Source organism: Buttiauxella sp. BIGb0552 (assembly GCF_004366275.1).
Lineage (GTDB): Bacteria > Pseudomonadota > Gammaproteobacteria > Enterobacterales > Enterobacteriaceae > Buttiauxella > Buttiauxella gaviniae.
Genome location: NZ_SODY01000005.1, coordinates 230686 through 288356 on the forward strand (window position 1 = coordinate 230686; position 57671 = coordinate 288356).

Below are 57671 nucleotides of genomic sequence, written 5' to 3' on the forward strand. Positions count from 1 at the left end.
CCAGCACGTAGCCGCGATCAGCGAGTTTCAACGCCTGGTTGGCGTTCTGCTCGACCAGGAAGATGGTCATGCCTTCGCTGCGCAGTTGTTCGATAGTGTCGAAAATCTGCTGGATGATAATTGGCGCAAGACCGAGCGATGGTTCATCTAACAGCAACAGACGCGGCTGGCTCATCAATGCACGGCCAATCGCCAGCATTTGCTGCTCACCACCGGACATAGTGCCCGCACGCTGAATACGGCGCTCCAGCAGGCGCGGGAACAGTTCGTAAACACGTTGGATGCGTTCATGATACTGGTCGCGTTCCGCAAAGAAGCCGCCCATCGCCAGGTTTTCCTCTACAGTCATGCGAGAAAACACGCGGCGGCCTTCAGGCACAATCGCCACGGCTTCACGCATGATGCGCGCGGTATGCCAGTCGGTAATGTCTTTACCATCAAAGGTAATCTTGCCGCTTGAAGCGCGCGGGTCACCACACAGTGTTCCCAACAGAGTGGTTTTACCGGCACCGTTCGCGCCAATCAGAGTGACGATTTCGCCCTGTTTGATGTGCAGACTGACCTCATGAAGCGCCTGGATTTTTCCGTAGTGGGCGCTCACATGGTCAAATGACAACATGATATTTTCCATATTAAGCCTCACCCAAATATGCACGGATTACGTCAGGGTTATTACGGATTTGCTCCGGCGTGCCGTTCGCAAGCGGCGTCCCCTGGTTTACCACGTAAATCCTGTCAGAAATGCCCATCACCAGTTTCATATCGTGCTCGATTAACAGCACGGTGGTGTTGTGATGGTTGCGTAACTCCATGATTAATTCATCGAGCTCATGCGTTTCTTTCGGGTTAAGGCCAGCCGCTGGTTCATCAAGCATCAGAATTTCTGGCTGAGTCACCATGCAACGTGCAATCTCAAGGCGGCGTTGATCGCCATACGCCAGGTTGCTCGCCTGGCGGTTAGCCTGCTCAAGTAGGCCAATACGATCAAGCCATGTTGCAGCACGGTCCAGCGCTTCGCTTTGTGAGCGGCGAAAAGCAGGCGTTTTCAAAAGACCTGAGAACACTCCCGTTTTCAGCTGCATATGCTGAGCAACCAGCAAATTTTCAATCACGGTCATTTCGCGGAACAGACGAACGTGCTGGAAAGTACGCACCACGCCCATACGTGCAATTTGTTGACCCGGCAGCCCTTCAAGGTGCTGATCACGCAACAGAATCGTACCGCCTGATGGCTTGTAGAAGCCGGTCAGGCAGTTAAACACCGTGGTTTTACCGGCACCGTTAGGGCCGATTAACGAAACAATTTCTTGTGGATGCAGTTCCAGAGAAACATTGTTTACGGCGAGCAGGCCGCCAAAACGCATCATCAAGCCGTTTACGGATAACAATGGCTGACTCATGCCTGCTCTCCTTTCACTTGTTCCACTTGCTCTTTTTTAAGCTTCAATTGCGGACGCGACATTGGCAGCAAGCCTTGTGGACGCCAAATCATCATCAGCACCATCAAGCCACCAAGTACCAACATGCTGTATTCGTTCAGATCACGCATCAATTCACGCGACACCACCAGCAGCACGGCGGCGAGGATAACGGCAAATTGCGAGCCCATACCGCCCAGCACGACAATCGCCAGTACGAATGCAGATTCGGCAAAGGTGAAGGATTCCGGGCTAACAAAGCCCTGACGTGCAGCAAACAGCGTACCGGCAAAGCCTGCAAACGCGGCGCTGATGGTAAACGCGGTCAGTTTGATGCGCGTTGGGTTCAGGCCAAGCGAACGGCAAGCGATTTCATCTTCACGCAACGCTTCCCACGCACGGCCCAGCGGCATACGCAGCAGTCGGTTAATCACAAACAGCGACAGCACAACCAGCAACAGCGCAACGAGGTACAGGAAGATAATCCTGTCGCCGGGGTTGTATGCGACGTTAAAGAAGTTGCTGAAAGTGTCCCAACCGCCTTCACGCGTGCTGCGGCTGAATTCCAGACCGAACAACGTAGGTTTTGGGATCTGGCTGATACCGTTCGGGCCACCGGTAATTTCGGTGTTGTTGAGCAGCAAAATACGGACGATTTCACCAAAGCCGAGCGTCACAATCGCAAGGTAGTCGCCCCGTAAACGCAACACCGGGAAGCCGAGCAGGAAACCTGCCGCCGCAGACACCAGGCCGGCGATTGGCAAGCATGTCCAGAACCCTAAACCGTAGTAGTGGTTGAGCAGCGCAAAGGTATAAGCGCCGATGGCATAAAAACCGCCGTAGCCCAGAACCAGTAAGCCAGACAAACCGACAACCACGTTCAGGCCAAGACCGAGAATGATATAAATCATGGTCAGCGTGGCGATATCCACCGTACCGCGTGACACCACAAACGGCCACGCAACCGCGAGCACTAACAGTGCCGCCAGGAACAGTTTTTGTTTCGGCGTAGAACCGTCTAACGCAGGCAGCACAAACTTCGGCCCGGAGACTTTTTTCATGCCTTTCTGGAATGCAGGGCGCAGTAACTGGAAGACGAAGACAATCGCCGTACCAATCAACACCCATTCCCAGCGCACCGTTTCAGCGCTGTGGACTACAAGCTTAGTGCCATCAAGACTTAGCTGAACGCCCATAAAGACGCCCGCCAGCACGAAAAATATGGCCGCCGAAAGCAGCGCCAAAACAACATGCATCGGTTTCATACTTTTTCTACCTCCGGGCGACCCAGGATACCGGTAGGCATAACCAGCAGAACCACGATGAGCAGCGCAAAGGAGACAACATCTTTATATTCAGTGCTCAGATACGCGGAGGTCAGCGCTTCTGCAACACCTAAAATCAGGCCACCAATCATCGCACCAGGAATACTGCCGATACCGCCAAGAACCGCTGCGGTGAAGGCTTTCATCCCGGCCATAAAACCGATGTATGGGTTGATAACGCCGTAGAATTGGCCCAGCAGAACACCCGCTACCGCAGCCATGGCTGCGCCAATCACGAAGGTCAGGGAGATAACGCGGTCGGTGTTAATTCCGAGCAGGCTCGCCATTTTCAAATCTTCTGCGCACGCACGGCACGCACGACCCATGCGGGAGTAGCGAATAAACAGCGTCAGCGCCAGCATCGCAAGGAATGTCACCACCCAAATCACCAACTGCATGGTGGTAATGGTTGCGGTAAAGTTGTCGCTAGCACCGACGACCCACTGGCCGTTAAACAGGCTTGGCAGCGCAATATCACGTGAACCTTCAGTCAGGCTGACGTAGTTTTGCAAGAAGATGGACATCCCGATAGCAGAGATCAGTGCAATCAGACGCTTAGAATTACGCACCGGCTTATAAGCAACACGTTCGATGCTCCAGCCGTAGGCACTGGCGATGACAATAGCACCAATGAAACCTGCACCCACCAGCATCCAGCCCACATCAATGCCCATCATCATCAGCGCTGCGATGATCATAAACGAGACGTAACTGCCGATCATATACACCTCGCCGTGGGCGAAGTTGATCATGCCGATAATGCCGTAAACCATGGTGTAACCGATAGCAATCAGCGCGTAAGTACTGCCCAGCGTGACGCCGTTAAACATCTGTTGCAGGAAGTAGAGGAACTGCTCGGACATACAATAACCTTATTTATTCCTCCCCAACGCATAGCCGTCGGGGAGGTGGGATGACCCAGAATGACTGGCCAATACCCAATGGATTTCAAGTCGCAGAAAGGCGGCAAGAGAACGAATCCCGATGAGCTTAGTAAACTAAGTGATTCGGGTAAGTGAACGTAGCCAACGCATCTGCAACTTGAAAGACGACGGGTATTTATTTCGTCGCTACAGAAGACGAACCGTCGGCATGCCACTGGAAGACACCAAAATCAAATCCCTTCAGATCGCCTTTCTCATCCCAGTTCAGCGGCCCAATCACGGTTTTCGCACCGTTTGCTTTCAAATCTTTGATTAAATCAGCAGGTTCTGCACTACCCGTGCGCTCAAGCGAGGTCGCCAGAGACTGCACGGCTGCGTAAGTGATCCAGACATACGGGCCGCTCGGATCTTTCTTCTCAGCTTTCAACTCGTCTACGATAGCTTTGTTCGCCGGGTCCTGGTCATAGCGTTTTGGCATGGTCACTAACATACCTTCACCTGCTGCACCCGCGATGTTAGACAGTGACGCGTTACCCACGCCTTCTGGCCCCATAAACTGGGTTTTCAGGCCAACAGCACGGGCCTGGCGCAGAATCTGACCCATTTCCGGGTAATAGCCGCCGTAATAAACGAAGTCGATATTTTCTTTTTGCAGACGCGCAACCAGCGTGGAAAAGTCTTTATCGCCCGCAGTGATACCGTCGAAGAAGACGATGTTCGCGCCGCCTTTTTTCAAGCCGTCTTGTACAGAGCGTGCCAGGCCTTCACCATATTGCTGTTTGTCATGAATGACCGCGATGCGCTTCGGTTTCACAGTGTCGAGAATGTATTTTGACGCCGTTGGGCCCTGGGAAGAATCCAGGCCAGCGGTACGCATAATCATTTTGTAACCACGGGCAGTCAGCTCTGGGTTCGTTGCACCCGGAGTGATCATCAGGATGCCTTCGTCTTCGTAGATATCAGACGCAGGCTGAGTGGAAGAGGAGCAAAGGTGGCCAATGACGTAACGCACACCGTCGTTAACGATTTTGTTGGCAACGGCTACCGCTTGTTTCGGGTCACAAGCATCGTCGTATTCAACCGCAACCAGTTTGTCGCCTTTGATGCCGCCTTTAGCGTTGATGTCTTTAATTGCCTGGCGCGCGCCGTTGAATTCCATATCGCCCCACTGCGCAACCGGGCCAGACATTGCACCAACAACCGCAACTTTGATGTCTGCTGCGGTTGCCGCGTGAGACACCGCCAGCGCAATAACTCCAGCGAGTAATGTCTTCGCGTTCATTTTCATAGATCCAATTCCTGTTCGTGATTATGTGGTTTTATAGTGACCAAAAAACGCACTGTGTGTTTTTTAGCCTTTAACCATTTTTATGAGCGCCTTTAAGGGCTTAGCGCCAAAATTTACAATTTTTAAAGCTAAACTCTCTATTTTTCAGGCTATTAAGCAAAGATATTATTCTGTATTTGCTCATAGTTAAACAAAAAAAAGCAGCTTTTTCAGCATAAAATAGCGATACAAAGAGCGGAATAAATCACTAGGTTTTAGGGTTTTATACTGACCATATTTCAATCTACCGCTTATCGAACTGGCATACGTTTGCCGTAAAAATTAATCGTCTGGTATATGACAGATAAAAGATAAAGCGTCTGGCGCAAATAAATTGGTTACACTCGGGGTTTTCCCGCTTTTTGGTTAGCTCGCTTATGAAACTCACCATCATTCGTCTGTTTGAGTGTAGTGCTCAGGATGAGATTGATCTTGCTAAGATCTGGCCGGAATACTCCAGCGCTTCGCTTGCTTTGACTGATACTCACAGAATTTACGCTGCAAAATTTAATGACCGACTGCTCGGCGCGGTGCGGGTTACGCTCGCGGGCAATGAAGCCGCGCTGGATTCGCTGCGGGTACGCGAAATCACCCGTCGCCGTGGCGTTGGGCAGTATCTGGTCGAAGAAGTAATTCGTGATAATCCTGACATCACCGGTTGGTGGATGAGCGACGCAGGAGTAGAAGACCGCGATGTGATGAATGCGTTTATGGAAGCGGTAGGGTTTACTGCTGAGAATAGCGGTTGGGGAAAGTGATATAGAAGCGTCGGATGACGCTTCGCTTATCCGACCTACAAAAATGGGGGGATATAACTGTAATTGTTATCGCTCCCCCGTTTATCGAAGCATTTCGCGTTGCAGGAAGGCGGCAAGTTGTGAAATCCCCGGGAGCTTACTCCAGTAAGTGACCGGGGTTAACAAATCTGTCAGGAACAGATTTGAACGCTGCTTGCAGCGGCCCTACAAGGGCGAGGCCCAAGGATGGGCCGAGTAACAACGCAGCCAACGCATCTGCGGCGCGAAAGGTGCCCGATAAATTATTTGGCGTCGGTAGCAGTACCGTTCGCATGCCAGGTAAACACACCAAACTCGAACCCTTTCAGGTCACCCTTCTGATCCCAGCTCAACGGACCCATTACAGTATCAACCGTTGCGCCTTTCAGGTACGTCGCGATTTCAGCCGGATCTTCTGACTTGTTCAGGCCTGCAGCCAGAGATTGCAGTGCTGCGTATGTGGTCCATACGAACGCACCACTTGGATCTTGTTTCTTCGCTTTAATCGCATCTACAACCGGTTTGTTCGCCGGAACCTGGTCGTAGTTCTTCGGCTTAGTCACTAACAAGCCTTCGGCTGATTCACCCGCGATGTTAGACAGCGAAACGTTCGCCACACCTTCTGGACCCATGAACTGAGTTTTCAGGCCTGCTGCACGAGACTGACGCAGGATCTGGCCCATTTCAGGGTGGTAGCCACCGTAGTAAACGAAGTCGATGTTCTCTTTCTTCAGGCGTGCCACCAGCGTTGAGAAGTCTTTCTCGCCTGCGGTGATACCGTCAAAGAACACCACGTTAGCGCCCGCTTTTTTCAGGTTGTCCTGAACGGAGCGCGCCAGGCCTTCGCCATACTGCTGCTTGTCATGAATTACCGCGATATTTTTCGGTTTTACATGCTCAAGGATGTATTTTGCCGCCGTTGGGCCCTGATCGGAGTCCAGGCCGGTGGTGCGCATTGTCAGTTTGTAACCGCGCGCGGTCAGCTCAGGCGCTGTTGCCGCTGGTGTGATCATCAGAATACCTTCGTCTTCGTAGATGTCAGACGCAGGCTGAGTGGAAGAAGAACACAGGTGACCGATAACATATTTGATGCCGTCGTTAACCACTTTGTTGGCGACCGCTACCGCTTGTTTCGGGTCACAAGCATCGTCGTATTTAGTGATAACCAGTTTGTCGCCTTTGATGCCGCCTTTGGCATTAATGTCAGCAACCGCTTGTTCTGCACCGGTAAACTCCTGGTCGCCATACTGTGCAACCGGGCCAGACATCGCCCCAACTACCGCTACTTTGATGTCCTTAGCAAATGCCGCGTTGCTCATCGCAAGCGCAATACAACCAGCCAATAACGCTTTGCCCTTCATGTTCATCCTGAGATCCCCATTTTTGTTGTGATTGGTATTTACCCATCATCCTTCAAGCTGCAGGGGTGTTGGCTGCACTCACTTACCCGAATCACTTACCTTAGTAAGCTCATCGGGATAAGCTCCCTGGCCGCCTACCTGCAACTCGAATGCTAATGGGTAATTGTTGTGTTGTTTTGGCACGATTTTATTTTTGATTTGCGAATACCGCGTGTGCCTTCGCCGCACTCAGAGTTAAAAACATACCCGAATTTGCGGTTTTTGGAATAACAATTTTTTCACAATAGGGAAGGAAAGTGACGGGCATAAAAAAACCGCCTCGAAAGGCGGTTTTTTTTGTCTGGCTGAATAACTTACGCTTCGATGGCCATGCGCAGTTTTTTCATCGCGTTCTTTTCAAGCTGGCGCACACGCTCGGCGGAAACGCCATAGCGGTCAGCCAGTTCTTGCAGCGTGCTTTTGTTGTCTTCGTCGAGCCAACGGGCACGGATAATATCCTGGCTACGCTCGTCCAGACCCAGCATAGCGTCGCTGAGTTTATCAGCCGCGTGCGATTCCCAGTTATCGTCTTCAATGCCATCGGCAAAGTTAGAAGACTTATCCTGCAAGAACAGCACTGGAGCCATTGGCGCGCTGTCTGAATCGTCGTCGTTGCCCATGTCGAACGTCATGTCCTGCGCCGCCATGCGAGATTCCATCTCACGGACATCTTTGCTGGAAACCCCCAGCTCGTTGGCGACCATTTCCACTTCGTCCTGGTTGAACCAACCCAGACGCTGTTTAGTTTTACGCAGGTTAAAGAACAACTTACGTTGTGCTTTAGTGGTTGCCACTTTCACAATACGCCAGTTACGCAGAACGTATTCGTGAATTTCAGCTTTGATCCAGTGCACGGCGAACGACACCAGACGGACACCCACTTCCGGGTTAAAGCGGCGCACAGCCTTCATCAGGCCGATGTTGCCTTCCTGAATCAAGTCAGCCTGCGGCAAGCCATAACCCGAGTAATTACGAGCGATATGAACAACAAAGCGCAGGTGAGACAGGATCAGCCTTTTCGCTGCTTCCAGATCGCCCTGGTAATGCAGCTTTTCAGCCAGCTCCTTCTCTTCCTCAGCCGTTAACATCGGCCAGGAATTAGCGGCCCGGATATAAGATTCCAGGTTACCAACAGGGGCTAAAGCTAAATTTTGCATTTCTTTGGTCATTCAAACCCTCTCTTAAGACTAACGTACAGGTTGCTACACCATGCTGCACCTGACCACACGTCAAGCGCCAAACCGTACCATCCACAGTAAACTCAGACAGTGATGTTATCCACAAGTTCACTGTAAAGCTGTGCATATATTACACACAAAATGTGACAGAGCTATGAAACTGGGCAGGAGAAACACATACCGAGGTGGGAGCGTGTCCCCTGCTGACGGGTAATTCGTAGCAGGGAACAAGTATATCAAAAAATTTTTACTCTGGGGTAAAACGACGTAAATGTTGTACCGTTGCGATCCATGCCGCCAACCATCCACTCATGGACGCCACCAGCAGTAACAGCAGGCATTCATCGAAGCCTAAACCGGTAAGATCGAACTTAGTTCCAAACACTTGCGCGACTTCTGTCACCGCAGAAGATAACCGCCACACCAGAATTTCGGTCAGGATCAGCGATAAAAATGCCCCGCTGAAACCTAATAACGCACCGCCATACAAAAACGGACGCAGGATGAATCCATCCGTCGCACCAATCAGTTTCTGCACGTTGATGGAGTCGCGGCGGGCAAAAATGCTCAGGCGAACACTGTTACCAATGACCAGGAACACTGCGGCAACCATCAGCACACCAATCATCGCAGCTACGCGGCCCACAAGGCCTGTCAGCGACGCCAGCCGTGCAAACCAGCTGTCATCCATGCGCACTTCGTCTACACCGTTAATACGGGCGACGCGGTCACGCAAAGTGTTCAGGTGGTCGGTAGTCTGGAAATCGAGTTTCGGGTTAACCACGGCAACCGCAGGCAGCGGGTTTTCTTCCAGCATATCCAGCGCGCCACCAAAGCCCGACCAGTTGCGGAACTCACCCAGCGCTTCGTCACGGGAAAGATAGTTAACTTTATCGACGCCCTCTTCTGCCTGAATCGCGCCAACCACTTGCTGCGCGGCATTGTCATCCAGCGCTTTATCGAGGTAAACCGTGATTTGTGGGGAAGGATAATACTGCGTGGCAGCTTGATTCACGTTCTTGTAAACCATGTAGCACACGCTAGGCAGCGTCAGGGAGATGGCGATAACCATCACCGTCAGGAAAGTAGCTAATGGCTTGCTGCGCAGGTCTTGTAAAGCGCCCTGCCAGGCGTAACGGAACTGTTCGTTCACGCCACCTTTTAGAGATTTGCTTTTCGACTGAGGCCCTTTGCCACGTTTTTTCACCGAGCGACCTAAATCCCCTAGCTTATTCAGCGAGTTGATTTTATCCAGCTTGTTGCTGAAGCGCTTTATGTGATTGAGCGCGCTGCGTTTATTCACCTGCCAGGCCTCCATGCAAATGGCCGTCACTTAACGTCAACATGCGATAATTACGGCGGGATATCAGCCCCATGTCGTGCGTCGCCATCAAAACGGTTACACCCACCCGGTTGAACTCTTCGAACAGACGCAAAATCCCTTCCGAGAGTGCGTCATCGAGGTTACCGGTTGGTTCATCCGCCAATAACACGGCGGGCTTGTTCACCACAGCGCGGGCAATCCCCACACGCTGCTGTTCACCACCAGAGAGTTGGATCGGGAAATTCTTCGCTTTATCTAGCAGGCCGACTTTATCCAGTGCCGCACTAACGCGACGGCGAATATCTTCACCGCTGGCACCCGCGATGATCAGCGGGATTGCCACGTTGTCATAAACGGTTCTGTCCATCAACAGATGGTGATCCTGGAAGATCATTCCAATCTGGCGACGCAGGAACGGCACTTCGCGGCTCTTGAGGCGGCTAATATCATGGCCGCCAAAAGCAATTTTCCCGGCGCTTGGCCGCTCAATACCGCAGATAAGCTTGAGCAGGGTACTTTTCCCCGCGCCTGAGTGGCCGGTCAGGAAAGCCATCTCGCCAGGTTGCATATGGAAGGTCACTCCCTGCAACGCTTGTCTCCCACCGAGATAGGCCTTACTAACGTGTTCAAAGCGAATCATTGTTAATCCTCTCGGGCAAAAAGTGCCTCAATAAAATCGCCCGCATTAAACGGACGCAAGTCCTCAATACGCTCGCCGACGCCAATATAGCGAATCGGAATACCAAACTGATCGGCAACGGAGAAAATCACGCCGCCTTTGGCTGTACCATCGAGTTTGGTTAGCGTAATGCCTGTCAATCCAACGGCTTCATGGAACAATTTAGCCTGGCTAATCGCATTCTGCCCGGTGCTGGCATCAAGGGTGAGCATAACCTCATGCGGTGCATCCCCGTCCAGTTTTTTCATCACGCGAACAATTTTCTTCAGCTCTTCCATCAGGTGCGATTTGTTCTGCAAACGCCCAGCGGTATCCGCCAGAAGGACGTCGACATTACGTGCTTTCGCGGCCTGAATGGCATCGAAAATCACTGAGGCGGAATCAGCCCCTGTGTGCTGAGCAATAACAGGAATATTGTTACGATCGCCCCACACCTGCAGTTGTTCCACGGCAGCGGCGCGGAAGGTATCACCCGCCGCCAGCATCACCGACTTGCCTTCCTGCTGGAACTGACGAGCCAGTTTACCGATGGTGGTGGTTTTACCCACGCCGTTAACGCCAACCATGAGGATAACGAATGGCGTTTTGCCTTCAACTTTCAGCGGCTCATCAACTTTCGCGAGTATTTCGCCCATCTCTTCTTTCAGCAGACCGTACAACGCTTCTGCGTCACGCAACTCTTTACGGCTCGCGCCTTCTGTCAGATTTGTGATGATTTTGCGCGTGGTTTCAACACCAACGTCAGCGATTAGCAGCTGCTCTTCGAGTTCTTCAAACAGATCATCGTCGATTTTCTTGCCGCGGAACAGACTGATAAATCCGGAACCGAGGTTCTGTTTGGTTTTAATCAGGCTGCGTTTAAGGCGAGCAAAGAAACCTTCTTTGGTTGGTCGCTCTTGTTCGTGCTGGACCTCTTCGGCCTGAGTTTCTTCAGGCTCAACGTCCACAGGAACATCTTCAACGATAGCGGCGGCAACTGGAACGTCTTCAACGACGTCTTCTACCGGAGCTTCAATAACAACTTCTTCAACCGCAATATCTTCAACTACGACGTCTTCAACTGCGATAGCTTCAACCGGAGCGACTGCAACCTCTTCAGGTTCAACAAGTTCTTCAGTCTCGACAACCGGTTCGGCTTCAACGACCGCTTCGACAACAGTTTCAGATACGACAGGTTCTTGCTCAGGCTGCCACTCTTCTAATGATTCAACCTGCGCCGCTTCTGGCGTGACTATCTCTTCAGGAACCGGCAACTCTTCGTGTTCGACCGCAGCTTGCGCGGTAACTTCTGGTTCTGGTTCTGGTTCTGGTTCTGGTTCTGGTTCTGGAATAATTTCCGCTTCAACCGCAGCCACTTCGCTTTCGACGAGTTTTTCAGTGACTTCTACGATCTCTTCAGCGAAGGCTTCAGGTTCTTCATGCTTTTCAAGCACAACAGGTTCAGCTTCAGGTAAAACTTCTGGCTGAATCTCAGTTTGCGCTACTGGCTTAATCTCTTCTGGCTGTACAGTTTCGTCAGCGGCTTGCGGTTGTTCAGCTTCAATAATTTGCTCAACAACTTCTTCGGCAACCGGTTGTTCTTCTGCTACTTTTTGTTCTGGTTCTTGTTCAGAAGCCTGCTCTTTCTGGCCAAAGCCTAACCATGAAAAAAAGCCACGTTTTTTCTCTTTCGCCATTTGCGAACACACCCCTCGCTGTTAATTCATGGCACAGGCCCGATTGAGCATGCCACGGGCACTGAAAATAATTATCTAATGAATGCCTTAGTCTATCACTTTCCCCGCCTTACACACACCGTTACACTAGACGGCAAGAAATTGCATCGCAGTGAGTCTCATGAAAAAACCGCAATCTACTGGCACCGGCCAGATCCGTATTATTGGTGGCCAATGGCGCGGCCGCAAACTGCCCGTTCCAGACAGCCCTGGCCTGCGTCCTACTACGGACAGAGTGCGTGAAACGCTGTTTAACTGGCTGGCACCCACCATGGTCGATGCCACTGTGCTGGACTGTTTTGCAGGAAGCGGTGCGTTGGGACTTGAAGCCTTGTCGCGTTACGCGAGCCGTGCCACATTGCTGGAGATGGATCGCAATGTTTCACAGCAGTTGCAAAAAAATCTCGCCACGCTGAAAGCGACCAACGGAAAAGTCGTGAACACCAACACGCTTAATTTCCTGGCGCAGCCCGGTGAACCGCACAGCATCGTTTTTGTTGACCCACCATTCCGCAAAGGCTTGCTGGAAGAGACATTAGCCTTACTGGAAAGTAATGGCTGGCTGGCTAACGAAGCGCTGATTTACGTTGAAAGCGAAGTGGAAAACGGAACGCCAGCGGTGCCTGGAAGCTGGTCATTGCATCGTGAAAAAGTGGCGGGACAGGTCGCATATCGTTTGTATAGCCGTGAAATTCAAGGAGCAGAGTCATGCTGATTAACATAGGCCGATTGCTGATGCTCGGCGTCTGGGCATTTTTGTTACTAAATATTGTCCATCCATTCCCACGCCCACTGAATATCTTCATTAACGTCGCGCTGATCTTCACCGTGCTGATGCACGGTATGCAGTTAGCGTTGCTGAAATCGACTCAGCCAAAAGGCAGCCCACCGTTGAGCCGCGCTCAGCAGATTAAGATTTTCATTTTTGGGGTGTTTGAACTGCTGGTCTGGCAGAAGAAGCTCCGCCAGGGTAAATAATCATAATGCGGTGCCACCAGGCGTAATTGTTGCAGCAAGTTTGGACACGGACAGCGCGGAGGAACCGGAGCGTACACGCAGTACGTGAGGATTCCGAGCACTGCCCTGGTCAAAAATGGCAAATAAAATAGCCTGTTATTAGTCGGGGATGAAGCCCACAAAGCGCGTTCCCTTGTACTGCAAAGTCCCTGCGTCACCCACGCTCATCGAGTGATACTGCTCTGCCGTCACGCGCATTTTTAGTTCCATTCCGCCACTTTGTGGGCGAAACCAAACCTCATAACGCATTGTATCTTCGACAGGTGTGACCTGGCGCTGTCGTGTACGACGATCGGTGGTTGGCGATTCACGTTTTGTCGCCACCAATACGCTTCTTTCCATCACCGGTGCCGCATCATTTTCAGCATTCTGACGGCGCTGCTGCACAAAGCGAAAAGACGCCGCCACGACGATAACCGCAACAACAGCAATGAAGAAAAGTGGCATTTTACTCATAGATTTATCTCGATTTGTCAGGCACTTTTAAGAATACCCTGCACGCAGTGGCGTTGTCATCTGACGATGTTAACCACTAGACTGACAGGTAGCGTCGTGCTTTTTGTGCGATACATTTAAATTCAATGTCCTTTAGCATTCGAGTTGCAGGTAGGCGGCAAGGGAGCTAATCCCCAGGAGCTTACTTGAGTAAGTGACTGGGGTTAGTGAGCGCAGCCAACACCCCTGCAGCTTGAAGGATGAAGGGCATGAAAAAGGACACGCCATGCTCTGGTCATTCATCGCCGTATTCTTCTCCGGTTGGCTGTACGTTGATGCCTCCTACCGTGGGCCAACCTGGCAACGCTGGGTCTTCAAACCTGTCACCCTTTTGCTTTTATTACTGCTGGCCTGGCAAGCGCCGATGTTCAACGCAACTGGCTATTTGATCCTCGCGGGGCTTGCGGCAACGCTGCTCGGTGACGCTCTCACCCTGCTTCCAACCCAGCGCATGTTGTATGCCATCGGGGCGTTTTTCCTGTCGCACCTGTTGTATACCCTCTATTTTGCCAGCCAAATGACGTTCAGTTTCTTCTGGCCTTTGCCGCTGGTTCTGCTGGTTATTGGCGCGCTACTGACCGCCGTCATTTGGACACGCCTCGAAACCTTCCGTTGGCCGATTCTGACGTTTATCGGCATGACGCTGGTGATGGTGTGGCTGGCCGGTGAGCTCTATTTCTTCCTGCCAACACGCCCGAGTTTCTCAGGCTTTATTGGCGCAACGCTGCTGCTGTTGGGCAACATAGTCTGGCTGGGCAGCCATTACCGCCGCCGCTTCTCAGGTGACAGCGCCATCGCTGCGGCATGCTATTTTGCCGGGCACTTTATGATTGTCCGCGCTCTGTATATTTGACCTTGCGGGCGGTATTTACCGCCCCTAAAATTTCCCTCTTGACTCTGGAGTCAACTCCAGAGAGTAACATGCGTAATGAGAACATTATCATTACCCAGGAGGGCGCATGCTCAACTCCCCAAAGACACCACAATTTGCGAAGTCAAAGCTCAGCCCGTTGCCGATAAAAACGGACGCATGCCATGGTAATGATTGCTGTAGCAACGCCACTGTAGCCCCGGAAACAGAAATGCTGCCTGATACCGGCGAACGTTATAGCTGGTTGGTCGATGGCATGGACTGCGCCGCCTGCGCCCGCAAAGTTGAAAACGCCGTCAAACAAATTGCCGATGTGCAGCGCGTTCAGGTGTTGTTCAGCACGGAAAAACTCCTGGTCACCGCGCAGCGCGATGTTCGAGACGACGTTGAAAAAGCCGTGAAAGCCGCAGGTTACAACCTGAGAAACAGTGCCGCCCCCGCCCCGAAAACATCCGCCTGGCATGAAAATTTACCGCTCATCTTACTGATAGTTATGATGGCGCTGAGCTGGGGTCTTGAGCAGTTTAACCACCCGTTCGGCAACATAGCGTTCATCGCCACCACACTGGTTGGCCTGTGGCCCATCGCACGCCAGGCAGTGCGCCTGATGCGCACCGGTAACTGGTTTGCCATCGAAACGTTGATGAGTGTTGCCGCCATTGGCGCACTGTTTATCGGGGCGACCGCAGAAGCCGCGATGGTATTACTGCTGTTCTTAATTGGTGAACGCCTGGAATCTTACGCCGCCAGCCGCGCGCGCCGTGGTGTGAGCGCACTGATGGCGCTGAAACCAGAAGTCGCGACTCGTATTCGTAACGGTGAACGTGAAAGCATCGCGCTCGCTGATTTACGTCCGGGAGATGTTATCGAAGTCGCTGCCGGTGGGCGTTTGCCTGCTGATGGCCGCTTGCTAACGCCTTTTGCCAGTTTCGATGAAAGCGCATTAACCGGCGAGTCCATTCCGGTTGAACGCCAGCAAGATGAAAAAGTCCCGGCAGGAAGCACCAGCGTCGACAGACTTGTTCAGCTCGAAGTCATTTCCGAACCAGGCGATAGCGCAATCGACCGCATCCTGCGTTTAATTGAAGAAGCAGATGAACGCCGGGCGCCAATTGAGCGTTTCATCGACCGTTTCAGCCGGATTTACACGCCGATTATTATGGCGATTGCGCTGCTCGCGGCGGTTATTCCTCCGCTGCTGTTCGGGCAAAGCTGGGGCGAGTGGATCTATAAAGGTCTGGCGCTGTTACTGATTGGTTGCCCGTGTGCGCTGGTGATTTCTACCCCTGCGGCGATCACCTCAGGGCTTGCGGCGGCCGCTCGCCGTGGCGCGTTAATTAAAGGCGGTGCGGCACTCGAACGCCTTGGAAAAATTCAGCATATCGCTTTCGATAAAACCGGGACGCTGACCGCAGGCAAACCGCAAGTCACCACCATTGCAGTGAATGGCGAGATCGGTGAAAACGACCTGCTGGCGCTGGCTGCAGCAGTGGAACTTGGCTCGTCACACCCGCTTGCCCAGGCGATAGTGCGTGAAGCGCAAAACCGCAATCTGGCATTGCCCGACACCAGTGCGCACCGGGCGCTGGCAGGTATTGGTGTGGAAGCCACAATCAATGGCGAAACATTGCTGCTCAGTTCACCGGGTAAACTTGCTGAGACTGTGCTGGATGCAGGCTGGCAGCAGCGAATCACCCAGCTTGAAGCCGAAGGCCAGACGGTGGTTGCCCTGTTACAAGAAGGCAAGTTACTTGGCGTTCTGGCATTACGCGATACCTTACGCAGCGATGCAAAAATGGCAGTTGCTGCACTGCACAAGCTTGGTGTTCAGAGCGTGATGCTAACGGGTGATAACCCACGTGCAGCAGCTGCCATCGCGCAGGAATTAGGCATGGATTATCGCGCAAGCCTGTTGCCTGCCGACAAAGTCAGCGCGGTGAATGAACTCAATGCCCGTGCACCGCTGGCGATGGTTGGCGACGGCATCAACGACGCTCCCGCCATGAAAGCCGCCACTATCGGCATCGCCATGGGCAGCGGCACAGACGTGGCGCTCGAAACCGCCGATGCTGCACTGACGCACAACCGCCTGACAGAGCTGGCCAGCATGATAAGTCTTGCCCGGGCGACGCATAATAATATTCGCCAGAACATTACTATCGCGTTGGGGTTGAAGGGGATTTTCCTGGTGACCACGCTGCTGGGACTCACCGGCCTGTGGCTTGCCGTGTTAGCCGATTCGGGTGCGACCGCGCTGGTGACCGCGAATGCTCTGCGGTTGCTGCGTAAGCGTTAATTTGCGTTAAGGCTCGGACATTTAATGTGCTCTGCTGGCAAGAAAAATCATCACAGATGACAATGGCATTTCTCGGCGCTTGGTTGACTAGTTGGCAACCAGGCGTATATTAATTGCCAGATAGTCAACTTCAGGACGAAGTATGCATTTGATCTCTCTAAGAGCATTGAGCGAAGCCAGCAAAAGATTTCCTCAGCATGCACAAGAACTTCTCATGCTGGCGCGAATTATCGAAAAAGGGTATTCCCCGACACCCGAATCACTCAAGAAAATCTATCCGACACTCGATAATTTTAAATATCTCGACAAGCACTATGTCATCAATATTGCCCGTAACGAATTGCGGTTAATTGCGCTCATATTTTTTGAAAGCCAGAAATTTTATGTTCGCGACATCATGACACATGCGGATTACATCAGATTTACCGAAACTCACCGGGGAAAGAAAAGATGATTGCAGACGCACTTAAAGCCGCTGAAGCGCTGAAAATCGCCGTGCCGTTTCTTGCGGGCAACACGGGTGAGAAAGAGTATCTGGCAGCACTGGAATTGGTGGAATATCTGCTGGTCAATGAGCCAACCAACCCACTGCTGGATTTAGTCAGCCTGAAGATTTCTGAGTATGAAAACCAACTGCCAGAGGTTATCGCCTTTCGTGAGCAAATGAATGTCCTGCCATCCGGCATTGCCGTGCTCAAAACGTTGATGGATCAATACCAGTTGAATCAAAGTGATTTTCAGCAAGAAATTGGCAGCAAATCAATGGTGTCACGCGTACTGAGCGGAGAACGCCAGCTCACTATTGAGCACATCAGAAAGCTGTCCCTGCGATTTGGTATTTCTCCCGCATTGTTTATCTAACCCTCACCCCAACCGGGACGAGGGTTAGACAGCTAACTTAACTCGTCATGCCCAACATATGCGGCAGCCACAATGAAACGGCCGGAATATAGGTCACCATCGCCAGCACCACCAGCAACATGGCGTAGAATGGCAGCATAGCGCGAACCACTACTTCGATTTTCTGCTTACTCACCGCACTGGCGACAAACAGCACCGAACCGACCGGCGGCGTAATCAAACCGATGCCGAGGTTCACCATCATGATCATCCCGAAATGCACCGGGTCGATGCCCAGCGAATTTGTCACCGGCAGCAGTACTGGCGTGAGGATCAGGATAATCGGCGCCATGTCCATCAGGGTGCCAATCAGCAGCAGCATGACGTTGAGGTACATCAGAATGACGTACTTGTTGTCTGACAGCGACGTGAAGAACTCGGTGATGCGTGACGGCAGTTGCATGTAAGTCATGACCGCGCCAAATGCTGCCGCAAAACCAATCAGAATCATAACGATAGAGACTGTTTTTACGGTGCGGAACATCAGCTTTGGCAGTTCGTTCCATTTATAGTCACGGTAGATAAACATGGTCACGAAGAACGCCCAAACGCAGGCGACAGCCGCCGATTCGGTTGCGGTAAATACCCCGGTCAAAATCCCACCGAGGATGATTACCACCGTCATCAGGCCCCAAAGTGCATCGAAGAAAATCTTCACCGCTTGCTTGAAGGGAATGCGTTCACCTTTCGGGTAACCGCGCTTATGGGCAAACCCTAGGCACATCACCATCAAGCTGACCCCGAGCAGTAACCCTGGTAATACGCCCGCAATGAACAACGTTGCGATAGAAACAGTGCCGCCTGCAGCTAACGAGTAAATCACCGAGTTATGGCTTGGCGGGATCAAAATCGCCTGTACCGATCCACTCGCTGTAACCGCAGCAGCATATTCGCGTGGATAACCTTTTGCCTCCATTTCCGGGATCATCACGCTGCCAATGGACGCAGTATCCGCCACGGACGATCCGGAAATCGCGCCAAAGAAAGTGGACGCCACGATATTCACCAGCGATAAACCGCCGCGAATAAAGCCAACGAAAATATACGCAAAGTTCACCAGACGACGGGCAATTCCCCCTTCCGCCATAATCGCCCCCGCCAGAATAAAGAACGGGATCGCCAACAGGGTAAATTTATTCACCCCACTGGTGATTTGAATCATGATCGCTTCCAGCGGCAAATCTATCCATAACGCACCCACGATGGCGCTTAGCCCAACGGCAAAGGCCACGGGCATTCCCACTGCAAGCAGCACCGCTAGTGTGGCTAATAATATAAATGCGTCCATGTTATCCCCTGGTCTTAACCGTGATTACCCAGCAATACGATTGGGCGGTTCTCTTGAGAGCCGTACAGCAGTCGCTCGACAACAAACAGAATCATTAAAATCGCGCCGACAGGCAGCGGGAGGTAGGTTTGACCGGAAGTGAGAACCGGGAATTCGGCAACAGGCTGTTCCCATAAATCGGCACACAGATAGAAGCTGTAATAGAACATCACCAGTGAGATGAGCAGCATCAGCAAATCGACGATACGTGCGCAAAAGGTCTGCGCCGCCAACGGCAGGCGGTCTGTCAGCATATTCACCGCAATGTGTGAACCGGCGCGGTAACTGACTGCCGCGCCGATGAACGTGAAGGTCACCATGCAGATTATTGCTACCGGTTCCGGCCAGGATTCCCCACGGTTCAGAACGTAACGCGAGAAAATCCCAATCGGAATAATGATGGTCATCACCAAAAGAGACAGCCCGGCAATAACCATCGCCAGCAAATAAACTTTATCCATCAAGTCTGAGTAGCGTTGGGACATAAGATGCCCTCCACAAATGCGTTAGCGACAATAGTTACTTAACGTCAGCAATAGCTTTCATCAGGTCCTGGTGCTTATCGCCATACTCTTTACGAACCGGCTCAGTCGCTTTCACAAACCAGGCTTTGTCGATTTCATGGAACTGAACGCCACCGGCTTTCATTTTTTCCAGCGCTTGTTTGTTGTAAGCATTCCACAGTTCACGCTGTTCCATTTGTGCAGCACGCGCCAGGGTAAGGATTTTTTGCTGCTGGTCAGGCGTTAATTTGTCCCACTTCACTTTGGAATAAAGCAGCATTTCTGGTGTGATGAAGTGGCCGCTCAAGGTGTAATTTTTGGCGACCGGCATGTAGTTATGGGCAATAAAGGTTGGCGGGTTGTTTTCAGCACCGTCGATAACGCCGGTTTGCATGCCGCTATACACTTCGCTCACCCCCATCGCAACCGAGTTTGCGCCCATGTCTTTAAGTGTTGCGAGTGCTACTGGACTGCCCTGAACGCGGATTTTCATGCCTTTGAGATCTTCAGGCTTCACCACCGGTTTTTTAGTGATCAGGTTACGTGTACCGGAGTCCATCCAGCCGAGGAAGACCAGGCGGGATTTCGGGTTGTTAGTCAGCTTGTCGCCAATCTCTTTCCCTAAATCGCCATCGATCACTTTGTGCATATGGTCTTCATCGCGGAACACGTACGGCAGGGTAAAAACTTCAACATCTGGCAGGATTGCCGCAACCGGTGCCATCGAAACGCGAATGATATCGATAGCCCCCATTTGCGCCTGTTCAATCATCTGTTTTTCATCGCCAAGCACGCCGCTTGGGAACACTTTAATTTCTAAATCGCCGTTGGTTTCTTGTTTGAGTTTTTCGCCCATGTGCTGAACCGCAACCACGTTCGGATACCCTTCCGGGTGAACGTCGGCAGCTTTAATCACTTGCGCGATAGCAGAATGTGCAAACAGAACTGACGCGGTAGACAGACATAAACCAGCAAAAGCAGGCAGAAAGGTCTTCTTCATTGTGTCGCTCCAGCAGAGGTAGAAATGTGAGGTAGGAAGTAAAACAATGTTTTAATTTGTCGTTTAAAAATTAGACTACGTGGAGAAAAGCGTGGGTGAAGCACTTCACAAAAAGCGACAAAAAATGAAATTGGGGTTCATTAGAGATGCAAAGAGGGTTCAGAAGCCCAAAGCGGGGAGCAAAGGGCTGGCGCGGCGTTACTGGCCTTTACGCAACAGGTATTGGTAAGGTAATGATTCCACTTGCTTAGCAAGCAGTTCGTGTTCCATGAAAATGCAAAATCCAGGGATATCACGCGTAGTGGCTGGGTCATCAGCAATCACCAGCAGGGTTTCGCCAGCCTGCATATTGCGCACTGTTTTGCGTACCATCATGACGGGTTCCGGGCAGCGTAGGCCCAGGGCATCAAGAGTGTGGTCAGGATTAGAAAAAAGATCGGTCATCATCGGTCTCGAATTTAACAAACCGCGATAGTTTACGCCGGGAAGATTCTCGTGCAAGTCACGTGAACGATTGCGTTAAAATTAACCATTGCAAAGCGGGACTAAAGCAGTATCATCGCCCCCGCTTTAAAAAGCGTATTGGGTTCCCTCACCCCACCACTAAAAAGGCTACAAAATGACGCAGTTCAATTCTACTCAGCGCACTAAAGCGCTGTTTTGGCTATCGCTATTCCATTTGCTGGTGATCACCTCCAGTAACTATCTGGTGCAATTACCGGTCTCGGTTTTTGGTTTCCATACCACATGGGGCGCGTTTAGCTTTCCGTTTATCTTCCTCGCAACCGACCTGACAGTACGCATTTTTGGTGCACCTCTGGCACGCCGCATAATTTTTGCCGTGATGCTGCCCGCACTGATTATTTCGTACGCCATTTCTGCACTGTTTTACATGGGCACCTGGCAAGGGTTCGAAGCATTGCTGCACTTCAACCTGTTCGTCGCCCGTATCGCTGTCGCAAGCTTTATGGCGTACGCGTTGGGGCAGATTCTGGATGTGCACGTGTTTAACCGCCTGCGCCAAAGCCAGTACTGGTGGCTTGCGCCAACGGCATCCACGCTGTTCGGGAATATCAGCGACACGCTTTCCTTCTTCTTTATTGCTTTCTGGCGCAGTCCGGATGCCTTTATGGCGCAGCATTGGGTCGAAATCGCCATCGTAGATTACTGCTTTAAAGTGCTAATCAGCATTGTATTCTTCCTGCCGATGTACGGCGTTTTGCTGAATATGTTGTTGAAACGTCTGGCAGATAAGTCTGAAAATTCGGCGTTACAGCCGGGTTGACGGTGGTTGAATTATCTTGTGATAAGATGATGAGATCGGCCGCAAAGGCTTGCTAACGTAAAGGAAGAAGTCATGGGTAACCTGGTAAAATATGTCGGTATTGGCCTGCTGGTATTAGGCCTGGCCGCTTGCGATAACAGTGATAGCAAAACGGCCAAAACGGATGCAGCGGCGGAAAGCAGCGCAGCTGGCCAGCCGGTTAGCTTGCTGGACGGCAAAATTAGCTTTGCACTACCCGCCGATATGACCGACCAGAGCGGTAAATTGGGCACTCAGGCAAACAACATGCACGTATATTCTGATGCTACTGGTCAGAAAGCGGTCATTGTGATTGTCGGTGACAATACGCCTGACGATTTGGCAGCTTTGACAAAACGTCTTGAAGAACAACAACGTGCTCGTGACCCACAGCTGCAAGTCGTGACCAACAAATCTATCGAGATTAAAGGCCATACGCTGCAACAGTTAGACAGCATTATCTCTGCAAAAGGCCAGACAGCTTACTCATCTGTTATCCTGGGTAAAGTAGATAACCAGCTGTTAACTATGCAGATAACGTTGCCTGCGGATAATCAGCAACTGGCGCAAACTGCCGCTGAGAACATCATTAATACCATCACCATCAAATAACTATTGTTGCTGTGATGATGATACGGCCCCCGGTTGCTCAACCGGGGGCCGTTTTTTTAACTGCCACGCCATCAGCAGCGCAATGCAAACCAGCATCGCCGCTGCCAGATAAATCACCGAAACACCCGCATATGCCATCACGAACCCAGCTAATGGCCCGGTAATCCCCAGCGATAAATCCATAAACACGGTGTAGGTCGCAAGCGCACTTCCCTGGTTTTGTTGCGGCACCATTTTCACAGCGACCACACCCAGCGCCGGGAACACCAAAGAGAAGCCCGCGCCCGTCAGGAAAGTTCCCACTTTTGCCATCCAGGGTTCGCCCGCAAAGCCCACCAGCAGCAAACCGAAAATCTCGACTGAGAAGCAAATCATCGCCACATTCAAGCCGCCAAGCCGCCAAGCCGGTTAATACCATTCGGGAAAAGTAAGCGAGTGCCCACAAACGCGCAGCTAAAGAGTGTTAATGCGAAGGCCGCGCCGTCCCAGCCTTTGGCGTCGTAAAACAGCGTGATGAAAGTTGCGATCACGCCAAAACCCGCAGAAGCCAGTGCGAGCGCCATACCATAAGGCCAGACTCGCCCCAGCACCGCGCGAAACGGCAACGGATTGCCTTTACTGGCTTTCACCGTCGGGCGTGGCAATGCCAGCAGCACGGCGACCAACGCCACCGCCATAATGATTCCTGCGAGTAATTTCAGCCCGCCAAGGTGATAGAACAACACGCCCAGCGGTGCACCCATCGCCATCGCGCCGTACGTTACAATCCCGTTCCAGGAGATGACCCGCCCAATGTGCAACGAACCGACCACGTCAACACCCCACAGCGTTGAACCGGTTCCTGCAAAACTTTGCCCAATCCCTAAAATGACGCGCCCCAGGCACAGCAACACCAGACTCACCAACGGCCAGGCGCTACCAAACGCTGCCAGCATGTAGCTCGCCCCACTGAGGAAGCAGCCGCATAAACCAAAGATAACGATTTTTTTCGGGCCAAGAATATCGGCATAACGCCCGGCGTGTGGGCGACTGAGCAACGTGGCGAAGTATTGCAGGCTTATCACAAGCCCGGCCCAAAACGCGCTGTAGCCCATCACGTCATGAACGTAACCCGGCAAAACAGCCAGTGGTAGGCCGATGGTCATGTAGCTTGCAAAGTTGAACATCACTACAGAAACAATCTTTAGATTGAGTCGGAAACTGCTTAATGCGGGGGCGGGTGTGAGGTCAGGCATGGGCATTCACTTTTAAAACAGCGTTCCCCAGTATATACACGTCGAGATTCACATTTCAGCAACAGACTTTCAGACTCGCCCTGCGGGTGCGAATTAAACGAAGCGCTACACTTAGAGAATCCCTCCTTTTCAGGATTTTTTCATGCTCTCTCCAGAACCCGATAAAACCGGGCTACATATTCTAATAAAGCTTTCAGCGCTGGTGATTATTCTTGCCGGGATTCATGCTGCGGCAGACATTATCGTCCAGCTATTATTGGCACTCTTTTTTGCCATTGTGCTTAACCCGTTAGTAACGTGGTTTATTCGCCGGGGAGTGAACCGCCCGCTGGCTATCTCGATAGTCGTATTTGCGATGTTGGTTGTGCTGACGATACTGGTGGGTGTGCTGGCGGCATCCATGTCTGAATTCATCGATATGCTGCCGAAGTACAACAAGATGCTGACGCAGAAAGTGTTTGAGCTCGAAAAAATGCTGCCGTTTATGCACCTGCGATTATCGCCGGAGCGTATGTTGCAGCGTATGGACTCTGAGAAAGTGATGTCTTACGCCACAACGCTAATGACCGGGCTTTCCGGCGCCATGGCCAGTATTTTGCTACTGGTGATGACGGTGGTATTTATGCTGTTCGAGGTGCGCCACGTTCCGTACAAACTGCGCTTCGCCCTTTCCAACCCGAAAATTCATATCGCCAGCCTGCACCGCGCACTCAAAGGCGTGACGCATTATCTGGCGCTAAAAACGCTCATCAGCCTGTGGACCGGGCTGATTATCTGGCTTGGCCTCGAACTGCTGGGCGTGCAATTTGCGTTGATGTGGGGCGTGTTGGGATTCTTGCTCAATTACATCCCCAATATTGGTTCGGTCATTTCCGCTATTCCGCCAATGATTCAGGCGTTTTTGTTTAACGGCACCTACGAAATGATTCTGGTTGGCGTACTGTTCCTTGCGGTGCATATGCTGCTTGGGAATATCCTTGAACCACGCATGATGGGGCGCGGGCTTGGAATGTCGACCTTCGTGGTGTTCCTGTCATTGCTGTTCTGGGGCTGGCTGCTCGGCCCAGTGGGTATGCTTCTGTCTGTGCCGCTTACCAGCGTATGTAAGATTCTGATGGAAACCACTCAGGGCGGCGCCAAACTTGCAGTGTTGCTTGGGCAAGGACGACCAAAAAGTCGGTTGCCGGGATAGGTTCTTAATTTCCCGGGTGATAAGTTAATGTTGACCCGGGAAAAGAAAAAGGAGTGACTCACCCATGCCGCAGCCAATAATCACACTTGCTGCCATTGAGCAGCCAGCAATTTATCTGAACACCCCAAGCGTGGTGCTAAACAACCAGACTATTGAGGAGCGTTTGCGCAAAGTTTTGCAGGGAATGGCGCAGCAGAATCTGGATTCGCTCGTCGTTTATGCCGATAAAGAGCATGGCGGGAATTTTGAGTATTTGACTGGTTTCATCCCACGCTTTGAAGAAGGCTTGCTGGTTCTACATAAAAGCGGTGAGGCGGTGCTGGTTCTTGGGAATGAAAATCTCAAACTCGCACAGCACTCCAGAATTCCAGCAAGTGTGATACATGCGCCGTGGTTTTCACTGCCAAACCAGCCGATGGACACCGCACTTTCGCTAAGCGAAGTGTTGCAACAAGCCGGGCTGCATGGGCAAGAGCGTGTTGGTATTGCGGGCTGGAAGCTTTTCACTGGCATCAACGACAACAATAAGTCTCTGTTTGATATCCCCACCTTTATTTTCCTGGCGCTTCAAAGCGCGCTGACTGCAGCGTGTGAACTACTCAACGCCACAGATCTGTTTATTTCTCTGCGCCAGGGAGCAAGGACAACCAATAATGCCAATGAAATTGCGCACTATGAATACGGTGCAAACCTGGCATCAAGCGCGGCGCTTACCGCACTGAATGCAATTGAATTAGGGAAAACTGAAAAGTCGATTGCAGCCCTGCTTGCCGCCGATGGTCAAGCCAATAACGTCGTAACCATTGCTGCTACGGGCGATCGTTTTGAAAATGCCAACCTGTACCCATCGGATAAGCAGATCCAAAAAGGCGATAAGTTTTCATTAACTGTCAGTTATAAGGGCGGTTTAACCAGCCGTGCGGCATACGTTGTCAGCCAGGCCGATGAACTTCATGATGAGGTCAGTGATTATCTCGATGTGGTCGCCATCCCGTATTATCGCGCGGTCGTCGCCTGGCTTGAGAATATGCGCGTCGGGGTGAAGGGCCACGAAGTCTACGACTTGATTGAGCGTGTTTTGCCTAAAGCCGAATACCACTGGCACCTCAACCCTGGCCATTTGGTTGCCGATGAAGAGTGGCTGTGCTCGCCGGTTTACCCGGCATCGGATATCGCTTTATCCAGCGGAATGTTGCTGCAAATCGACATCATCCCATCACGTAAAGGTTACGCGGGAGCGAGCATCGAAGACACCATTGCCCTTGCCGATGAACATTTGCGCCAGCAAATAGCCACCCTCTACCCGGAATTATGGCAACGCATCAGCGCTCGCAGAGATTACATCCGTGACGTACTGAATATTCACTTACACGAAGATGTGCTGCCGCTGTCAAACACCGTGGGATATTTGCGGCCCTATTTGCTGAATAAAGATTTGGCGCTAATTTGCCAATAATGTTTATCTTCCTGCGCCGGATATCTTCCGCGCGCAGGAGTTATCTAGTCTTGTTTACTCGAGCATTGAACCTGGTGAACAAGTTCAGGTGTCCAGTGATACTCAACTACATGCCCTTCCGGGCTTCTGACAGCAATATGTAACTGGGCAAATTCACCGGATTGCAGGGTAAAGAAAAGTTGCGTCAGGGGGTATGGGCAACCAGCCTGATAGGAAACAAACATTTTCTGCCGGGTTCGCTGAGATCCTCGCTGTGTATTAATAACCAGTTCTATGGTCATTTGCCCGGAAATATCTCGCTCAAACACAGCATATGCCGTGAGATATTGATGACCAAATTGATTATTGTGTGATACCCATATCTGGTCTCTGGTCTTAACAAGAGTTGCATGCATATTTCGTCTCACTTATTTATTGGTAATCAATATTGAAATACAGGCTGGCGTGGATTTTCCCCGGTTGTACCTGTTCATCTATCTGGTAATACTGCGAATAAAATCGAACGGAATATTTGTCGGATTTGGAGCTTCTCAATTCCACTTTTTTCATTTCATGAAAATTAAGCGGCTGATGATCGTCACCGAGCACTTGCACTCCAATCCCCTTAGCAGAAGAACGTCCTGCCACTGAATTGCTTAACACTCCGTCAGAACCCGAGTTTTTGCCGAATTGCCCATTCCATTTCAAGAAAACAGCAGAGGGCGTTTTATCATCGGTTGCACAAGATAAATGAATATCAAAAGGGGTTTTACCTGCCACCGAACCAGGGGATTTGAACCGGTCCAGAACGACGCCTGGCAGCGTAATATTGCGTGTTTTATCACCATAAATTTTGCATGAGCGATTCAGAATGGTGACAAAGCCAGCCGGAATATAAATATCTATCAGCGGTGAACTCTGCAGTAGGTTATTTATTTCAAAACGCATACCTTCTGAGCCTCCTCTGGCCGATATTCCATCATCAGCCTTAATCAACTCCATATTGATTCTGGCCCCAGATAATTCAGACATGCTTGCAGAAAATTTTGAAGGCCAGGCTATTTCGCGCCCACTTGAAGTGACCAAAGTCATTCTCATACCAACGCCTTTTGCATTGGTTTGAAAAACTCCGGGAGTTTTCATCTTCGACGCTCCACCTGGAACATCAGCGCTAAATTTAATAAGCTCCTCACACTCAGGAGACGGTGGAAGCTGCACAGCAAATGAACCCTTTTTTAGCACTGAGCCTAAAGCATGATTATTTCTGTTGGTTACCGTTTCCGGCGATAAAGTCATTTTTTGTGATTTAACAATACATGTAGCCTGGGAATTAAAACTTACCGCCAGAAGTATCAGCAGTGGTAACCCTGCACGAACTAACGACATATCGCCTCCTGGCTTTTAATATCAATTGTGCAGACTCCATTTTCTGACGAAACACTCACAGTAGGTGATGGGGTTTGGTCAATATAGAGAAGCCCACCCTGACCGACATAACCAATATGGTTATTTTCCTGGTCTTTGATAACCGCGCCAAAAGGTAAAGTCTGTTGGTTGCGCAGTTTGGGATGAATAATGGTCTGTTTATTTATCTTTGTGTCAAAAGCAACGTGAACAACACTGCCTTCAAAGGGCACAACTTTTCTTTGTGTTTGCTGGAAAGTGACGGTGTCATCCGCGCCTTTTGGGTTAATCACCACATCGTTAACACGCCAGGCGCGCAACCACGGCATAACTGCATAACCATTTGAGTCAAAACGGGTTCCTGGCGCTCCATCTAAACGCGCACCTTTTGCATCTGCGGCATAAACCAGTGCTACCGTATCGCTTCTTTCTGGGGAGAAGGTCACCCCTTTACGGTGAGTAATCATTGAACCACTCATTCCCGCACTAGCCTGATGCCAGTCATTACCCTGGCTTAATGTCGTGCTCAGAGTGCTGTAAGGTGAACGGTAAGTTCCATTCATTCCCCAGTCCATATCACCGCCACGGCCATAGGCTGCATTAAGGCCTAGCATCTTATTATTTTCTTCATCAACTGAGGTTGAGAAGCCCATACGCGTATTGCTGGCTTTACCATTACTGCTGTAGCTGTCTGAATATAATTGTGTGTATCCAGAGTCTGAACGCGGGAGTGAATAACTAAAGTTCAGCGCAACCTGATCATCTTTCGTTACGCCACCATATTCATCTTCATTCCATAAACGCTGTACTGAAAGCGTCCAGTTTAAATTGCCCCAGTTATTGCTATAACCGACAGAATATTGTCGATAACTATCCTGCTGTTCCCAGTATTTATTGATCGAACCAGAAATATTTAATGATCCCCATCCATCCTGAAAAGGCTGGCTCAGGCTTAATGACCAGGACTGTTTTTCGCGTAATACTGCGTATTCCGAACCACTGTCTTGCTGTTCAAAAGCATCACGCTGCCCAAAGAAGTTTTTCGCATTGAATTTTCCCTCCAGCCAGAATGAGGTTTGCGACAATGGTAGGGTTCGGTTGTAGGTCAGGCGGTATCCTTGCCCATGGTTTTCCTGATTATCGAAATTAAAGCGTGACTGCGTTATGTCGAGAGCGAAAGCGCCAAAAAAGGTATTCAACCCAGCGCCCGCTAACGCCGACTGGTAATGGTCAAATCCTGTAGCACCAGAATAGAGCGACACATAATTGTTTAGGCCGTACTGCCACGTAGCCTGTGCAGCAAAGGGAGATTCATTGCTATCTTGCTCATCAACTTTCCCAAGCGAAATGTTATAGCGACTCACGCCCGGTTTTAATAATTGTGGTACTGATGAATAAGGAACAGAGAAACGCCGAATACGTCCGTCAGATTCCTGAATAGTGACCAGCAGATCTCCGCCCGTATTTGCCGGTAAAATTGACTCGATTGAGAAAGGTCCTGCCGGTACGGATGTTTGATGAATAACTCTTCCATCCTGTGTCACGGTGACACGTGCATTCGTTTCCGCCATCCCTCTGATATTGGGCGCCCAACTCAAGGTGTTATCCGGGTGCATTTGATCCTGTGATTCAAGCGATGCGCCCAAAATGCTTAAACCATCAAACAACTGGCTATCAGTATAAAATTGTCCGGCACTGAGCATGGACTTCCAGCCAATCAATGGCTTTTTTAAGGTAGTCCGGTTGCTGGAATAATGCTTTCCACTGTCGTTGTTCCAGTCGAGGCTACCAAAATGTTCAAGCAGCCAACCCGATGCAGAAGCTCTTACATCAAGCCCAAGCCATGCACTATCGGAACTGGAGCGACTATCGCCACGTTGCTGCATCGAGTAGTAATCAGCCATATAACCGAGATTAATTGCCGGAATACCCTTCTGCCACTGCTCAGGCTGCACATAGTTGCTATCGGTATTATCCAGATATGCTTGTGGAACACTCATCCGTAATTCCAACAATCCGGCATTAAAGGTTTCTACCGCATTACCGTAAACATCCCATTTATTAATCGTGCCACAGTAATTTTTTTCCTCCGCCAGAGATTTATTCATCCGTAGAGTGTTAACTCCGACAGACTCGAGAAAGTAAGCGGAATGACAGGTTGCTAAGTCACCATCTTTGGTTTTATTAAAAACAACCTCGTGGCGACCACGCCAATGTTCATTGACATAAACATCAACACTATAACGCCCTGGTGGCAATGATTTTATATCGAAAGCACTAAGATCGTTGCTCTTAGCATTTCCCATCAAAATAGCATTATTAAACGTATAACGAATATCATCATCTGCATTAGCACTCATTGGCAGAAATGAAATATTTGCCAATACTAAAAATGGAGTGATGACTGTTTTCTTATAGAGATCCATCTTGTTATATCCTTACTATCCATGAGTAATGACTTTTGTTTCAACCACTCCACCGTAGTCATTAATACTTTGAACAACTAAATTTTGCCCGTGAGAAATATTCTCTTTTACTTTAAATTCCATTTGGCTCTTGGGTGCCACCATCTCACTTTCTTCTAAAAGACCGGAACCTAAAGCAGTTTTAATATCGACAATCGTAATAAAGAAAGGTGAAGGGTTAAGAACCGTTATTTTATTTTTTGACGCGAGTAACTCTAATTTATTTTCAGCATCTGCTCTATTACCCAGCCCTTCAGGTCGCCATATAAATTTAAAGCGGGAACGGATCGCCATATTTAGCATGCCAGCATCTTTTTTATACTCATTTTTATCGATAGCAGGGACATCCAGAATATTTAGCCACCACAGTGACTCTCTGTCATTTATGGAGATTGTTTGCAATTCCTGTTTTTTAATTCTTATCGATTGACCATTTTTCGCATCTACGCGAGCAATAGGTGGAGATATTATAAAGGGCGTAGAGATTTTTTCTGGTGGTACATCAGGATCACCTTCATCTAACCAGATTTGAGCCAGCGATGGCGCACTGCCTGTGTTGGTCATTTGGATAATGATTTCTGCTTCGCTAGCCGGAAAAATAAATCGTGTACCATTGACAATAATATTGTCTGCATAGGATAAGGGTACCGTCATCATAAAAATATAAAAAATAAGAAACCTCATTATAATCTCCATGTAAGCGATACCATAGCCAAAGATGGCTATGGTATTTTTATATTAGTTATAAACCAAATGATAATTTGCTTGTGCTAAAACTGGGCCCGGCGTTACTTCATCATTTTTAGTTTTTCCCGTTTTTATATATCCAACCTGGAATGTATAGGAGAGTGTACCTTCAGGGCTGGATTCATCAGGGTTGTATGATTTGAGTGAATGAAGATTAATTATTTCACTTTCATTATTCAGAATAGCAAGTCCAACATTTTTCGCTCCATGTTCACTATGATTTTTAAGGTAACCATCTTTTGTTGTGTTCATGGGAAAATTACGCCCCCACCTAAGTTTGGGATTGAGAGTTTTGGTATTACATCCAGTAATATTTATGGTAAATGGCACAATACCATAGGCTTGTCCCTGGATAACTCTTGAAATAGGGACCGATGGAAGTTGAACTGTTTTATTACCATTTGTAATATCACATGAATTACCTGATACAAATCCATTAAACTTAACAGTGCCGAACCAATTTTTCTCTGCTTCATAATCTGCCATTGCTGCTGGAGCAAAGCCAATACACGTTAATAAAGCAATAATTGATACCTTATTCATAATATTTCCTTTTGTTAGGAATACAGTAAATCTGTATCTATCAAGAGGTATTTACCTCAGAATTATTATAAATAAGCAAACATATAAGTAACTACGGAGATTAACGTATTTGCATAATGCTTAGTGCTTGCCACTAATACATTAATATTAAAATACATTATTTAATAGCATGTGTTTTTATTTATGAAAGATCATTGAATAAATTAAATCATTAAATATCAACGAGCTTACACTAGAGACAAATAACTTCTGCTTAATAATTCGGTAAAACCGATTTATTATTATGCACAATAAGCTAAATCTCATTAGGTCTAACATCTTATCGTTAGCCCAATTAATGGATGACAGTAAATTTACTGTCCTGGAGAAAATAACTCTATAGAGGGAAGACCCATGCTTAACTACACAGCAGAGCAAAAATTGTTCTTAGTTACCCGACCCTCAGTGCAAAATCATCTTCTTCTGGAGCGCTTGAATCAGGAAATTAAGATCCCGGTTGTGGTCCTGAATGTAAAGAAACCAATGATGTTTTATGCTTCTGAGAAATCTATCTTTATTTACGATACAGATGCAGCCAGCAGTAAATCCAACAAAGTCTGGCCAAAGTTGCTTGCGGAAAGCCAATCCAGCATGCGGATATGCCTGCTTAACTGCTCGAGGGCATTGTCTGTTTATGAAAAATCGATTTGGCATCGCTTCGATACCGTATTACCCAATGACACAACACCTGGCAGTCTGGTTAAAGCCATAAAAAATATGATGCAAAATAAGCATGAGGATAATGCCAACGCTTGCCTTCAAACCTCACCGGAACAAACATATGCTGATAAAAACTCAGGCAATTTGACCATACGGGAATACGAAATTCTGCACGAGTTATGTAAAGGCGAGTCTAATGCTCGCATCGCTCAATCCTTCTTTATCAGTGAAAACACAGTACGAACTCATCTTTATAATATTTTTAAGAAAATATCGGTAAATAATCGAATACAGGCTGTAAATTGGGTTAACCATCAACTTATTAATTAATTACATCAATTGACCCACAGTGCAATAATAACGGGGTTGATTGACTAAATAAATCCAATATGTATATCTAATAAGGGACTTTCGCGCTCAAGGATGTATCGCCACATGCTTAAAAAGAATATCGTACAGGAAGTATTAAATTACATCGAAAATAATATCGATGTGAATATTAACATTGATGATATATCCAGATTTACGGGTTACAGCCGCCGGCACATCCAGACTATTTTTAAACATCATGTAAGAATACCTATCGGTCTCTACATTCGTAAGCGCAGGGTGACTCGGGCATCTATATTCCTGCGTCTAACCAATATGAATGTAATTGATATATCTGCAAAATTTGGCTACGACTCTCAGCAGTCCTTTTGCCGGGAATTTAAAAAAGCTGCAGGGTTGACCCCACTTCAGTACCGCAGAAGTTGCTGTTGGGACTTCTCGCCATTATTGGCAGAATTCAACTTTAGCCGCATTGACGTAGGCAGTTTTCAGATATGCACCTTGCCAGAAGGATATATCTCTGGCCAGATGTCTCATCAAGAAATCACTATCCCGATCAACGAGAACATTTTAGATGTACGCTGGAATAGCATCATCAATCATTTAAATAACCAGAAGCAAAACATTTGGTATATATCAGAATATAACGCACATAAAAAACACTCAATGCGGATAAAAATAAGTTCGGTTATTGGCGTACATAATAAAGAGGTAAACAAAAAGCCGGGTGATCACCCCTACCCTTCGGGGATATATGCCAGATTTTCATTCAGGTGCAATAAAGAAGAATACTCTAAGTATTCAAAACATATTTATCTCAACATTTTCCCTAAACACAGGTTAAAACGTAGACCAGCCCCTGACATTGAGGTTTTTACTTATAACGGCTACGCCAGGCCTGATAATGCTCTGGATTGTGAATACTACATCCCTGTAGAAACAGTAGCCGAATAACAACTAGCTGTGTTGTCTAACTTGCGCAGTATTATCGAGCTTTCTGATCGCTGGCGTGAAACTGGCTGCGAAGGTCGCAACCAGAACCGCAGCTGCACAAGACAGTAAAACATTAGTGTTGCCGTAGTGCATCGCAAGAGGGCCTGCGGCAATTTCGCCAATCGGAATCGCCACAAATGAACCCAATGCATCATAGGCATAAACACGTGCAAGTTTTTCAGGCGGGATATGAGTTTGTAGCGATTGCGCCCAGGCCACACCGAACAACCCAAAACCTACACCAGCTATAAAAAATGCCGCCATCAAAACTGAGGTCGACGGAATAAGAGCCAGGATCACAATTGGCCCTGCGCAAAATGCCGTCAAAATTGTGCCAATTAACAAATCCCGACGTGGCCGCCAACGAAGCGCAATAACAGAGCCGACAATCAAGCCCATACTTTGGGCGGCGATCGCCATGCCCCAACCTGTTCGGCCAAATGTTGCATCTGCGACTACCGGGCCCAGCACCATCATCACCCCGCTAAAAGCCGCATTCACGATGGTAAATTGCACCACAATTGCCCAGACCCATGAGCGAGAAATAAACTCCACCCAACCGTCCTTTAAATCCTGCAAGATATTGGATTGCGCGCTTTGAGGTTGTGCCGAATTAGTTCGAATCAATAAATACAGTGGTGCTGATGCTGCAAATCCTAAAGCATCAATGGCCAATCCCCAGCCCGGCCCCATTACGCTTATGAGAACACCACCCAGTGATGCACCAATGACCGTTCCGCCATAAATACCTAACTGGATAAAAGCATTCGCCTCCCGTAAGGAATGCACCGGAACAGTTTGTGGGACCATAGCTTGCGAAGCGGGTAACGAGGCCCCCGCGGCTGCACCATTTATAGCGCCAAGTATCACCAACAGCATGATTGTTGCCGAGCCATCCAGAACGAGGCCAGCAACAACCCCCTGTGAGATTGCAGCGATAACCGATGAGTACAGCAGAACACGACTGCGGGAATAGCGATCGGCAAGTACACCGCCAATCAATAAGAAAGCGACGTTAAAAATCGAGCGAGCAGCAATAACAATGCCCAAATCAGCAGCCGATCCCCCCATGTCGAGCACGGCAAACGCCAGAGCAATGGGTGCGATGCCATTGCCCAGTACCGTCAGCAGACGAGCAAAAAACAAATTGCGGAACGGCGCGTAGTAGAATGCCCGCTTAGAAGATATCGCTGCCGTATATGTACTCACTGATATTCCTCGAAACTGTTTTGCTTCGCTGTGGTGTTATGAAAAGTTATGGACTCACTAAATCCTGCGCGCACGCCCAGGCTGAGCTCCAGGCCCACTGGAAATTATACCCGCCTAACCAACCACTTACGTCCATCACTTCACCGATGAAATAAAGGCCCGGTACATTGCGTGCTTCCATGGTGCGCGAACTGAGTTCTTTAGTATCCACCCCACCCAGCGTCACTTCTGCAGTGCGGTAACCTTCGGTGCCATTAGGCTGTACTTGCCAGGCTTGCAGGGTTTCAATCAGCTCACTTTGTTGACGCACGTTAAGCTGCTTAAGCGTGACATCGGGAATTTGCCCAAGTTGTTGCAAGCACTCTACCAGGCGTTTTGGTAACACCATCGCCAGAGTGTTTTTCAGGCTTTGATTTGGGTGGCTGGTGCGCTGTTCGTTCAGCAATACGTCCAGATCGGTATCAGGAAGTAAGTTAACGCTCACAAACTCACCAGGCTGCCAATAACTAGAAAGCTGCAATACCGCAGGCCCGGACAAACCGCGATGGGTAAACAGCAAACTTTCACGGAAACTGACACCATTTTCCGCAGTAATCACTGAAGGAACGGATACGCCAGAAAGCACCTGGAGCTGTTCGAGTAGAGGTTTATGCAAAGTAAACGGCACCAGGCCTGCGCGAGTCGGGAGAACTTTCAGCCCAAACTGCTCGGCAACTTTATAACCAAAAGGCGTTGCCCCAAGGCCCGGCATGGACAGTCCACCCGTTGCGATGACCAATTTTGCCGCTTGCACGCTGTCGCCATTTAATTGGATGGTATAGCCGTTTTCGTCACGTTCTATGCCCAGCACTTCGCTGCGCAGGCGGATAATGACTTGCCCTTTTTCACATTCTGCAACCAGCATGTCGACAATTTGTTGTGCTGAGTCGTCGCAGAAAAGTTGACCCAGGGTTTTCTCATGCCACGCGATACCGTGCTTACCGACCATGTCGATAAAATCCCACTGCGTATAACGCGCAAGAGCAGATTTGCAAAAATGAGGGTTTTGGCTGAGATATGCGGCAGGTTCGATATAAAGATTAGTAAAGTTGCAGCGCCCACCACCTGACATCAGGATTTTACGGCCCGGTTTTTTACCGTTATCGATGAGTAGCACTTTGCTTCCCGCCTGCCCAGCCATCGCTGCACAGAACATTCCTGCGGCTCCCGCACCAATAATTACGGCATCAAACTTTTCCACGACCTACTCCCGACTATGCTTAATGCAAGGAATTGTAAAGATAGCAGCCTGGTCGCACCAGCTAAATGCGTCTTAACAATTGCAGGTGATTGAAAATAAATATGTAAATCTTTTCATTGTTTGACCCAGGAAGGACAAACATCAAGAAAAGTCCATATTTCTGTTGGCGCATTACAGAGTTGTCTTACATAATGCGCCGCGTTCATGTCCTCAAAATGGCGTAACGTCTATGGAATTTCTGTTTAACGGCCTGGATCTTCATACCGGGCTTTTGCTATTACTTGCTCTGGCGTTTGTTCTCTTCTACGAAGCGATCAATGGCTTTCATGACACTGCTAACGCAGTGGCAACTGTTATCTATACACGTGCAATGCGATCGCACCTCGCGGTGGCAATGGCGGCATTATTTAACTTCCTCGGCGTTCTGCTCGGTGGATTGAGTGTTGCGTATGCGATTGTGCATATGTTGCCAACCGATCTGCTGTTGAACGTAGGGTCCGCTCATGGCTTAGCCATGGTGTTCTCTATGTTACTGGCCGCTATCATCTGGAACCTCGGCACTTGGTATTTTGGTCTGCCGGCATCCAGCTCCCATACGCTTATCGGTGCCATCATTGGTATTGGTTTGACGAACGCACTGATGACCGGAACCTCGGTTGTTGATGCGCTGAATATCCCGAAAGTCATTGGGATCTTCATGTCGTTAATCCTTTCCCCAATCGTGGGTCTGGTGATTGCGGGCGGGTTAATCTTTTTGCTACGTCGCTACTGGAGCGGCACCAAAAAGCGCCGTCGTATCCACCTGACACCTGCCGAGCGTGAAAAACAAGACGGCAAGAAAAAGCCTCCATTCTGGACTCGTATCGCTCTGATTATCTCCGCTATTGGCGTGAGCTTCTCTCATGGTGCAAACGACGGTCAGAAAGGTATCGGCTTGATCATGCTGGTGCTGATTGGTGTAGCGCCTGCTGGCTTTGTGGTGAACATGAATGCTTCTGGATACGATATTGCTCGTACCCGTGATGCCATCACCCACCTTGAGCAGTACTACGCGCAGCATGGCGATGTGATTAAGCATGTTGTTGATCTCAATCCAGCTATCCCGACCCCTGAAGAAGTGAAGGGCCAGGATAAACCTGCTGAGTTCCATTGCGATGCCAGCCGCGCCATGATTGCGGTACAGCGTGCAAAAGAGCTGCTGGGTAATATCGACAGCTACGACAAGCTGAGCATTGAGCAGCGTAGCCATATGCGCCGTCTGCTGCTTTGCATTTCAGATACTTCAGAGAAAGTTGCTGCTCTGCCGGAAACCAAACCGGACGATAAGCGCTTCCTGAAAGAGCTGAAAACTGACTTGCTGTATACCATCGAGTACGCACCAATCTGGATTATCATGGCGGTTGCTCTGGCACTCGGCCTCGGTACTATGATTGGCTGGCGTCGTGTGGCGACAACTATCGGTGAGAAGATTGGTAAGAAAGGCATGACGTATGCGCAGGGTATGTCCGCGCAGATGACAGCCGCCGTCTCCATTGGTATTGCGAGCTACACCGGTATGCCGGTTTCTACCACTCACGTGCTTTCTTCTTCCGTAGCGGGGACGATGGTTGTTGATGGTGGCGGTTTGCAGCGTAAAACGGTAACCAACATCCTGATGGCCTGGGTGTTTACTTTGCCGGTGTCGATTCTGCTTTCTGGTTCTCTTTACTGGATTTCACTGCACTTTATTTAAGAGTGGTGTAGTCACCAAAAAGCAAAAAGCGGGTCAGTTTACTGGCCCGCTTTTTTTATACGCTGCTTAAATCACTAGTGCCAAAGCATTAAACCAATCAAACTTATTACGACTAATCCACACAAAGCACTGGTCAAAATAAACTGGCGGCGCAGACGTTCACAGCGGCGGATAAACTCATCGTCGTGATGGTCAAGATAGCGTTGAGCATAGATATAGCCCACTAAGCGGATCTGTTTGCTGGGCTGGCCATGAGAGGTAAAAAAACCGCCTCCATCGACGTATTGATACAACAGCGGATCACACCCGCGTAATACCACCAGCAGCGCACGCAAAGATGAGTAATAGCGCGCCATATTCACAACACAAACTACACAAAGCGCCCAAAAAAGCGCAACGGTGCTGATCATCATAATTCCCCTCCCGGTGAAGCCCCAGAACATCACTCCAGGGCAACCGCTCACCCCGAAAACCAGAAAGACCGTTTAGCGAGCCCAAAAAACCGATCCGGATCGCATTACTATACCCAATGGATTTCGAGTTGCAGGCAGGCGGCAAGATAATGAGTCCCGATGAGCTTACACTAGTAAGTGATTCGGGCGATTGAACGCAGCCAACGTACATGCAACTTGAAAGACGACGGGTATATTCCGGAACGGCTTATTTAATAGTGTAGGAGATCCGCTAATTTTTTTGCCACATCATTAATCTTTATCAAAACGATAACGGCTATTTGGGTCTTCAATGTATACAACGGTGGCACATTGACGATTTCTATCATTCGCTATAGGGTAGAAATATCATCTACAATTTAGGTCTTTACACGCGGGTAGCACCACAGCAGCACATTGTGCTATCCGACCAGGCTGGTCATCGACAACTTATGGAAGGAGTAAAATTATGGCTTACAAACACATTTTAATCGCGGTAGACCTCTCCCCGGAGAGCAAAGTACTGGTGGAAAAAGCAGTTTCTATGGCTCGCCCATACAACGCGAAGGTTTCCCTGATTCATGTTGATGTAAATTACTCCGATCTCTACACCGGATTGATTGATGTAAATCTGGGTGATATGCAGAAGCGTATTTCTGAAGAAACCCACCACGCGTTAAGCGAACTGTCTACTGGTGCAGGTTATCCGATTACTGAAACTCTGAGCGGTAGCGGCGATCTGGGCCAGGTTCTGGTAGATGCCATTAAGAAATACGACATGGATTTGGTTGTTTGCGGTCATCACCAGGATTTCTGGAGCAAACTGATGTCTTCCGCACGCCAGCTTATCAACACCGTTCACGTTGATATGTTGATTGTTCCATTGCGTGACGAAGACGAAGATTAATTTACCCTTCGTTTTTCACGCTGTAGGTGCGTTAGGTATAAATGCTTTGAAGCCCCGCGATGCGGGGCTTTTTTTGATGCTTTAAACTGCTGTACCCGAATAAATATCAAAACGGTGGCCTTTGGTGACCACAGCGTTATGCGTTTCCACACCACCGAGCGGTGGCGCGTAGTCCGGGCGTTTCACAACCACACGCTTTGTCGCCAGTTTTTGCGCAGGCAACAGCAAACCATCTGCATCTTCGTCCGGCCCCACCAGCGACTGAAAGACACGCATTTCCTTCTTCACCAGCGCGCTTTTCTGCTTATGCGGGAACATCGGGTCGAGATAAACCACTTCCGGGCGCGGTGTAATATCGCTTAACGCCGTCAGGCTGGACGCGTGAATCAACTGCAAGCGTTCCTGCAACCAGCCGCCGATTTCTGCATCCTGGTAACCACGGCGCAAGCCGTCGTCGAGCAAAGCCGCAACCACTGGGTTACGCTCTAACATTCGCACCCGGCAGCCCACAGACGCCAGCACAAACGCATCACGCCCAAGCCCGGCCGTGGCATCGACGACACTCGGCAAATAGCCGCTTTTGATGCCAACCGCTTTTGCTACCGCTTCGCCACGCCCGCCGCCAAACTTGCGGCGATGCGCCATCGCACCCGAAACAAAATCGACAAAAATGCCACCGAGTTTTGGCTCGTCGCGCTTACGCAATTCCAGATGGTCAGGCGTTAACACCAGCGCCATCAGCGAGTCTTCGTCGTGCTCAAGGCCCCAGCGTTCGCTCAAAAGTGATAAGGCGCCGGAGTCGGCGCCTGATTCAGTTAGTAAACAGATTTTCACAGAATGACTTAGCCCTTGATACCGTAATGAGCCAGCATCGCATCGAGCTGAGGCTCACGGCCACGGAAGCGTTTGAACAGTTCCATTGGCTCTTCTGAACCGCCACGGGTCAGGATGTTATCAAGGAATGACTGGCCGGTTTCGCGGTTGAAAATACCCTCTTCTTCAAAACGCGAGAACGCATCGGCTGCCAACACATCGGCCCACAGGTAGCTGTAGTAACCCGCTGCATAACCACCTGCAAAGATGTGGCTGAAGGCGTGTGGGAAACGGCCCCATTTTGGTGATGGCACAACCGCAACCAGCTTCTTGATTTCATATAGAGTTTCCAGCACTTTCGCGCCCTGCTCTGGGTTGAATTCAGCATGCAGACGGAAGTCGAACAGGCCGAACTCCAGTTGACGCAGAATAAACAGCGCTGCCTGGTAGTTTTTCGCCGCCAGCATTTTATCCAGCAATTCTTTTGGCAACGGTTCGCCGGTTTCGAAATGGCCGGAGATAAACGCCAGTGCATCCGGCTCCCAGCACCAGTTTTCCATAAACTGGCTTGGCAGTTCGACCGCATCCCACGGCACACCGTTAATGCCAGAAACACCCGCCGTTTCGACTTTAGTCAGCATGTGGTGCAAGCCGTGGCCGAACTCATGGAACAGCGTGATCACTTCGTCATGAGTAAACAGTGCAGGTTTGCCATTTACAGGGCGGTTAAAGTTACAAGTCAGGTAAGCGACAGGTTTTTGCAGCGAACCGTCAGCTTTACGCATCTGGCCTACGCAGTCGTCCATCCACGCTCCACCGCGTTTGTTTTCACGCGCATAGAGGTCGAGATAGAAGCTGCCGCGCAACTCGCCTTTCTCGTCATACAGCTCGAAGAAACGCACATCCGAATGCCAGACGTCGATATCTTTACGCTCTTTCGCGGTGATACCGTAAATGCGTTTTACCACTTCAAACAGGCCGTTTACCGCGCGGTCTTCCGGGAAGTACGGGCGCAGTTGCTCGTCGCTGATGCTGTACAGATGCTGTTTCTGTTTTTCGCTGTAATAGGTGATATCCCACGGTTCCAGCTCGGTGACGTTAAATTCTTTTTGGGTGAATGCACGCAGTTGCGCCAGTTCCGCTTCGCCCTGTGGACGCGCACGTTTCGCCAAATCGGTTAAGAACTCCAGAACCTGCTGCGGGTTTTCTGCCATTTTAGTGGCGAGAGATTTTTCCGCATAGTTGCCAAAACCCAGCAGCTCAGCCAGTTCGTGGCGCAGTGCCAGAATTTCTTCCATCACCGGGGTGTTATCCCACTTGCCTGCATTCGGACCTTGATCGGAGGCGCGAGTGGCATAAGCGCGATACATCTCTTCACGCAGCTCGCGGTTGTCGCAGTAAGTAAGCACTGGCAAATAGCTTGGAATATCCAGTGTCAGCAACCAGCCATCTTGCTCTTTAGTTTCCGCCTGAGCACGTGCTGCTGCCAATGCGCTTTCCGGCATACCAGAAAGCTGTGCTTCGTCTGTAATCAGTTTCGTCCAGCCCTGGGTCGCATCCAGCACGTTGTTGCTGTAGGTCGATCCCAGTTCAGACAAGCGTGCAGCGATTTCGCCGTAACGCTTCTGTTTTTCTTCCGGCAAGCCAATGCCAGAGAGCTCGAAATCACGCAGCGCGTTATCGACGGCCTTCTTCTCAGCAACGCTGAGATCGGCATAAAACGCGCCATCGCGCAGGTCGCGATACGCCTGATAGAGCCCTTCGTTCTGCCCAACCCAAGTGCTGTATTCAGACAGCAGCGGCAGCGTTTGCTCATAGGCTTCACGCAGTTCTGCGCTGTTTTGTACCGAATTCAGGTGGCTGACCGGGGAGAAAATACGCCCCAGGCGGTCGTCCACTTCAGCCAGCGGCTGGCAAAGATTATCCCAGTTATAAGGCGCACCCTGTGCTACCACGCTTTCGACTTTCGCACGGCAATCATCCAGCGCTTGCTGCACGGCAGGGACGATATGTTCAGGTTTGAGAGAGGAAAACGGCGGCAGGTCGAAAGGCGTTAACAATGGATTGGTCATAAGCGCGGTTCCTGATATCTGAGAAGTGGAGCGCGGCTCGCGCGCTACAAAAGCAATCTTATTAAGATGAGGCTTAGTGTAGTTAATTTCAATGCCAGGCACGAAGCATAAGGCTGTATACTGTGCAGAATAGTTGTTCTTCTTTTGTCTTTGGAAACCCTTCAAGCCATGCTCAGTTATCGCCACAGCTTTCACGCCGGCAACCACGCCGACGTACTGAAACACACCGTTCAAAGTCTGATTATTGAATCCTTAAAAGAGAAGGATAAGCCTTTTCTGTATCTGGATACTCATGCAGGCGCTGGCCGATACAAACTGAGCAGCGAACATGCTGAGCGCACGGGTGAATATCTCGAAGGGATCGGCCGCATCTGGCAACACGATGATTTGCCAGCGGAACTTGAGCCGTATATCAATGCGGTTAAAGCTTATAACCATAGCGGCCAGCTGCGTTACTACCCAGGCTCTCCGCTGATTGCACGCCACCTTCTGCGCGAGCAAGACAGCCTGCAACTGACCGAATTGCACCCGTCTGATTTCCCACTGCTGCGCTCTGAATTCCAGAAAGACAACCGCGCACGCGTTGAACGCGCTGACGGTTATACCCAACTGAAATCAAAACTGCCGCCGGTTTCCCGTCGAGGTCTGATTCTTATCGACCCGCCGTATGAAATTAAAACCGACTACCAGGCTGTAGTTACTGGTATCAACGATGGCTACAAACGTTTTGCAACAGGCACGTATGCGCTTTGGTATCCGGTAGTTATGCGCCAGCAGATCAAACGTATGCTGCGCGAGCTGGAAGAAACCGGCATTCGCCGTATTTTACAAATTGAGCTGGCGGTACTTCCGGACAGTGACCGCCGTGGTATGACTGCTTCTGGCATGATTGTTATCAACCCACCGTGGAAGCTGGAACAGCAAATGGCTAATGTACTGCCTTGGCTGCATAAAACACTGGTTCCATCAGGCAACGGTTCGACTACGCTGAGCTGGGTTGTGCCTGAGTAATAGCTATCAGAGACATCGGTGGAACCTTTGCTCTAAAATTTCTCGGCGCGCTACAATCGCGCATATTTTTTCGACTCATTAGGGAAACATTATGACCAAACATTATGACTACCTCGCCATTGGCGGCGGCAGCGGCGGTATTGCCTCCATTAACCGTGCTGCGATGTATGGGAAGAAGTGCGCGCTGATTGAAGCGAAAGAGTTAGGCGGCACCTGCGTTAACGTGGGTTGCGTACCGAAAAAAGTGATGTGGCATGCGGCGCAAATCGCAGAAGCTATCCACAACTACGGCCCGGATTACGGTTTTGACACCACAGTGAATAAGTTCGACTGGGACAAACTGATTGCCAGCCGTACCGCGTATATCGACCGTATCCACACCTCTTATGACAATGTGCTGGGTAAAAACAACGTTGACGTCATTCGTGGCTTTGCCAAGTTTGTCGATGCGCACACGGTTGAAGTGAATGGCGAAACCATCACCGCAGACCACATCCTGATTGCCACCGGTGGCCGCCCAAGCCGCCCGTCAATTCCAGGCGCTGAATATGGTATTGATTCTGATGGCTTCTTCGCACTGCCTGCTTTGCCAAAACGCATAGCGGTTGTGGGTGCAGGTTACATCGCGGTTGAAATCGCAGGCGTGGTTAACGCGCTGGGTTCAGAAACCCATCTGTTCGTGCGCCAGCATGCGCCGCTGCGTACTTTCGACCCACTGATTGTGGAAACCCTGTTGGAAGTGATTAACACCGAAGGCCCAACGCTGCACACGCAAGCGGTGCCGAAAGCGGTGGTTAAAAATGCCGATGGCAGTCTGACGCTGCAACTGGAAGATGGCCGCTCTGAAACGGTGGATTGCCTGATTTGGGCGATTGGCCGCCAGCCAGAAACCGACAACTTCAACCTGGCGGCAACCGGTGTGAAAACCAATGCCAAAGGCTACATTGAAGTCGATAAATTCCAGAACACCAGCGTGCCGGGCATTTATGCCGTGGGCGATAACACCGGTGCTGTAGAACTGACACCTGTCGCAGTTGCAGCGGGTCGTCGCCTGTCTGAACGCCTGTTTAACAACAAGCCGGACGAGCATCTGGATTACAGCAACGTGCCAACCGTGGTATTCAGCCACCCGCCAATCGGCACGGTCGGTTTAACCGAGCCACAAGCGCGTGAGCAGTACGGCGACGATAACGTGAAAGTGTATAAATCATCTTTCACTGCGATGTACACCGCAGTGACTTCGCACCGCCAGCCATGCCGCATGAAACTGGTGTGCGCCGGCCCGGATGAGAAGATTGTCGGTATTCACGGCATTGGTTACGGCATGGACGAAATGCTGCAAGGCTTTGCGGTGGCACTGAAAATGGGCGCAACCAAGAAAGACTTTGATAACACCGTGGCAATTCACCCAACCGGATCTGAAGAATTCGTTACTATGAGAGGTTAGTGTAGGAAAACCATCCCTACACCTTTCATATTCTGGAAAACTGGCTAATTACGGCCAGTTTTTTTATGGCTATTGTTCTTGCTTTATATTCTTGTTAATCCTCAAACTAACTATATTGAGATAGTTAAATTCTGTTATATCGGATTCAGGAATCAAACAGTTGAGAATAAAAAAGCATCAATCACTTGTTTATATAGTGAACCCATTTCTAGCTGCTTTGTATGGTCTGAAAAAGCAATATCTGAAGTATTCACTTCATTGAAGTCCAATTTAAGATCTAACTCACCAACTTTATTTATAAAATTTCTATGCATAAACTCTGGAGATGAAGACACCATACCACCTGCTGGGAATGACCAATCATCCGATTGTTGCTGCAAAATTTTATAGTCTTCTGGCAAGTCCTCAGCCAACCTATTGGAGAATAATGTCAGTTCATCAGTAGCCATTGTAAACAACCAAGCTTCCTGATTTTTACTTTGATTCACGCGCAAAATCCTACCCAATACTTGTCTGAAATAAAGTTCAGTTTTGACAGTACTAAGGTGGCAACAGACCTGAAGCCTGGGGATATCGGTACCTTCACTAATCATGCCAACACTAACAATCCATTGGGTTGTTGAATGTCTATAATACGCTATCTTAGAAAGGGCATCTCGATCGTGATATGTCACAATTGTTGCAGTTTGGGCAAACTCGTCTTCCAAAATTCTCAGTAGTTGGTATGCATGCTCGACTGAAGAAGCAACAATCAAACCGCCAGCATCAGAATTAGTTTTACGTATTTCACAAAGTTTTTCACATCCGACTTTGAGCACATACTTCATTGCTTCTGGATGCCAAATTATTGATTTATATGAAGCAGTTGTTTCACTAAGAAAATCTGAGATGGAACCAAATTTTTTAACTATATCGTCTGAAGAAAAAACTAAATTATTACTGTTTATTAAAACAATTTTTGGTTTACGACAAACACCATCGACGATAGCTTGTTGCAAGCCATATATATAGTCACAATAGATCTCGCCATCCGGATCAGTATATTTTGAAAGTACAATCGGTGTATTATCTGTTCGCCACGGGGTCCCTGTTAGTGCCAATGTGTAACTTGCACATTGTTGAACTTGAGCAAGTATTTCCCCACCCCACATGTTGGCATTATCCAACGAACCCCCAGAACAATGATGAATTTCATCGAAAATGACCAACACACTATGTCTCTGCAAAGAGATCCAGAAGGTCTTATCGAAATACATCAGGCTATGGTAAGTATACGCAGCACCAACTGCCCCAAGGCCGCCATTGAAGTTCCTTTCAAGAATATTAGAGAACGTACTTTCAACGGATGAAACCACGGCAGATGAAGGTCCGAAGAATATGATGAGATCTACCAGATTAAGCTCGAGCATCCTCCTGGCAACTTCAGCAGCCATCATAGTTTTCCCAGCACCAGGGCTAGCAAGACATAGGAAGTGAGGTGATCCAGATTTGTATTTTTGTAACGCTGCTTCAGAGCATTCTTTCTGCCACTCCCTCAGCATGCGCAATGCTCATCGTTATGCAGGCCGAGCACTTTCGATAAAGCAGTAACCCTGCCAAGCAAAGCTGCAGACTGATTTTTTGCCTGCTGATAGAGTTCAATGAAGCATCTCTTTCTACTGGGAAAACGCTCCATTAAAGACTGGTACTCTTCAATCTCACTAAGAATGACGGCAAGTTTAGCCTCATGGACAGTTTTTTCTTTCCTCAGGTCCACGAAGAAAAGATCGACATCCAAAACGGGTAGTTTCGTTTTTTCGGGCACAGCTGTTAGGCGTGAGTTCTTTGGCAATTTTCTTGGTATGAAAGTCGTTGAATAAAAGCTTTCCGTTTTCTTGTACAAGTTCTTCGAACGCCCATTACTATTTTCAATTTTATAAATGAAGCCCAATGCCTCTAGCCGGAGAAGTTGTCTGCGGATGAATTTTCTGGCTTCTTTCACATCAGCATACTCATCTGTAATCTTCAGCAAAGCGTCCCTGAGATGGATAGCACCAAACTCATCAAAATCTTTTTCTATCAACAAATTATAAATATACGGGTGCAACTTCACTGCAGACTTCATTGTTAAAAAATCCAAATCAGTAAACTTAGAATTGCTAAGTATACAGAAACCAACGAAACTTAGACAATCGAAGCATTCTAAGGCAATGATGATGACTAAGTGGCTCACCCAAACCCGATACCTGAGAGGCTCAAAGCAGCCAGAACAAAAGCCGGGATCACTCAGAAAGAATTGGGTATCCGAATTGGCATGGAGCCAAGTTCAGCGAGTGGCCGCATGAACCATTATGAGAAGGGGAGACATACTCCTGACATTGATACTCTAAAACGTATGGCTGATGAGCTTGGGGTACCGATTAACTACTTCTTTTGCGAGAATGAAACGACTGCAGAATTAGCTCGTCTGATCGCTAACATGACTGAGCAACAGCAGGCCGAACTGATTCTTATGTTGAAGAAAAATCAGGCATAGCATTACCACGGACACTTATTCCTATCTAGCCTCGATTACCTTGAAGAGTTCTACAATCAGACTCGCTACCACTGTCATCTTGGTAGTGTAAGCCTTGAGGCCTTCGTAGAGGCCTCTTCGAGAAGAAAGGTTATGTATCGAACGTGAAACACTCCAAATATTTTTATTTATACCTGATGGAGCTGTTCATTAAGGATTTCTTTAAAACCCACTTGAATCATTTTTCGGGCGTCTGTTAGGCCTGACATTCCATTTTTGAACTGGGTCAAAGCACTCTCAAGCATTGAGATGCAATACTCATAACTTATATCTGGTCTTACGTTATGCATATATAATACATAGAATATCTTTTGCTCAATCTTTTGAATGCTTTCAGATGACGTATCATAAGTATTTTTGACAAGAAAATAGCTTTCTATGATGTTTGGCGCATCTAATATATTGAAATTCTCTTCAGAAAATATTTCATCATAATACTTCCCGAAAATATGCTGTTTTTGATTTGATGATTTATCTGGATTACCTTGAATAGCGAAAAGAATTTGACCGAATTGTTCCATGCTGATTTTATAACGATAATTTTTTTCGTCATTTATTCCGGTATCACCGTTCTTCCTTGAGTAAATTATGTCATGTTCATCAAGCAATTGTTCCAGATGAATTTGAAGTGTACTTAAAGACTTCAAATCAACACTAGATATTGAGTTTTGGCTATTAGTGAATTCAGCAATTTTATTTACCACTTCATTATTTGAGGTGTTAAATATTCGAACAAGAACCTCACTTTTTGCAAGATAATCTGTGATATGGGATTCTTTTTGTGCGTTAAAATTATGAAGTGTACGTAATGTCTGCCCACCATTTAACACCTGAAAATCATCAATAGTAATGCGAACTTTTTTATTTGCATTAACCTGTTCCGCTTTAATATTTTTAGTAACAATTGTCATTCCATTGTTATACATAAAAAACATAGAAGGATCATCTTTTAGCGATTTTTCAATTGCTTGATTATATTTTGATTTTTGAACAAAACCTCTTACATTATCAAACAATACTCCATAATCAAGTCTTTCATTTGCTAGAACATCCATGCGTTCACAATGATAATCATTCCGCAGTTCGGGATTTTTACAAGTTATTCTGATAATATCTGCTGCATTGAGCCTAACAATATATGATTTCGAAGTTGATATTGAACTTTCTGAGTACGATAATAGTGCGTCGTTATCAATGATTAATTCAGCTTTTACTGGAGCTGGCCTTATGGACATCATACTTTTAATATCTGGTAGGCATATGGAAGATACCTCCATGTCATAAAATATTTTCAATTGAGAAATTGATGTCTCATCCGAATCTATAGGAATAGCTTCATTACTTACCATATAGAGTGTCATTTTCCAAACATCATTACTATTTAATCGCTGTATTGCCTGGTATACAAGCCCCTTAAGCTTCCCTTCTAATCCATCTGCATTTTCATTCAAAATACAATTAACAAGTTTTGTTGAAACAAAGGCATCATTTGAACTTTGAGCTTGTCCGGGTTTGAAGCTTTCGCGAAACTTAAAGTTAAATAGTTTTATTTCCTTTATATCATCATCGATATATACTGCATCAATCCCATGATCGTTAAATCGCTGATTGATAAGGTGGGCATTATATTCTGTGTCCGTGATAAAATCGCTCAGGCGATCTATATCTTTTTCATCACATAAGGCTTCAAGAATAAAGAAGTAAAAACCAAATCGCTCCATGAGCTTTTCATTTGAAGGAAGGGTATGAAAGTTATTGGATTTTGAAAATAGATTAAAATATTTCAAACATTTAATATTTAATAATTTGAAATCGTTAATGCTTGCGGTTGTCATAGATTTTTTTCTCAAATGGCTTTCTAGTAAGAAAGCCTAATTTCTGCTTTTTTTTGAAAAAATGATTGTCAAAGATCAAAAATACTTGCAATCGTCAATAAAAATGCCATTTAGCAGCAACCATTTTTGCTACAATTTAGTAGGGAAATAATTAACAAAATGTTGTTTTTTTAACCATGAAAACTAATACCATATCCCAGCTCAAAACAACATCAATAGCTGTCTTCTCCTCAGCCTTATAGCCCAGTCCCAGAAAAATACTGCCCAAATCAGGGCTGTTGCAAAAAATGAAGTCGATAAATCTATGAACGGTATTACTGCCAATAGCCTCTACCGACAATCCAACTCTCCTCTTACCTTCGCTTTAGCTGCTGTTCGTTTTTTGTACTATATTAACTTTCTCTAGAGCTGAACTAATTAGGAGCCTAGGTGATGGCCCGGATAATCAAATCAGCCAGTATCATCCATGGCGCGACAGCACAAATAAAAGATAATTCAATGAGTTATAGTAACGGCATTGAAACAGGCAGCATGCCTACGCTTTATAACAAAGATGGTCAATTCGTTGAAATTGTAAATTTATGGTTTTTAGATCTGAAAACAGTCAAAAGGTTAGAAGATATTAGCTCTTCTACCAGAGCAATTCTTCGTTACTGGTCCTTTCTCGAGCGTGAGGGCCTTGAGTGGAATCAATTTCCTCCAGTTAAGCGCCTGAAACCCACATATCGTTTCCGTAGCAACGATTTATTAAATGCGGTCAGAGAGGGAGTGTTGGCATTCTCAACAGCTAATACTTATATGGGGCATGTAGTTCAGTTTTACCTCTGGGCAATTGAAAACCACCACCTCATCATATCCAACGAAAAAGAAGCTCCTTTTACCATTGAGTTTGTTAAGCGTAACAATAATGGTCTACTCGCTCACCTTCGCCCCATGATCAGCGTGCAAACGAGCGACTTACGTATTCGCGTACCCAAAGTTTCCAATACCGAAGCACAGTCATTAACACCATTATCTCAAGATCACCTTACCTTGCTATCATCCAACTTGAGCCATCAATCTATTGAATTTATGTTGATGAGTTTGCTAGCCTGCAAAAGTGGTTTGAGACTCCGTGAAGCATGTACTCTCACAATTGAGGCTTTATCTCAAGCTTTGCCCGCCAACGAACTAAAGTTACGTTTTATGATCACCATCGGACCCCACAATGGTGTTGAGACGAAATTTAGAAAAAAAAGAAAGATAGAAGTCCCTTGGACACTTCTAAATGCATTACAACGCTATTCGTTGTCAGAAAGAAGACAAAAAAGACTTTCAAAATTACAGACAAAAATAGCTACTCAAAAAACATCCAACGTCCCAATTTCGGAAAAGAATAAAGAATCCAACAATAAAGCATCTCGATTCGAGCCCCTTTTTATCAGTCAGCAAGGGAATTGTATTCAACCCGAAGTTCTAAATGCAAGGTGGGTTGCATTTAGAAATGAACTCGCAAAAAAAGTACCTAGTTTTCGTTATCGTTTCCATGACCTTCGATGCACCTATGCTACATACAGACTACAAGACCTGCTGGATAGCAATCTCTCGGAGGGGGAGGCCCTAGACTGTCTTATGGGATGGATGGGACACAATAACGAAAGAACCACATTTAAATATATCCGCTATTTGAAGAAAAACGAGATGCTCAAGTGTGCTTTTTCGCTGTTAGATTCAGTGATGGATAATGCAATAAGGGAGAATTTAGATGACTACTAGAATCCTTCCACCCCGAATTAATCATGAAATACTATTGGAGGTTACAGATGGCGGAAATCGGTCTAAAACACTAGATTTCAATCGCTACAACTATTTGCACTTCCCCATTAGAAATAACATTAATAGAGGTCGTAGTTTATTTCAAGAAAGATCAATCAGCGCTGAATCGTTATATGTTGCATTCAGAGATTCAGATTATTCATCAGCCACAAAATTTTATCTTTTTGAATACCTCAGGCAATATATTATATTTTGCGACAAAAATCACCATTCTATTTTCACAAATGAATCTGTACAATACTATTGTGACAGTCTTATCTGTAAAAATAAATCCGGGAAAATTGTAAATAGCACTTACACACTTATTATTAGTGCTACAAAAAGTTTATTCGTTCTATTTGATTTACCAGGACGGTGGTTTGATGAACTACCAACTTTGGGGAAATCACAAGCAGAGCCCTATAAATCCTATAGTGACAATGATTTAAAAAAATTACTCCCTTTATTAAGAGGCTTTTTCAAACAAATATCCAATAAATTCTTACAGGACCCAGACTTGTACCTTTCTCAAGGAAAAAATGAAACTGACATGTTTTTCAGGTGGAATGGTAAAATATTTCCAGTATATGGTTGCGCCGGACAACTAATGGCTTCTGCCGTATATCTTATGTCTTACTACACATGGGCAAATACAAATACATTACTTTCCCTTGAAAGACCAGACATATCTAAAAATAATATAAACGGTGAGTGGTATCAAATGCCCGCATTTAAGCGCCGAGCATTTAGAGTTATCACTATTCAAATCGGCGCTCACGATCAGATAAGCATCCCAAAATATTCCTTAGAGTTTTTCAATCAACTTCTAGATGTTTCAAAAGCTATATCAGTTAAAAGTAAGTTACTTTTTCAGGCTGGTTCAAGTAATCGTACTACCCCACTATCAGCTGTCCAGTTACAAAATTTTAATAGATTTCTCAAAAAATATTTTGGATTAACTGATGATAAAGGTCTTAGCTTATCACCAGTAATATCGAGATTTCGTGCTACTGGTAGTCAATTGACGCAATTAAATTACTCTCATATACATAGTGCTTCACTATTAGGTAATTCACCAAAAACCACGCGAAAGCATTATTCAGAAGGGAATGAATATGAAAATCAGTCAATGCTCCAGGACTCCGTATCTGTTTTTGCGGACAAAGCGTTAAATGGTGGAAACATAGAGACCTCTAAGAAAAGAATAAAAAATGAACTTAACATTGAAATTTTAACATATGAAAATATGCTTAAAATGAAGTCTACACCAATGCGGCAGGCCCACGGCAGCTACTGTAAAAATCCATTCGGGGAACAGGCTAATAAGTTTTTGCTACGCGCCCAGCGGCACGAATTGCTTTCTACAGAAAAATTTGCCTGTTCTGACCTACTGATGTGCTTTTCCTGCCCTCATCAAGTTGTTATCGCTGAACCTACTGATATTTGGTGTTTGCTGAGTTTTAAAGAATGTATAGAAGAGAGTATTTACAAGCACGTTGATCATATTCATTTCCATAATAATTACGACTATGTATTGTCGGCAATTGGAAAAATCTTGATGAGCATTGATAAAAAAATACTCTCAAGTGCAACTCAAAAATTTCTTGATGAAGGTCTTCATCCTTTATGGAGGGACCAGTTAATTCTTTATCCATATGGCAATAAGGGCTCGTGATGAAAAAAAACACATTAAAAATTTATTTACCCGATACTGTAAATGACATTCAGTGCCCAGAAATTTGTGATGTAGTGTCTCTTCATCGAAAGCAATACAAGGATAAATTAAATGACGTTCCTATTTGTATGGATGACAAGGGGAATGTAGCCGCCAAGTTTGGCGATATGATATGGAATATTGAGGCTCTGGTAGCTACTAAAAATGCTACACATAGACATATTAACTTCTCAGTACTGAAGTCTCATTCTTTACTCTTATACGAAATGAAACTAATTTGCTATGGATGGATATTCACGAAAAACATGCAATATAGTTCACCGACTAAAATATCGACAATCATCGGAAGAGCATCGGGTCTGAAGATGAGTTATAAATTTTTGATATTAAATTCCTTGGATAGCATTTCTCGTATATGCGAACCTGAAATATGGGGTAAGTATCTAAACTTTCTCGAAGTACAAAAAAAGAGCGCGGGTACTTTAGTTCATATTCTTTGTGCTCTTCAGCAAGCCTATCTACTATTTCCATGGATGGGCATTGATTATCGTGAAATAAAAATAAGCCCTACTATTTTAAGTAAAAAATTATGTCGAGATGAAGCAATTGAGAGAGAACAAACCTTAGCTATACCGGAGGGCATTGCAGATAAATTATTACACTTTGCAGTAAACCTTGTAGAAACCGCATGGAAATACAGGGAAAAACTGGGTGAAACAGAACAACGTCTTCAGGAAAACTATAAACTAGGAGAACAGGCAGTTCAAAACAAAATAATATCTGGTCAATGGAAATGGTTAACGGTCGAAAAAGGCACCCCTGCTTTCAGACACCATTTTGCCAAAGAGGCGTCCCATTACTCCCCCTTTAAACCATCTGACATCATATCTGATCTTCTCGCGGGCTATCCTGATTGCCCAGTAGATGCTGATGGTTCTTGGTGGCATTTACAGCGAGGAAATCTCACAGCAGCCTGTTTTGTTTGTTGTGCTGCATTCTCAGGTATGCGGGAAAGTGAACTTTTTGAGTTAACATCTGAGAGTTATTACAACGCTGTCTATAGCGGCAGAACCTTTCATTTTCTAAAAGGTAAGACCCATAAAATGAGAGAAAGACATACTGAATGGGTTGTTGCCCCTGTCGTTCAAAAAGCGATTGAAGTTATGAGCGCGTTAACGAAACATTTAAGAGAAAATTTGCTACAACATGCTTCAACTATGCGGGATATAGAGCTTGCGCAATGCCTTTGGCTTTCCCAAGGGCAGCGCTCAACTCAGCCAAAAAGAATATCATGCTGGTCCTTACGCCTCACAAATTTCTCCAAATACGCTGGTGCAATTATTTCTGAAAAAGATTACGCAGAATGTCTTCGTTCCAACCCAAATAGTCAGGAAAAGATCAAAAATCATGTTCACATTGGAAAACACTGGGCACTTTCGCCTCATCAGTTCAGAAGGACTCTTGCCTTTTTTACAATAAAAAACAGATTGGGAAATGCGATAGCCATCAAACAGCAATTCAAACACCTCTATCTCCAGATGTCTGAGTGGTATTGCGAAGGTGGAATCCCTTCACGCCTCGATGAAGTTGAGGCCGACAAAGAATTGCAGAAAATGATAGATACTGTAAGTAATGAGCAAATCACCCAAAAATACTGGTCATGGTTTCATAGTACCGAAACCCTTTCAGGGAGCCATGGCAAAGACATTCTGAAAATCAGAGATGATTTGCCAATTATGTTTAGAAGCTGGGAAAAGTTATATAAATTGGTGAAAGATAAAAGAATTACGTTACACGGAACGCTACATAGTTATTGTAAGAACGGATATGATTGTGAGATGGAAGGGGTAATCAACCCCGCATTCTGTGTAGATTGCAGCACGCATGGAAGCATTATAGACAGCGAGCAGGCGGCATGGTGGAAAAGCAAACATGAAACTTTAATCATATACCTAGCTGAAAACACAGGAGTATCAATGGCGGTTTATACTCATTGCATTACCCAGATTCGTGCAGCTGAGAAAGTGATGTCTGACTTTGCAATAGAGTATTTGCCATATAAATCAGAAATAGAGATCAGGACAGATGAATAAAAAATATAATACCCTATTAAGGCTCGAAGCAGCTTTAGACCGAATTTTATGTGGCGAACCGCAGAGAATCGCACAGTCTCGGAAACTAAGTGTTCGTGCTGTAGAAGTTGAATCTGGACTCGGTAACGGTAGTGCATATTACTACACTGAAATTATTGAAAAAATCACGAAACTTAAACAAGAGAGTAACTCTCCTTTTGCTGTAGACAGCCCAAAACATCAACAAGCTAAATGGAAGCAGAAAGCAATTGAAGCGGAACGATTAAAAAACAAATTCCGAGATGAAAACATTACGTTGAAAAATATTAATTCACAAATTGCCGCGGATCAATATAAGCAAATGAGTTCATTGAAAGAAGCATTGCTCCGTATTTTGGCACTCGAAAAAAAAATTGAAGAACTTGACATTGAACTTGTTGAGACGAAACGAAAAAAAATCACCCTCCTCAAATAGCAAATTACTGTAAAACACAGTTAATGTGTATAGCAAATTTAATCTGAAGCTCTCAACTTAACATTTTGAATAGCTGTTCACCCCGATTCAGTAAATAAATATGGACTATATTTTAAGAATAGGAGGATTCTATCGGGATGCAAATAAAATTATGAATCACTTCCATCCATAGAGTTTTGTAAGTAATTTTAGAAAAGTAAAGTTCCTGCTGTCTAGCACAGCCTCATTTTTTATAACTAACTGTTATTTAAAATATTTATATGCATTTCCAAAACCCACATTAATCCTGATGTATATTGGTGTTACTAAACCAATATTATCGTTAGACGTGCATTTTTGTATTGCTATTGAAAATACATATGAGAAAATATAGATTGTGGAAAGAAAAAAGAGGAATAAGTTTGAACGTAGAGCCACGTCAGGTGCACCTCATTGAGAGGGCTGCTGCGTTAAAATGTAAACCCTGTAATGACTTTATGAGTGAAGTACCATGTAAAAAAGCTCATGAAATATTGTCAGGCCCATGCTTGGTTGTTTTTACAGATGATCAATTTGAAACCGTTGAAAAAATTCTTGAGCAGCCACTATCAGAAAACAACGGATTTAAGTCTCTAATGAGCGATAAGTACTCATGGTAATATTTTTCAACGAAGTCTAGTACTTTAATGATTAAGTAAGATTCAATAACCACTATGAGACTGTAATTAAAATTGTGTAATTGCCTGTTTTGGATATGTTCACTCCTACAACGGAGAGAGGCAAATTATGGACGAAAAGAAACTCAAGGCCCTCGCGGCTGAACTGGCTAAAGGCCTTAAAACCGAAGCCGACCTAAATGCGTTTTCCCGCATGCTGACGAAGTTAACCGTCGAAACGGCTCTCAATACAGAACTGACTGACCACCTCGGACACGAGAACCCCCCCCCTAAAACAGGCTCAAATACCCGTAACGGATACTAGTCAAAAACGTTGCTTTGCGATGACGGCGAAATTGAGCTGAACACACTGTAAGTATCCCTTCAAAACGGTTCATTCACTTTTAGAGATCTTACGAAAAACTAATTTTGTGCGTGCGAGGCTAACTTCTGCTGTTCGCTCAAAGCAGACCTACGGCTCGGTTGGCTGTCCGCCTCGTGCCAAAAGCGGACTTTTCTTACCCGGTAAAAACAAGCCAAAGGGTCCATAATTACATGTATTACGGACCCTTACGCAGCAGCTCACTCATTCCTCCCCCGAGGGGATTTACAGGGAATCAGGGCCAACAATCATTGACTTTTTGTCACCTGCGGCAGTTTCCATTCATTATTCATGACGGCATCCTGAGGTTGATACATACGGAACAGTAGATAGAAGTTGCCCTCAGGTGCAGGTAACCAGTTTACGTTCGGGTCGGTAGGTTTTTTTATGGCTGAGTGAAACAGTAATACTGCCATCAGGACCCTTGACCAGGCCTTCCGTGTCGGTGCCCACTTTGTAGCGATTGAGCTCATTGTTAACCAGCATTTTGGTTTTGGCATCGTACATGGTGATTGACCAGAACGCGTTCACCGGAGGCTCGCTCGGCAGCTTGATGATGTAATCATTAGCGCCGGTCAGCGGCTGGTTCTCGCTGTCGTTATAGCGGATTGGATAGATGGCCTCTTTCTCACCCTGCCCACCGAGATATGGCCCGGAAACTAACGCAGGCAGTGGGTAGTTATAGCCGAAGGAATCTAGCCCTCGCACGTAACTCCAGCCATTCCGGTCTTCGGAGGTACTGGTTAATGTAGACGCTGCGACATTTGGTGCATCCTCCAGGCCGCGTTTCACGCCATCAATCATCACCTTTGGCGCAATGCCTTTCCGGCCAGTAAAGCTTCTCTGCAGGGATATTATCGAACCAGTTTTGCAGATAAAACCAGGCATCAATGGCCGCCTGGCGTAATGCTTTTGTGGTCTTCTCATCGGGATTAAATGGCTCGCCTTTATGAATGCCCAATGAAGAAAGCATCCCCATCATGATTTTGTCCTGTTCCCTGACAGGCTCAACACTGGCTATCGCGTGCAGATCTTTGAAATGTCTTTCGTCGTAATATGGAAGTGTTGGATAGCGTTCGTTGCGCGTTAACGCCATGTTATCCCTTACAGAAAGATGAACTAAGATAAATTTACAGTTCAGTGTAGCTGGAACTTTCTATACAGCCTGTTTTGATAAGGCCGCCGCCAAAGTCGATGACCATTTTTCTATTCCCGGTGCATCTTCGTTTACAGGATGAGTCTGTCGGAAGGTCTTTAAATGTGAATGGTACGATTATGCGGGGTGGTTACCCGACGACGATAACCGGTCAATTTACTGGTAGTTGTTAATGATAGTTAATCTTTCTAATAATCAATCAACCACTCAATTTATATGGATTTAAATATTCACGCTTTCTTTTGAAATTGATACCAGCAGATTAACGACTCGGTATTTCCGTGCATTTACCCAAACTTTCTTTTCAAGATTAATAGTTTCTCTTCTAAACAAGTCTAAATGTAATAACGAATTTCTCGTCTTGACTATACTCATTTAGTCCCTAAATGAACGGAGTCCCAAAGATGCTTAATAACGTCCCTTTTAAAAGGACAATGATAGCCAGCATGCTTACATTAATGTCTGGCGCCGTGTCCGCTGTTGAAGCCACTCCCGCCACAGCCTCACCCGAAAACGCACCGAAACAAGACGCTTCAAAACCCAACATCGTGGTTATTTTCGGTGATGATATTGGTTACTGGAATATCAGTTCTTATAACCAGGGCATGATGGGTTACAAAACACCGAACATCGACAGTATTGCCAATGAAGGCGCCAAATTCACCTCCTACTATGCAGAACAAAGCTCAACGGCTGGGCGTTCTTCGTTCATTACCGGGCAAATGCCATTCCGTACCGGGATGAGTAAAGTCGGTATGCCAGGTGCACCACAAGGCCTGAGCAAAGAAGATCCCACCATCGCCAACATCCTTAAACAGCTCGGATATGCTACCGGTCA

Annotated in this window: 54 protein-coding genes and 2 pseudogenes (2 of these 56 only partly in view); 24 read left to right on the top strand and 32 right to left on the bottom strand. The window is 47.3% G+C overall.

Features of this window, described 5'->3' with window-relative positions; translation table 11 throughout:
* From livF to livK, 5 genes are all read right to left on the bottom strand, one after another.
* Positions 1-631, bottom strand: the 5' portion of a protein-coding gene (gene livF, locus EDF88_RS16245) for a high-affinity branched-chain amino acid ABC transporter ATP-binding protein LivF (RefSeq protein ID WP_034499522.1). Its footprint begins 83 nt before the window's first position; only the first 631 of its 714 coding nucleotides appear in the window; the start codon lies at positions 629-631; its stop codon lies beyond the left edge, outside the window.
* Between the two features lies 1 nt (position 632).
* Positions 633-1400, bottom strand: a complete 768-nt coding sequence (gene livG, locus EDF88_RS16250; protein ID WP_034460506.1) for a high-affinity branched-chain amino acid ABC transporter ATP-binding protein LivG — start codon at positions 1398-1400, stop codon at positions 633-635.
* The gene (locus tag EDF88_RS16255; RefSeq protein ID WP_064514635.1) at positions 1397-2683 is read right to left on the bottom strand and encodes a high-affinity branched-chain amino acid ABC transporter permease LivM; all 1287 of its coding nucleotides are present in this window, start codon (positions 2681-2683) and stop codon (positions 1397-1399) included. The genes livG and EDF88_RS16255 overlap by 4 nt, the downstream gene beginning before the upstream one ends.
* The gene (gene livH / locus EDF88_RS16260; protein WP_064514637.1) at positions 2680-3606 is read right to left on the bottom strand and encodes a high-affinity branched-chain amino acid ABC transporter permease LivH; all 927 of its coding nucleotides are present in this window, start codon (positions 3604-3606) and stop codon (positions 2680-2682) included. The genes EDF88_RS16255 and livH overlap by 4 nt, the downstream gene beginning before the upstream one ends.
* Before the next feature lie 196 nt (positions 3607-3802).
* Positions 3803-4915 carry a high-affinity branched-chain amino acid ABC transporter substrate-binding protein LivK gene (livK, locus tag EDF88_RS16265; RefSeq protein WP_064514639.1) on the bottom strand — a complete coding sequence of 371 codons (1113 nt, stop codon included), beginning with the start codon at positions 4913-4915 and terminating at the stop codon, positions 3803-3805.
* A 416-nt stretch (positions 4916-5331) separates the two neighbouring features.
* On the opposite strand from livK, the gene panM reads away from it, so the two are divergent.
* Positions 5332-5712, top strand: coding sequence for an aspartate 1-decarboxylase autocleavage activator PanM (gene panM, locus EDF88_RS16270; protein WP_064514641.1), 381 nt, complete (start codon positions 5332-5334; stop codon positions 5710-5712).
* A 281-nt stretch (positions 5713-5993) separates the two neighbouring features.
* On the opposite strand, the gene EDF88_RS16275 is transcribed toward panM, so the two are convergent.
* From EDF88_RS16275 to ftsY, 5 genes are all read right to left on the bottom strand, one after another.
* On the bottom strand, positions 5994-7097 hold the full coding sequence (locus EDF88_RS16275) for a branched-chain amino acid ABC transporter substrate-binding protein (RefSeq protein ID WP_134185844.1): 1104 nt from the start codon (positions 7095-7097) through the stop codon (positions 5994-5996).
* 347 nt (positions 7098-7444) lie between these two features.
* Positions 7445-8299 (bottom strand): RNA polymerase sigma factor RpoH, encoded by an 855-nt coding sequence (gene rpoH, locus EDF88_RS16280; RefSeq protein ID WP_034499532.1) that lies wholly within the window; start codon positions 8297-8299, stop codon positions 7445-7447.
* Positions 8300-8555: 256 nt separating this feature from the next.
* On the bottom strand, positions 8556-9611 hold the full coding sequence (gene ftsX, locus EDF88_RS16285) for a permease-like cell division protein FtsX (protein ID WP_134185846.1): 1056 nt from the start codon (positions 9609-9611) through the stop codon (positions 8556-8558).
* Positions 9604-10272 carry a cell division ATP-binding protein FtsE gene (ftsE, locus tag EDF88_RS16290; RefSeq protein ID WP_034460521.1) on the bottom strand — a complete coding sequence of 223 codons (669 nt, stop codon included), beginning with the start codon at positions 10270-10272 and terminating at the stop codon, positions 9604-9606. The genes ftsX and ftsE overlap by 8 nt, the downstream gene beginning before the upstream one ends.
* 2 nt (positions 10273-10274) lie before the next feature.
* Positions 10275-11987, bottom strand: coding sequence for a signal recognition particle-docking protein FtsY (gene ftsY / locus EDF88_RS16295; RefSeq protein ID WP_134185848.1), 1713 nt, complete (start codon positions 11985-11987; stop codon positions 10275-10277).
* Positions 11988-12147: 160 nt separating this feature from the next.
* On the opposite strand from ftsY, the gene rsmD reads away from it, so the two are divergent.
* Complete coding sequence (gene rsmD / locus EDF88_RS16300; protein ID WP_064514645.1) at positions 12148-12741, top strand: 16S rRNA (guanine(966)-N(2))-methyltransferase; 594 nt, start codon at positions 12148-12150, stop codon at positions 12739-12741.
* Complete coding sequence (locus tag EDF88_RS16305) at positions 12735-13004, top strand: DUF1145 family protein (protein WP_064561314.1); 270 nt, start codon at positions 12735-12737, stop codon at positions 13002-13004. The genes rsmD and EDF88_RS16305 overlap by 7 nt, the downstream gene beginning before the upstream one ends.
* Before the next feature lie 138 nt (positions 13005-13142).
* Here the strand turns inward: EDF88_RS16305 and EDF88_RS16310 are convergent, their stop codons facing one another.
* The gene (locus EDF88_RS16310) at positions 13143-13499 is read right to left on the bottom strand and encodes a DUF2500 domain-containing protein (protein WP_064514649.1); all 357 of its coding nucleotides are present in this window, start codon (positions 13497-13499) and stop codon (positions 13143-13145) included.
* A gap of 265 nt (positions 13500-13764) precedes the next feature.
* On the opposite strand from EDF88_RS16310, the gene EDF88_RS16315 reads away from it, so the two are divergent.
* From EDF88_RS16315 to EDF88_RS16330, 4 genes are all read left to right on the top strand, one after another.
* Positions 13765-14391, top strand: a complete 627-nt coding sequence (locus EDF88_RS16315) for a lysoplasmalogenase (RefSeq protein ID WP_134185850.1) — start codon at positions 13765-13767, stop codon at positions 14389-14391.
* A gap of 106 nt (positions 14392-14497) precedes the next feature.
* On the top strand, positions 14498-16705 hold the full coding sequence (gene zntA / locus EDF88_RS16320; protein ID WP_134185852.1) for a Zn(II)/Cd(II)/Pb(II) translocating P-type ATPase ZntA: 2208 nt from the start codon (positions 14498-14500) through the stop codon (positions 16703-16705).
* Positions 16706-16847: 142 nt separating this feature from the next.
* Entirely contained in the window at positions 16848-17159 is a 312-nt protein-coding gene (locus EDF88_RS16325; RefSeq protein WP_134185854.1) for a type II toxin-antitoxin system HigB family toxin, read from the top strand.
* Positions 17156-17566: a helix-turn-helix domain-containing protein gene (locus EDF88_RS16330; RefSeq protein WP_134185856.1), complete on the top strand. Its 411-nt coding sequence runs from the start codon at positions 17156-17158 to the stop codon at positions 17564-17566. Before EDF88_RS16325 ends, EDF88_RS16330 begins: the two co-directional genes overlap by 4 nt.
* A 37-nt stretch (positions 17567-17603) precedes the next feature.
* Here the strand turns inward: EDF88_RS16330 and EDF88_RS16335 are convergent, their stop codons facing one another.
* The 4 genes from EDF88_RS16335 to tusA form a co-directional block, all read right to left on the bottom strand.
* Positions 17604-18893: a TRAP transporter large permease gene (locus tag EDF88_RS16335; protein WP_064514654.1), complete on the bottom strand. Its 1290-nt coding sequence runs from the start codon at positions 18891-18893 to the stop codon at positions 17604-17606.
* A gap of 14 nt (positions 18894-18907) precedes the next feature.
* The gene (locus EDF88_RS16340) at positions 18908-19417 is read right to left on the bottom strand and encodes a TRAP transporter small permease (RefSeq protein ID WP_064561319.1); all 510 of its coding nucleotides are present in this window, start codon (positions 19415-19417) and stop codon (positions 18908-18910) included.
* Between the two features lie 34 nt (positions 19418-19451).
* Positions 19452-20435 carry a TRAP transporter substrate-binding protein gene (locus tag EDF88_RS16345; protein WP_134185858.1) on the bottom strand — a complete coding sequence of 328 codons (984 nt, stop codon included), beginning with the start codon at positions 20433-20435 and terminating at the stop codon, positions 19452-19454.
* A 198-nt stretch (positions 20436-20633) separates the two neighbouring features.
* Positions 20634-20879, bottom strand: coding sequence for a sulfurtransferase TusA (tusA, locus tag EDF88_RS16350; protein ID WP_064514924.1), 246 nt, complete (start codon positions 20877-20879; stop codon positions 20634-20636).
* Between the two features lie 175 nt (positions 20880-21054).
* On the opposite strand from tusA, the gene EDF88_RS16355 reads away from it, so the two are divergent.
* Both EDF88_RS16355 and EDF88_RS16360 read left to right on the top strand, forming a co-directional pair.
* Positions 21055-21720: a 7-cyano-7-deazaguanine/7-aminomethyl-7-deazaguanine transporter gene (locus EDF88_RS16355; protein WP_064514660.1), complete on the top strand. Its 666-nt coding sequence runs from the start codon at positions 21055-21057 to the stop codon at positions 21718-21720.
* A gap of 72 nt (positions 21721-21792) precedes the next feature.
* Positions 21793-22350 (top strand): DcrB family lipoprotein, encoded by a 558-nt coding sequence (locus tag EDF88_RS16360; RefSeq protein ID WP_134185860.1) that lies wholly within the window; start codon positions 21793-21795, stop codon positions 22348-22350.
* Here EDF88_RS16360 and EDF88_RS16365 read toward each other — a convergent pair.
* Positions 22351-23585: pseudogene (locus EDF88_RS16365) on the bottom strand (MFS transporter).
* A 142-nt stretch (positions 23586-23727) separates the two neighbouring features.
* Between EDF88_RS16365 and EDF88_RS16370 the strand changes: the two are divergent.
* Positions 23728-24777 carry an AI-2E family transporter gene (locus EDF88_RS16370; RefSeq protein WP_064514666.1) on the top strand — a complete coding sequence of 350 codons (1050 nt, stop codon included), beginning with the start codon at positions 23728-23730 and terminating at the stop codon, positions 24775-24777.
* Between the two features lie 64 nt (positions 24778-24841).
* Positions 24842-26233: a M24 family metallopeptidase gene (locus EDF88_RS16375; protein ID WP_134185862.1), complete on the top strand. Its 1392-nt coding sequence runs from the start codon at positions 24842-24844 to the stop codon at positions 26231-26233.
* 411 nt (positions 26234-26644) lie between these two features.
* Here the strand turns inward: EDF88_RS16375 and EDF88_RS16385 are convergent, their stop codons facing one another.
* From EDF88_RS16385 to EDF88_RS16400, 4 genes are read right to left on the bottom strand one after another with little or no spacing between them, the layout of a single operon-like run.
* Positions 26645-27598, bottom strand: coding sequence for a fimbrial protein (locus tag EDF88_RS16385; RefSeq protein ID WP_134185864.1), 954 nt, complete (start codon positions 27596-27598; stop codon positions 26645-26647).
* Positions 27589-30042: a fimbria/pilus outer membrane usher protein gene (locus EDF88_RS16390; protein WP_134185866.1), complete on the bottom strand. Its 2454-nt coding sequence runs from the start codon at positions 30040-30042 to the stop codon at positions 27589-27591. Before EDF88_RS16390 ends, EDF88_RS16385 begins: the two co-directional genes overlap by 10 nt.
* A 15-nt stretch (positions 30043-30057) precedes the next feature.
* On the bottom strand, positions 30058-30765 hold the full coding sequence (locus EDF88_RS16395) for a molecular chaperone (RefSeq protein WP_208326152.1): 708 nt from the start codon (positions 30763-30765) through the stop codon (positions 30058-30060).
* A 54-nt stretch (positions 30766-30819) separates the two neighbouring features.
* On the bottom strand, positions 30820-31371 hold the full coding sequence (locus EDF88_RS16400) for a fimbrial protein (RefSeq protein ID WP_134185868.1): 552 nt from the start codon (positions 31369-31371) through the stop codon (positions 30820-30822).
* A gap of 393 nt (positions 31372-31764) precedes the next feature.
* Here EDF88_RS16400 and EDF88_RS16405 point away from each other — a divergent pair, with 393 nt between their 5' ends.
* Complete coding sequence (locus EDF88_RS16405; protein ID WP_064514680.1) at positions 31765-32400, top strand: LuxR C-terminal-related transcriptional regulator; 636 nt, start codon at positions 31765-31767, stop codon at positions 32398-32400.
* 105 nt (positions 32401-32505) lie between these two features.
* Positions 32506-33354: a helix-turn-helix domain-containing protein gene (locus EDF88_RS16410; protein ID WP_166671985.1), complete on the top strand. Its 849-nt coding sequence runs from the start codon at positions 32506-32508 to the stop codon at positions 33352-33354.
* Between the two features lie 3 nt (positions 33355-33357).
* Here EDF88_RS16410 and EDF88_RS16415 read toward each other — a convergent pair whose 3' ends face one another.
* Positions 33358-34602 (bottom strand): MFS transporter, encoded by a 1245-nt coding sequence (locus EDF88_RS16415; protein WP_134185872.1) that lies wholly within the window; start codon positions 34600-34602, stop codon positions 33358-33360.
* A gap of 46 nt (positions 34603-34648) precedes the next feature.
* The gene (locus tag EDF88_RS16420; RefSeq protein WP_134185874.1) at positions 34649-35842 is read right to left on the bottom strand and encodes an NAD(P)/FAD-dependent oxidoreductase; all 1194 of its coding nucleotides are present in this window, start codon (positions 35840-35842) and stop codon (positions 34649-34651) included.
* A 229-nt stretch (positions 35843-36071) separates the two neighbouring features.
* Here EDF88_RS16420 and pitA point away from each other — a divergent pair, with 229 nt between their 5' ends.
* The gene (gene pitA, locus EDF88_RS16425; RefSeq protein ID WP_064514688.1) at positions 36072-37574 is read left to right on the top strand and encodes an inorganic phosphate transporter PitA; all 1503 of its coding nucleotides are present in this window, start codon (positions 36072-36074) and stop codon (positions 37572-37574) included.
* Positions 37575-37648: 74 nt separating this feature from the next.
* Here pitA and uspB read toward each other — a convergent pair whose 3' ends face one another.
* Entirely contained in the window at positions 37649-37984 is a 336-nt protein-coding gene (uspB, locus tag EDF88_RS16430; RefSeq protein WP_064514691.1) for a universal stress protein UspB, read from the bottom strand.
* A 490-nt stretch (positions 37985-38474) separates the two neighbouring features.
* On the opposite strand from uspB, the gene uspA reads away from it, so the two are divergent.
* Positions 38475-38912 (top strand): universal stress protein UspA, encoded by a 438-nt coding sequence (uspA, locus tag EDF88_RS16435; protein WP_034460563.1) that lies wholly within the window; start codon positions 38475-38477, stop codon positions 38910-38912.
* Positions 38913-38993: 81 nt separating this feature from the next.
* Here uspA and rsmJ read toward each other — a convergent pair whose 3' ends face one another.
* Complete coding sequence (gene rsmJ, locus EDF88_RS16440; RefSeq protein ID WP_064561329.1) at positions 38994-39746, bottom strand: 16S rRNA (guanine(1516)-N(2))-methyltransferase RsmJ; 753 nt, start codon at positions 39744-39746, stop codon at positions 38994-38996.
* Between the two features lie 8 nt (positions 39747-39754).
* Entirely contained in the window at positions 39755-41797 is a 2043-nt protein-coding gene (prlC, locus tag EDF88_RS16445; RefSeq protein WP_134185876.1) for an oligopeptidase A, read from the bottom strand.
* 168 nt (positions 41798-41965) lie between these two features.
* Between prlC and EDF88_RS16450 the strand changes: the two genes are divergently transcribed.
* Both EDF88_RS16450 and gorA read left to right on the top strand, forming a co-directional pair.
* Positions 41966-42808, top strand: a complete 843-nt coding sequence (locus tag EDF88_RS16450; RefSeq protein WP_064514697.1) for a 23S rRNA (adenine(2030)-N(6))-methyltransferase RlmJ — start codon at positions 41966-41968, stop codon at positions 42806-42808.
* Positions 42809-42899: 91 nt separating this feature from the next.
* Positions 42900-44255, top strand: a complete 1356-nt coding sequence (gene gorA, locus EDF88_RS16455) for a glutathione-disulfide reductase (RefSeq protein WP_134185878.1) — start codon at positions 42900-42902, stop codon at positions 44253-44255.
* Between the two features lie 152 nt (positions 44256-44407).
* Here the strand turns inward: gorA and EDF88_RS16460 are convergent, their stop codons facing one another.
* Both EDF88_RS16460 and EDF88_RS16465 read right to left on the bottom strand, forming a co-directional pair.
* Complete coding sequence (locus EDF88_RS16460) at positions 44408-45796, bottom strand: DEAD/DEAH box helicase family protein (protein ID WP_134185880.1); 1389 nt, start codon at positions 45794-45796, stop codon at positions 44408-44410.
* Positions 45790-46359 (bottom strand): hypothetical protein, encoded by a 570-nt coding sequence (locus EDF88_RS16465; RefSeq protein WP_134185882.1) that lies wholly within the window; start codon positions 46357-46359, stop codon positions 45790-45792. Before EDF88_RS16465 ends, EDF88_RS16460 begins: the two co-directional genes overlap by 7 nt.
* Before the next feature lie 99 nt (positions 46360-46458).
* Between EDF88_RS16465 and EDF88_RS16470 the strand changes: the two genes are divergently transcribed.
* Positions 46459-46770 (top strand): helix-turn-helix transcriptional regulator, encoded by a 312-nt coding sequence (locus EDF88_RS16470; protein ID WP_134185884.1) that lies wholly within the window; start codon positions 46459-46461, stop codon positions 46768-46770.
* Positions 46771-46937: 167 nt separating this feature from the next.
* Here EDF88_RS16470 and EDF88_RS16475 read toward each other — a convergent pair whose 3' ends face one another.
* Both EDF88_RS16475 and EDF88_RS16480 read right to left on the bottom strand, forming a co-directional pair.
* Positions 46938-48644 (bottom strand): AIPR family protein, encoded by a 1707-nt coding sequence (locus EDF88_RS16475; RefSeq protein WP_134185886.1) that lies wholly within the window; start codon positions 48642-48644, stop codon positions 46938-46940.
* Positions 48645-48795: 151 nt separating this feature from the next.
* Positions 48796-48984, bottom strand: coding sequence for a hypothetical protein (locus tag EDF88_RS16480; protein ID WP_134185888.1), 189 nt, complete (start codon positions 48982-48984; stop codon positions 48796-48798).
* Positions 48985-49076: 92 nt separating this feature from the next.
* On the opposite strand from EDF88_RS16480, the gene EDF88_RS16485 reads away from it, so the two are divergent.
* The 5 genes and pseudogenes from EDF88_RS16485 to EDF88_RS16510 all read left to right on the top strand — a co-directional run.
* Positions 49077-50399 carry a site-specific integrase gene (locus tag EDF88_RS16485; RefSeq protein ID WP_134185890.1) on the top strand — a complete coding sequence of 441 codons (1323 nt, stop codon included), beginning with the start codon at positions 49077-49079 and terminating at the stop codon, positions 50397-50399.
* Positions 50389-52113, top strand: coding sequence for a hypothetical protein (locus EDF88_RS16490; protein WP_134185892.1), 1725 nt, complete (start codon positions 50389-50391; stop codon positions 52111-52113). The genes EDF88_RS16485 and EDF88_RS16490 overlap by 11 nt, the downstream gene beginning before the upstream one ends.
* On the top strand, positions 52113-54206 hold the full coding sequence (locus EDF88_RS16495) for a hypothetical protein (protein ID WP_134185894.1): 2094 nt from the start codon (positions 52113-52115) through the stop codon (positions 54204-54206). The genes EDF88_RS16490 and EDF88_RS16495 overlap by 1 nt, the downstream gene beginning before the upstream one ends.
* Positions 54199-54660 (top strand): hypothetical protein, encoded by a 462-nt coding sequence (locus tag EDF88_RS16500; protein ID WP_134185896.1) that lies wholly within the window; start codon positions 54199-54201, stop codon positions 54658-54660. The genes EDF88_RS16495 and EDF88_RS16500 overlap by 8 nt, the downstream gene beginning before the upstream one ends.
* Before the next feature lie 765 nt (positions 54661-55425).
* Positions 55426-55617, top strand: a pseudogene (locus EDF88_RS16510) (IS256 family transposase); the annotation flags it as partial.
* 308 nt (positions 55618-55925) lie between these two features.
* Here the strand turns inward: EDF88_RS16510 and EDF88_RS24965 are convergent.
* The 3 genes from EDF88_RS24965 to EDF88_RS16520 are packed head-to-tail and all read right to left on the bottom strand — an operon-like array spanning position 55926 to position 56773.
* Positions 55926-56093 carry a DUF1214 domain-containing protein gene (locus EDF88_RS24965; protein ID WP_243839628.1) on the bottom strand — a complete coding sequence of 56 codons (168 nt, stop codon included), beginning with the start codon at positions 56091-56093 and terminating at the stop codon, positions 55926-55928.
* Positions 56020-56481: a DUF1214 domain-containing protein gene (locus EDF88_RS16515; RefSeq protein WP_243839633.1), complete on the bottom strand. Its 462-nt coding sequence runs from the start codon at positions 56479-56481 to the stop codon at positions 56020-56022. Before EDF88_RS16515 ends, EDF88_RS24965 begins: the two co-directional genes overlap by 74 nt.
* Positions 56474-56773, bottom strand: a complete 300-nt coding sequence (locus EDF88_RS16520; RefSeq protein ID WP_243839629.1) for a hypothetical protein — start codon at positions 56771-56773, stop codon at positions 56474-56476. Before EDF88_RS16520 ends, EDF88_RS16515 begins: the two co-directional genes overlap by 8 nt.
* A 464-nt stretch (positions 56774-57237) precedes the next feature.
* Between EDF88_RS16520 and EDF88_RS16525 the strand changes: the two genes are divergently transcribed.
* Positions 57238-57671, top strand: partial view of an arylsulfatase gene (locus EDF88_RS16525; RefSeq protein ID WP_064556227.1) — the 5' portion only. The gene runs 1156 nt beyond the window's last position; 434 of the gene's 1590 nt are visible here — the first part of the coding sequence; the start codon lies at positions 57238-57240; the stop codon falls past the right edge of the window.

Coding starts and splice junctions, on each gene's coding strand:
- EDF88_RS16475 (WP_134185886.1), bottom strand. CDS start 48,644: ATGACAACCGCAAGCATTAACGATTTCAAATTATTAAATATTAAATGT.
- EDF88_RS16275 (WP_134185844.1), bottom strand. CDS start 7,097: ATGAACATGAAGGGCAAAGCGTTATTGGCTGGTTGTATTGCGCTTGCG.
- zntA (WP_134185852.1), top strand. CDS start 14,498: ATGCTCAACTCCCCAAAGACACCACAATTTGCGAAGTCAAAGCTCAGC.
- EDF88_RS16340 (WP_064561319.1), bottom strand. CDS start 19,417: ATGTCCCAACGCTACTCAGACTTGATGGATAAAGTTTATTTGCTGGCG.
- EDF88_RS16370 (WP_064514666.1), top strand. CDS start 23,728: ATGCTCTCTCCAGAACCCGATAAAACCGGGCTACATATTCTAATAAAG.
- EDF88_RS16385 (WP_134185864.1), bottom strand. CDS start 27,598: ATGTCGTTAGTTCGTGCAGGGTTACCACTGCTGATACTTCTGGCGGTA.
- EDF88_RS16500 (WP_134185896.1), top strand. CDS start 54,199: ATGAATAAAAAATATAATACCCTATTAAGGCTCGAAGCAGCTTTAGAC.
- EDF88_RS16460 (WP_134185880.1), bottom strand. CDS start 45,796: ATGCTGAGGGAGTGGCAGAAAGAATGCTCTGAAGCAGCGTTACAAAAA.
- EDF88_RS16305 (WP_064561314.1), top strand. CDS start 12,735: ATGCTGATTAACATAGGCCGATTGCTGATGCTCGGCGTCTGGGCATTT.
- EDF88_RS16375 (WP_134185862.1), top strand. CDS start 24,842: ATGCCGCAGCCAATAATCACACTTGCTGCCATTGAGCAGCCAGCAATT.
- uspB (WP_064514691.1), bottom strand. CDS start 37,984: ATGATCAGCACCGTTGCGCTTTTTTGGGCGCTTTGTGTAGTTTGTGTT.
- EDF88_RS16335 (WP_064514654.1), bottom strand. CDS start 18,893: ATGGACGCATTTATATTATTAGCCACACTAGCGGTGCTGCTTGCAGTG.
- EDF88_RS16325 (WP_134185854.1), top strand. CDS start 16,848: ATGCATTTGATCTCTCTAAGAGCATTGAGCGAAGCCAGCAAAAGATTT.
- EDF88_RS16410 (WP_166671985.1), top strand. CDS start 32,506: ATGCTTAAAAAGAATATCGTACAGGAAGTATTAAATTACATCGAAAAT.
- EDF88_RS16495 (WP_134185894.1), top strand. CDS start 52,113: ATGAAAAAAAACACATTAAAAATTTATTTACCCGATACTGTAAATGAC.
- EDF88_RS16400 (WP_134185868.1), bottom strand. CDS start 31,371: ATGAATAAGGTATCAATTATTGCTTTATTAACGTGTATTGGCTTTGCT.
- pitA (WP_064514688.1), top strand. CDS start 36,072: ATGGAATTTCTGTTTAACGGCCTGGATCTTCATACCGGGCTTTTGCTA.
- tusA (WP_064514924.1), bottom strand. CDS start 20,879: ATGACCGATCTTTTTTCTAATCCTGACCACACTCTTGATGCCCTGGGC.
- EDF88_RS16310 (WP_064514649.1), bottom strand. CDS start 13,499: ATGAGTAAAATGCCACTTTTCTTCATTGCTGTTGTTGCGGTTATCGTC.
- EDF88_RS16390 (WP_134185866.1), bottom strand. CDS start 30,042: ATGGATCTCTATAAGAAAACAGTCATCACTCCATTTTTAGTATTGGCA.
- EDF88_RS16520 (WP_243839629.1), bottom strand. CDS start 56,773: ATGGCGTTAACGCGCAACGAACGCTATCCAACACTTCCATATTACGAC.
- EDF88_RS16405 (WP_064514680.1), top strand. CDS start 31,765: ATGCTTAACTACACAGCAGAGCAAAAATTGTTCTTAGTTACCCGACCC.
- EDF88_RS16515 (WP_243839633.1), bottom strand. CDS start 56,481: ATGATTGATGGCGTGAAACGCGGCCTGGAGGATGCACCAAATGTCGCA.
- gorA (WP_134185878.1), top strand. CDS start 42,900: ATGACCAAACATTATGACTACCTCGCCATTGGCGGCGGCAGCGGCGGT.
- uspA (WP_034460563.1), top strand. CDS start 38,475: ATGGCTTACAAACACATTTTAATCGCGGTAGACCTCTCCCCGGAGAGC.
- EDF88_RS16315 (WP_134185850.1), top strand. CDS start 13,765: ATGCTCTGGTCATTCATCGCCGTATTCTTCTCCGGTTGGCTGTACGTT.
- prlC (WP_134185876.1), bottom strand. CDS start 41,797: ATGACCAATCCATTGTTAACGCCTTTCGACCTGCCGCCGTTTTCCTCT.
- EDF88_RS16355 (WP_064514660.1), top strand. CDS start 21,055: ATGACGCAGTTCAATTCTACTCAGCGCACTAAAGCGCTGTTTTGGCTA.
- EDF88_RS16465 (WP_134185882.1), bottom strand. CDS start 46,359: ATGAAGTCTGCAGTGAAGTTGCACCCGTATATTTATAATTTGTTGATA.
- EDF88_RS16450 (WP_064514697.1), top strand. CDS start 41,966: ATGCTCAGTTATCGCCACAGCTTTCACGCCGGCAACCACGCCGACGTA.
- livG (WP_034460506.1), bottom strand. CDS start 1,400: ATGAGTCAGCCATTGTTATCCGTAAACGGCTTGATGATGCGTTTTGGC.
- livK (WP_064514639.1), bottom strand. CDS start 4,915: ATGAAAATGAACGCGAAGACATTACTCGCTGGAGTTATTGCGCTGGCG.
- EDF88_RS16255 (WP_064514635.1), bottom strand. CDS start 2,683: ATGAAACCGATGCATGTTGTTTTGGCGCTGCTTTCGGCGGCCATATTT.
- EDF88_RS24965 (WP_243839628.1), bottom strand. CDS start 56,093: ATGGCAGTATTACTGTTTCACTCAGCCATAAAAAAACCTACCGACCCG.
- EDF88_RS16330 (WP_134185856.1), top strand. CDS start 17,156: ATGATTGCAGACGCACTTAAAGCCGCTGAAGCGCTGAAAATCGCCGTG.
- EDF88_RS16360 (WP_134185860.1), top strand. CDS start 21,793: ATGGGTAACCTGGTAAAATATGTCGGTATTGGCCTGCTGGTATTAGGC.
- rsmD (WP_064514645.1), top strand. CDS start 12,148: ATGAAAAAACCGCAATCTACTGGCACCGGCCAGATCCGTATTATTGGT.
- panM (WP_064514641.1), top strand. CDS start 5,332: ATGAAACTCACCATCATTCGTCTGTTTGAGTGTAGTGCTCAGGATGAG.
- EDF88_RS16395 (WP_208326152.1), bottom strand. CDS start 30,765: ATGAGGTTTCTTATTTTTTATATTTTTATGATGACGGTACCCTTATCC.
- ftsY (WP_134185848.1), bottom strand. CDS start 11,987: ATGGCGAAAGAGAAAAAACGTGGCTTTTTTTCATGGTTAGGCTTTGGC.
- EDF88_RS16490 (WP_134185892.1), top strand. CDS start 50,389: ATGACTACTAGAATCCTTCCACCCCGAATTAATCATGAAATACTATTG.
- EDF88_RS16345 (WP_134185858.1), bottom strand. CDS start 20,435: ATGAAGAAGACCTTTCTGCCTGCTTTTGCTGGTTTATGTCTGTCTACC.
- ftsE (WP_034460521.1), bottom strand. CDS start 10,272: ATGATTCGCTTTGAACACGTTAGTAAGGCCTATCTCGGTGGGAGACAA.
- rpoH (WP_034499532.1), bottom strand. CDS start 8,299: ATGACCAAAGAAATGCAAAATTTAGCTTTAGCCCCTGTTGGTAACCTG.
- EDF88_RS16485 (WP_134185890.1), top strand. CDS start 49,077: ATGGCCCGGATAATCAAATCAGCCAGTATCATCCATGGCGCGACAGCA.
- livH (WP_064514637.1), bottom strand. CDS start 3,606: ATGTCCGAGCAGTTCCTCTACTTCCTGCAACAGATGTTTAACGGCGTC.